Origin of the sequence: Coleofasciculus sp. D1-CHI-01, assembly GCF_040218875.1 — a bacterium.
Classification (GTDB): domain Bacteria; phylum Cyanobacteriota; class Cyanobacteriia; order Cyanobacteriales; family Coleofasciculaceae; genus Coleofasciculus.
This window is the reverse complement of sequence record NZ_JAVJQP010000002.1, coordinates 1-50,149: the sequence shown is the minus strand read 5'-3', so window position 1 is coordinate 50,149 and position 50,149 is coordinate 1. Positions and strand designations below refer to the sequence as shown.

At 46.1% G+C, this 50,149-nt stretch carries 39 protein-coding genes and 3 pseudogenes; 22 read left to right on the top strand and 20 right to left on the bottom strand.

What is annotated here, in order from left to right; all coding sequences use genetic code 11:
- The 3 genes and pseudogenes from RIB93_RS00450 to RIB93_RS00440 all read right to left on the bottom strand — a co-directional run.
- A partial coding sequence (locus RIB93_RS00450) for a metallopeptidase TldD-related protein (protein WP_446369240.1) occupies window positions 1-180 on the bottom strand: 180 nt, incomplete at its 3' end.
- A gap of 38 nt (window positions 181-218) precedes the next feature.
- Window positions 219-1,295 (bottom strand): annotated as a pseudogene (locus RIB93_RS00445) (RNA-guided endonuclease InsQ/TnpB family protein).
- A 267-nt stretch (window positions 1,296-1,562) separates the two neighbouring features.
- Window positions 1,563-2,183 (bottom strand): annotated as a pseudogene (locus RIB93_RS00440) (TldD/PmbA family protein); the annotation flags it as partial.
- Window positions 2,184-2,325: 142 nt separating this feature from the next.
- Here RIB93_RS00440 and RIB93_RS00435 point away from each other — a divergent pair.
- The 3 genes from RIB93_RS00435 to RIB93_RS00425 all read left to right on the top strand — a co-directional run bounded on the left by RIB93_RS00435 (window position 2,326) and on the right by RIB93_RS00425 (window position 5,409).
- The gene (locus RIB93_RS00435; protein ID WP_446369236.1) at window positions 2,326-2,976 is read left to right on the top strand and encodes a DUF1361 domain-containing protein; all 651 of its coding nucleotides are present in this window, start codon (window positions 2,326-2,328) and stop codon (window positions 2,974-2,976) included.
- A gap of 305 nt (window positions 2,977-3,281) precedes the next feature.
- Entirely contained in the window at window positions 3,282-4,022 is a 741-nt protein-coding gene (locus RIB93_RS00430) for a cytochrome c biogenesis protein CcdA (RefSeq protein ID WP_446369234.1), read from the top strand.
- Window positions 4,023-4,026: 4 nt separating this feature from the next.
- The gene (locus tag RIB93_RS00425) at window positions 4,027-5,409 is read left to right on the top strand and encodes a cytochrome c biogenesis protein (protein WP_446369232.1); all 1,383 of its coding nucleotides are present in this window, start codon (window positions 4,027-4,029) and stop codon (window positions 5,407-5,409) included.
- A 117-nt stretch (window positions 5,410-5,526) separates the two neighbouring features.
- Here RIB93_RS00425 and RIB93_RS00420 read toward each other — a convergent pair whose 3' ends face one another.
- Window positions 5,527-9,396 carry an nSTAND1 domain-containing NTPase gene (locus tag RIB93_RS00420; protein ID WP_446369230.1) on the bottom strand — a complete coding sequence of 1,290 codons (3,870 nt, stop codon included), beginning with the start codon at window positions 9,394-9,396 and terminating at the stop codon, window positions 5,527-5,529.
- A 205-nt stretch (window positions 9,397-9,601) separates the two neighbouring features.
- Between RIB93_RS00420 and RIB93_RS00415 the strand changes: the two genes are divergently transcribed.
- On the top strand, window positions 9,602-10,249 hold the full coding sequence (locus RIB93_RS00415) for a hypothetical protein (RefSeq protein ID WP_446369228.1): 648 nt from the start codon (window positions 9,602-9,604) through the stop codon (window positions 10,247-10,249).
- Between the two features lie 40 nt (window positions 10,250-10,289).
- Here the strand turns inward: RIB93_RS00415 and RIB93_RS00410 are convergent, their stop codons facing one another.
- The 3 genes from RIB93_RS00410 to RIB93_RS00400 are packed head-to-tail and all read right to left on the bottom strand — an operon-like array spanning window position 10,290 to window position 12,809.
- Window positions 10,290-11,066, bottom strand: a complete 777-nt coding sequence (locus RIB93_RS00410) for a hypothetical protein (RefSeq protein WP_446369226.1) — start codon at window positions 11,064-11,066, stop codon at window positions 10,290-10,292.
- A gap of 13 nt (window positions 11,067-11,079) precedes the next feature.
- On the bottom strand, window positions 11,080-12,168 hold the full coding sequence (locus RIB93_RS00405) for an RNA-guided endonuclease InsQ/TnpB family protein (protein WP_446369224.1): 1,089 nt from the start codon (window positions 12,166-12,168) through the stop codon (window positions 11,080-11,082).
- On the bottom strand, window positions 12,168-12,809 hold the full coding sequence (locus tag RIB93_RS00400) for an IS607 family transposase (protein ID WP_446369222.1): 642 nt from the start codon (window positions 12,807-12,809) through the stop codon (window positions 12,168-12,170). Before RIB93_RS00400 ends, RIB93_RS00405 begins: the two co-directional genes overlap by 1 nt.
- 90 nt (window positions 12,810-12,899) lie before the next feature.
- Here RIB93_RS00400 and rppB point away from each other — a divergent pair.
- Window positions 12,900-14,105: pseudogene (rppB, locus tag RIB93_RS00395) on the top strand (two-component system sensor histidine kinase RppB); the annotation flags it as partial.
- Window positions 14,106-14,219: 114 nt separating this feature from the next.
- Here the strand turns inward: rppB and RIB93_RS00390 are convergent.
- Window positions 14,220-14,402: a hypothetical protein gene (locus tag RIB93_RS00390; protein ID WP_446369220.1), complete on the bottom strand. Its 183-nt coding sequence runs from the start codon at window positions 14,400-14,402 to the stop codon at window positions 14,220-14,222.
- A gap of 289 nt (window positions 14,403-14,691) precedes the next feature.
- Here RIB93_RS00390 and RIB93_RS00385 point away from each other — a divergent pair, with 289 nt between their 5' ends.
- Window positions 14,692-16,452, top strand: a complete 1,761-nt coding sequence (locus RIB93_RS00385; RefSeq protein WP_446369218.1) for an efflux RND transporter periplasmic adaptor subunit — start codon at window positions 14,692-14,694, stop codon at window positions 16,450-16,452.
- Between the two features lie 49 nt (window positions 16,453-16,501).
- Entirely contained in the window at window positions 16,502-16,951 is a 450-nt protein-coding gene (locus RIB93_RS00380) for a FixH family protein (protein ID WP_446369216.1), read from the top strand.
- Window positions 16,952-17,020: 69 nt separating this feature from the next.
- Here the strand turns inward: RIB93_RS00380 and RIB93_RS00375 are convergent, their stop codons facing one another.
- Window positions 17,021-17,185, bottom strand: coding sequence for a hypothetical protein (locus RIB93_RS00375; RefSeq protein ID WP_446369214.1), 165 nt, complete (start codon window positions 17,183-17,185; stop codon window positions 17,021-17,023).
- Window positions 17,186-17,220: 35 nt separating this feature from the next.
- On the opposite strand from RIB93_RS00375, the gene RIB93_RS00370 reads away from it, so the two are divergent.
- The 4 genes from RIB93_RS00370 to RIB93_RS00355 all read left to right on the top strand — a co-directional run bounded on the left by RIB93_RS00370 (window position 17,221) and on the right by RIB93_RS00355 (window position 23,933).
- Window positions 17,221-20,397, top strand: coding sequence for an efflux RND transporter permease subunit (locus RIB93_RS00370; RefSeq protein WP_446369238.1), 3,177 nt, complete (start codon window positions 17,221-17,223; stop codon window positions 20,395-20,397).
- A 400-nt stretch (window positions 20,398-20,797) separates the two neighbouring features.
- On the top strand, window positions 20,798-22,381 hold the full coding sequence (gene serA / locus RIB93_RS00365) for a phosphoglycerate dehydrogenase (protein ID WP_446369212.1): 1,584 nt from the start codon (window positions 20,798-20,800) through the stop codon (window positions 22,379-22,381).
- Window positions 22,382-22,512: 131 nt separating this feature from the next.
- A complete protein-coding gene (gene prmA / locus RIB93_RS00360; protein ID WP_446369210.1) occupies window positions 22,513-23,403 on the top strand; it encodes a 50S ribosomal protein L11 methyltransferase in 891 nt (296 codons plus the stop codon).
- A gap of 77 nt (window positions 23,404-23,480) precedes the next feature.
- A complete protein-coding gene (locus RIB93_RS00355; RefSeq protein ID WP_446369208.1) occupies window positions 23,481-23,933 on the top strand; it encodes a PPC domain-containing protein in 453 nt (150 codons plus the stop codon).
- A gap of 69 nt (window positions 23,934-24,002) precedes the next feature.
- On the opposite strand, the gene RIB93_RS00350 is transcribed toward RIB93_RS00355, so the two are convergent.
- From RIB93_RS00350 to RIB93_RS00335, 4 genes are all read right to left on the bottom strand, one after another.
- Window positions 24,003-24,635, bottom strand: coding sequence for a YqiA/YcfP family alpha/beta fold hydrolase (locus tag RIB93_RS00350; protein ID WP_446369206.1), 633 nt, complete (start codon window positions 24,633-24,635; stop codon window positions 24,003-24,005).
- A 391-nt stretch (window positions 24,636-25,026) separates the two neighbouring features.
- Window positions 25,027-25,743 (bottom strand): PHP domain-containing protein, encoded by a 717-nt coding sequence (locus RIB93_RS00345; protein ID WP_446369204.1) that lies wholly within the window; start codon window positions 25,741-25,743, stop codon window positions 25,027-25,029.
- 535 nt (window positions 25,744-26,278) lie between these two features.
- Window positions 26,279-27,535 carry a HetZ-related protein gene (locus RIB93_RS00340; RefSeq protein ID WP_446369202.1) on the bottom strand — a complete coding sequence of 419 codons (1,257 nt, stop codon included), beginning with the start codon at window positions 27,533-27,535 and terminating at the stop codon, window positions 26,279-26,281.
- Between the two features lie 427 nt (window positions 27,536-27,962).
- A complete protein-coding gene (locus tag RIB93_RS00335; RefSeq protein ID WP_446369200.1) occupies window positions 27,963-28,628 on the bottom strand; it encodes an L-threonylcarbamoyladenylate synthase in 666 nt (221 codons plus the stop codon).
- Between the two features lie 113 nt (window positions 28,629-28,741).
- Between RIB93_RS00335 and RIB93_RS00330 the strand changes: the two genes are divergently transcribed.
- Window positions 28,742-29,479, top strand: a complete 738-nt coding sequence (locus RIB93_RS00330; protein WP_446369198.1) for a 2-phosphosulfolactate phosphatase family protein — start codon at window positions 28,742-28,744, stop codon at window positions 29,477-29,479.
- Window positions 29,480-29,826: 347 nt separating this feature from the next.
- Here RIB93_RS00330 and RIB93_RS00325 read toward each other — a convergent pair whose 3' ends face one another.
- The 3 genes from RIB93_RS00325 to RIB93_RS00315 form a co-directional block, all read right to left on the bottom strand.
- Entirely contained in the window at window positions 29,827-30,651 is an 825-nt protein-coding gene (locus RIB93_RS00325; protein WP_446369196.1) for an oxidoreductase, read from the bottom strand.
- A 56-nt stretch (window positions 30,652-30,707) separates the two neighbouring features.
- Entirely contained in the window at window positions 30,708-31,712 is a 1,005-nt protein-coding gene (gene pheS, locus RIB93_RS00320; RefSeq protein ID WP_446369194.1) for a phenylalanine--tRNA ligase subunit alpha, read from the bottom strand.
- A 69-nt stretch (window positions 31,713-31,781) separates the two neighbouring features.
- Window positions 31,782-31,988, bottom strand: coding sequence for a hypothetical protein (locus RIB93_RS00315; RefSeq protein ID WP_446369192.1), 207 nt, complete (start codon window positions 31,986-31,988; stop codon window positions 31,782-31,784).
- A gap of 368 nt (window positions 31,989-32,356) precedes the next feature.
- Between RIB93_RS00315 and RIB93_RS00310 the strand changes: the two genes are divergently transcribed.
- The 8 genes from RIB93_RS00310 to RIB93_RS00275 all read left to right on the top strand — a co-directional run bounded on the left by RIB93_RS00310 (window position 32,357) and on the right by RIB93_RS00275 (window position 41,508).
- Window positions 32,357-32,734: a type II toxin-antitoxin system HicB family antitoxin gene (locus RIB93_RS00310; protein ID WP_446369190.1), complete on the top strand. Its 378-nt coding sequence runs from the start codon at window positions 32,357-32,359 to the stop codon at window positions 32,732-32,734.
- Window positions 32,731-33,156 (top strand): type II toxin-antitoxin system VapC family toxin, encoded by a 426-nt coding sequence (locus RIB93_RS00305; protein WP_446369188.1) that lies wholly within the window; start codon window positions 32,731-32,733, stop codon window positions 33,154-33,156. Before RIB93_RS00310 ends, RIB93_RS00305 begins: the two co-directional genes overlap by 4 nt.
- A gap of 181 nt (window positions 33,157-33,337) precedes the next feature.
- Window positions 33,338-34,402, top strand: a complete 1,065-nt coding sequence (locus tag RIB93_RS00300; RefSeq protein WP_446369186.1) for an AAA family ATPase — start codon at window positions 33,338-33,340, stop codon at window positions 34,400-34,402.
- 318 nt (window positions 34,403-34,720) lie between these two features.
- Window positions 34,721-37,345 carry an ATP-binding protein gene (locus tag RIB93_RS00295; RefSeq protein ID WP_446369184.1) on the top strand — a complete coding sequence of 875 codons (2,625 nt, stop codon included), beginning with the start codon at window positions 34,721-34,723 and terminating at the stop codon, window positions 37,343-37,345.
- A gap of 625 nt (window positions 37,346-37,970) precedes the next feature.
- Window positions 37,971-38,612, top strand: a complete 642-nt coding sequence (locus RIB93_RS00290) for a flavin prenyltransferase UbiX (protein WP_006101274.1) — start codon at window positions 37,971-37,973, stop codon at window positions 38,610-38,612.
- 415 nt (window positions 38,613-39,027) lie between these two features.
- Window positions 39,028-39,990 (top strand): hypothetical protein, encoded by a 963-nt coding sequence (locus RIB93_RS00285; RefSeq protein WP_446369182.1) that lies wholly within the window; start codon window positions 39,028-39,030, stop codon window positions 39,988-39,990.
- A gap of 40 nt (window positions 39,991-40,030) precedes the next feature.
- On the top strand, window positions 40,031-40,228 hold the full coding sequence (locus RIB93_RS00280) for a hypothetical protein (protein ID WP_446369180.1): 198 nt from the start codon (window positions 40,031-40,033) through the stop codon (window positions 40,226-40,228).
- A gap of 611 nt (window positions 40,229-40,839) precedes the next feature.
- The gene (locus RIB93_RS00275; RefSeq protein ID WP_446369178.1) at window positions 40,840-41,508 is read left to right on the top strand and encodes a hypothetical protein; all 669 of its coding nucleotides are present in this window, start codon (window positions 40,840-40,842) and stop codon (window positions 41,506-41,508) included.
- A 153-nt stretch (window positions 41,509-41,661) separates the two neighbouring features.
- Here RIB93_RS00275 and RIB93_RS00270 read toward each other — a convergent pair whose 3' ends face one another.
- The 4 genes from RIB93_RS00270 to RIB93_RS00255 all read right to left on the bottom strand — a co-directional run bounded on the left by RIB93_RS00270 (window position 41,662) and on the right by RIB93_RS00255 (window position 47,300).
- The gene (locus RIB93_RS00270; RefSeq protein WP_446369176.1) at window positions 41,662-43,590 is read right to left on the bottom strand and encodes a CHASE2 domain-containing protein; all 1,929 of its coding nucleotides are present in this window, start codon (window positions 43,588-43,590) and stop codon (window positions 41,662-41,664) included.
- A gap of 262 nt (window positions 43,591-43,852) precedes the next feature.
- Window positions 43,853-44,008 (bottom strand): hypothetical protein, encoded by a 156-nt coding sequence (locus RIB93_RS00265; RefSeq protein WP_446369242.1) that lies wholly within the window; start codon window positions 44,006-44,008, stop codon window positions 43,853-43,855.
- A gap of 117 nt (window positions 44,009-44,125) precedes the next feature.
- Window positions 44,126-45,730 carry a hypothetical protein gene (locus RIB93_RS00260; protein ID WP_446369174.1) on the bottom strand — a complete coding sequence of 535 codons (1,605 nt, stop codon included), beginning with the start codon at window positions 45,728-45,730 and terminating at the stop codon, window positions 44,126-44,128.
- Window positions 45,731-45,992: 262 nt separating this feature from the next.
- Complete coding sequence (locus RIB93_RS00255; RefSeq protein ID WP_446369172.1) at window positions 45,993-47,300, bottom strand: tetratricopeptide repeat protein; 1,308 nt, start codon at window positions 47,298-47,300, stop codon at window positions 45,993-45,995.
- A gap of 155 nt (window positions 47,301-47,455) precedes the next feature.
- On the opposite strand from RIB93_RS00255, the gene RIB93_RS00250 reads away from it, so the two are divergent.
- Window positions 47,456-48,334, top strand: coding sequence for a right-handed parallel beta-helix repeat-containing protein (locus RIB93_RS00250; RefSeq protein WP_446369170.1), 879 nt, complete (start codon window positions 47,456-47,458; stop codon window positions 48,332-48,334).
- A 247-nt stretch (window positions 48,335-48,581) separates the two neighbouring features.
- Window positions 48,582-50,105, top strand: coding sequence for a folate/biopterin family MFS transporter (locus tag RIB93_RS00245; RefSeq protein WP_446369168.1), 1,524 nt, complete (start codon window positions 48,582-48,584; stop codon window positions 50,103-50,105).
- Window positions 50,106-50,149: the final 44 nt, after the last annotated feature.

The window sequence follows — 50,149 nt, the reverse complement described above, 5'->3', positions numbered from 1 at the left end:
CCCCAGCTCCCTCTGCTCCCCCAGCTCCCTCTGCTCCCCCAGCTCCCTCTGCTCCCCCATACCGATCGCGTCAATATCTTTCAGGGTTTGAAACACATTCCCGGTGAGAGTGACATCGCTGACAGGTTCTGCAATCTTACCATTGCGAATCATATAGTTGGTAAAAGTATAGTCAAATATAGACAGACTAAATTTCATTGCAGAAATTCCCTTCGCTTTTACTTTGAGAGATTAATTCTCATAATCGTGAACTACGCACCTCTCTATCCCATAGCGGTTAAACGCATTTGGGAATGCTTTTCGTAAAATATTGTAGGAACCTATAACATCAGATTGAACAAGAACCCCCTTGTCTGTACGATATAAACCTCGTTTAATTCTTTTTCCACTAAAAACGGGTTTTTCAGTAAGCTCTCCATAAACGGGGAGAGGATCTAAATTCAAAAAATTAGAAGCTGATGTATAGGATTCTTCTTGAAGAATCACAGATATTCCGGCTAATTGACATTTGTAAATAATCCTGTCAATTAATCGAGCATGAGGAACGGTCACAAATTTTTGATTGTTGACTTTTCCTAAGTTCACTTCTTGTTTCCAACCGTCATTTTTCCCAATGACTAAAGTGGTGATATCTTGATCAAATAAGAGATTGACTAAATAACGACTAGCTCGGTGAAGATAATTATCTATCTTCTGATTACGGCAACGGGTTAAACGACGAATTCTCTGGGAACTTTGACGATTGCTTTTTAAGAGAGATTGTAACTTAGCTCGACGCTGGTTATAAAATTGATTTAGGCTTTTTAAGGGTCTGCCATTAATCAACAAAGGAGTAAACTCCGGTTGATTTGAAGTTAGAGCCATCAAATTATCTATACCTAAATCTATCGCGGCTATCTTTTCATTTGGGGTTAAGAACTGTTCTTTTTCTTCATAAATTACCTCAATTACATAACAATCGCACTTGGGGACAATCCTCACTTCTGCTATACGGTTAGCCACTTGACTTGCTTTTTAAATTCAGAGTTCGCGGCAAAAAAAGATTTCCAGTTCCGATCTAATCCCCTTAAAACTTGCTGTGATACTTTAGCGGGTAAGGAGTCCTTATATTGTTCTGTATCTTTCATCAAGGAAGCCATCTGATTATAAGTCAAATACCCCTGACCATAAATCCAGTTTTGACGGATGAGATAATTGGCAGAGTTATAAAGATTTTTAGACTGCCAAGATAATCGATCTATCGACCTCCAAAAACGATGTCCTTTTTTGATTATATGTCTTTCCGATAGTAGCATTATTGTCCGTGAGATTTTAACTCGGCTATAATCTTTTCGGTTTTTCGTTTCGACCTTCTTAATCCGTACATCCGCGAGCAAAAGGAAGTGATAATGGCAATTAAGTCTTCCATTAATTCATCTGTTTTATCCTCACTTTGATTAACAATTTCAACTTTTTTGTCTAATTCTTTGAGGAGAATCTCTATATAATTTGTTCCAAATCTAGCGAGACGATCTTTATGTTCTAATGACTATATCTGACTATATTGTTATTGAAAGTTTACAATACCCTTCTCCGGCGGCAAAGGTGAACATTTCACCATTCGTTTGTCCGCCTAACATCCGCACCGCATACACCCCTTCCTCGATATCGCCAATCATCTCCTCAAAGGAACAGTCTCCGGGTTCAATCGCTGTATTCGTCATCCGTACAATGGGCGGATAGGTAGCATTAATCGCCCTGGCGTTCCCTGTTGGCGTTTCTTGCATCTTGCCTGCGGTTTCCCGTGAATGCAACCGTTGGCTGAGAATGCCATCTTTAATTAAATACTTGCGCTGGGCGGGTACTCCTTCATCATCGTAGTGTAGAGTACCTGGTAAACCCGGTAGAGTGGCATCATCAATTACATTCAGTTGGGGAATCGCCATCGGTTTCCCTAGGGTGAGTAACTCTTGCATCCGGGGATTTTCATAGACAAAATCGGCTTCTGATAAATGTCCAAAGGCTTCGTGAATGAAGACACCCGCCAAATAGGGATCTAAGACAACCGTGTGCTGTCCACCCTTTACTGACTTCGCTTCTAGCTGAGTCACCGCCCGTTTCGCCGCCCCTAACACCCGTTCTTCAATCCCCACTAATGCATCGTAATCGGAACGGGAGTGAACCGACTCAAAACCTTGACGCAACCCCTTGGCTACGATTTAGCTTACTGAAAATTGACAAGATTTCGCTGATAAGGGATCACTAATAACTGCTCACGGCGTCTTGAAGCCATTAGCTATACTGGTAAATAACCGATTGCCCTAGCAGACTTATACCCGTAAAAAAATGTCTTTCAGATTTCTATTAAGGGATGCCTGGAAAGCATGGCATCGCCATAGTGGTTGGATGGCTTGGAATTTATTTCTCGCCTTTATCCCCTTAGCTTTAAGCGTTTGGCTCTTTCGCCGCTCATCTGGAACCCGTAACCTTTTATGGTGGGCGGGTTTCATTGTTTTCATGGCATTCTTACCTAATGCACCTTATTTGCTGACGGATATCATCCACCTGATTGATGCGGTGCGCCGTGACTATTCCGTCTGGGTGATTACGTTAGTGCTAATTCCGCAACATTTCAGTGTTATTCTACTTGGCTTTGAAGCTTACGTTATCTCGTTAATTAATTTAGGATACTATTTACAAAAACAAGGCATGGGTAAGTTGACGATTCCGGCTGAACTGATTACTCATGCTCTGTGCGCGGTTGGTATCTATTTAGGGCGATTCCTCCGATTTAATAGTTGGGATTTAGTCACACAACCGGAGGATTTAGCCCAAACCATTGTGGATGACTTAACTGCCAAACGTCCCTTGTTCGTCATGTTTGTCACCTTTATCGTGTTGACAGTATTGTATTGGGTGATGAAACAAATCACGCTGGGGCTAATCCTGAAAATGCGTGATCGGAAAGTTCTTCACGAAGCCGGTGGGGAGAATTAAAGTTAACGGTGGTGATTGTCATTTGTCATACTCGCTTTCATCGAGAAGCAAGCTACGTCATTTGTTAATACCTGTGAAGCGAGTGAGTAGGGTGCCGTTAGCGACAGCGTAACGCACCCCAATCCTTTAAAAATCGGTGCGTTACTACTGGACTGACACAGCTAAAATTGTGGATTAGATTTGTTTTGTAGTAAGGGAACCTGAGCCAACTCCAGCTAGGCGTTGAAGCACGCTTTGTGCTTACTACAAACAATCCCATACGTTAAAATGCTGGCAGAACAGGTATTTGGTGAATTACTCGGCGCATGATTGACAATTTACAAACTCAACTGTACCAACTGGAACAATTTGCCGATAATCTGGTTGGCAATCAGCTTACGCATCTGAGTGCATTAAGCATTGGGATTATTTTTGCGGCTGGGTTGCTGACTAGCCTCACTCCTTGTATGCTATCTATGCTGCCGATCACAATAGGCTACATTGGCGGCTATGAAGCCAAAGGACGCCTGCAAGCCGCGACTCAATCCACTTGGTTTGCACTGGGGTTGGCAACCACTCTGGCTGGATTGGGGATTTTAGCCGCATCGGTGGGACGAGTTTATGGGCAAGTGGGTATCGGATTACCGATAATTGTTAGCCTGATTGCGATTATCATGGGGCTAAACCTACTCGAAGCCTTACCCCTGCAATTACCGTCTTTTGATGGAATGGAGTGGATTTCCCCCGATTTGCCCAAGGGGATACGTTCTTATCTGATTGGGTTAACCTTTGGTTTAGTCGCCTCTCCTTGCAGTACACCCGTTTTGGCAACATTACTGGCTTGGGTAGCGAGTACACAAGACTGGGTTTTAGGTGGGGTTCTGCTATTATCCTATACGGCGGGTTATGTTACCCCATTGATTGTGGCAGGTACATTTACTGCTTCAATAAAGAAGTTATTAGAAGTACGCCAATGGTCAAGTTGGATTACACCCGTGAGTGGGGCTTTATTAGTCGGATTCGGCGTCTTTTCGCTGCTGTCTCGGATTCCTGGGGGAATTTTTTAATTAAATGACGTTAGATAATCAATCTGTGCCTAATCCCGTCGGACGTTGGTTCCGACGTTATATCGTATCATTTCTGGCAGATTTACGACTGGCGATCGCACTCCTTCTCGCGATCGCGCTTTTCAGTATCAGTGGCACCATTATCGAACAGGGTCAATCTCTTGCCTTTTATCAAGCCAATTATCCCGAAAATCCCGCCTTATTTGGTTTCTTAACCTGGAAAGTTCTCCTATTCTTAGGATTAGACCATGTATACCGGACATGGTGGTTTTTGTCAATCCTGGTTCTGTTTGGCAGTAGTCTCACCGCTTGCACGTTTACTCGTCAATTTCCCGCCCTGAAAGCCGCCCGTCGCTGGAATTATTATCAAGAACCGCGTCAGTTTCAGAAACTAGCACTCAGCGCTGAACTAGAAACGGGTTCCCTGAATTCTTTATCCCAACTGCTACAAGCCAAGCGCTATCGGGTATTTCAAGAAGGAGATAGCCTCTACGCCCGCAAAGGAATCGTGGGGCGGATTGGTCCAATTGTCGTTCATGCCAGTATGCTGATTATTCTGGCTGGGTCAATTTGGGGGGCGATGACGGGATTTATGGCACAGGAAATGGTTCCTAGTGGCGAAACCTTTCACGTCCGAAATATTATTGATGCGGGTCCCTGGGCAAAGCCTCAAATTCCCCAGAATTGGGGCGTTCACGTTAATCGCTTCTGGATTGATTACACACCCGAAGGTGGAATTGATCAGTTTTATTCTGATTTATCGGTAGTGGATAATCAGGAACAAGAAATTGACAGAGAAACCATTTATGTAAACAAACCCCTCCGCCATCAGGGTGTCACCTTCTACCAAACCGACTGGGGAATCGCGGCGGTGCAGGTACAGTTAAATAATAGTCCGATATTCCAGTTACCCATGGCGAAACTGGATATCCAAGGGAATGGGCGCATCTGGGGGACTTGGGTACCGACGAAACCGGATTTAAGTGAAGGGGCTTCGCTGTTGGCAAAAGATTTACAGGGGACGGTTTTGGTGTACGATGCCAAGGGGAAATTAGTCTCCACGGTTCGTTCTGGGATGAGTACCCAAGTGAATGGGGTAACGTTGCGTCTTAAGGAATTGATTGGCAGTACAGGCTTACAAATAAAAGCTGATCCCGGTATTCCGATTGTGTATACAGGCTTTGGTTTGCTGATGGTGGGTGTAATTATGAGTTATGTGTCTCACTCGCAAATTTGGGCATTACAAAAAGGCGATCGTTTTTATGTGGGGGGGAGAACGAACCGCGCCCAAGTATCCTTTGAGCGAGAAGTGATTGAGATTTTAGATCAATTGCATGAGGATAAACCAACCCCTGACGTTCCGTTACAAGAAGCGATGCAAGTCTAGGGGTGTGGCTCCCCCCGCTTCCCCTGCTCCCCCTACTTCCCCTGCTCCCCCCGCTTCCCCTGCTTCCCCCGCTTCCCCAGCTCCCCCAGCTCCCCCAGCTTCCCTTCACCACAACTCTTATTCAGCCACCCCTAATTCCTCCGCACAAAACTTATTGAGATCGCTGACATCGGGATGAGTGCGGAGATAGTCTCGCAACCAGTTGCAACCGCGAACCAGCAAGTCGTCTAACGTCTCCACCCGCCACAACCGCACGGTTCCGTCATCGGAAGCGCTAGCAATTTGCGCTCCATCGGGGCTAAACGTGACACTCCTAACCCAATCTTCATGACCGCGCAGTTGATTTCGCTCGCGAATTTGATTCAGAATCTGTTGTAGTGCGGAGAGGGGACTATAGGCGGGATACTGATTAATCGGTCGGTCTTTTACCAAAGCTTTTAGCTCTTTCCCTGCTTCCATAGCGGTGAGTAATGCCGGAATTTGAGTATAGTTAAATTGCCGTAGAGCTAATGTACCACGCCGTTCAAGTTCCGTTCCTGTTAGGGCTTCTTCAGTTTGTTTCTTAGCCTCTGCTCGTTCAGCTTCGGCTTGTGTTAGAGAAGCTTGAGCGAATTCATACTGCTCTTGAGCATCCTTAACTTTAGCTTGGGCTAATTCTACCTGTTCATTCGCCTCCTGTTCTCGTCGTTTCGCCACTTCCACCTGTCGGTTGGCGGCTTCTGCTTGCTGTTGAGCCTGAGCCGCATTCTGTTGAGCGGTGGTTTCTCGCTGTTGAGCGGCTTCCGCTTGTTGTTGAGCCGCGACAACTCGCTGTTTAGCTATTTTGGCTCGCTCCAGCGCTTCTTTCTCCCGTTTTTCTGTCTCATTAAGTCGCTGACGCGCTACTTGCTCTCGTTTTTGAGCCACTACGAATTGCTCTCTAGCTGTCTTGACTCCCTGCAGCGCGTCTTCCTCTCCTTGTTTCGCTTCTTCCTCTCCCTGTTGAGCAGCTAATTCAGCTTGACGCGCTGCTTGCTCTCGTTGTTGAGCCTCTTGAATATCTCGATTCGCTGTTGCACCTGTCCAAGCTAACCCAAATCCGGCGCTGATTACTGTCAATACCAATACCACCGAACCCACCCGCACCCGTCGCGAGACTTTCCGATTCTCTGCGGCTAATTCCTGCTTCGTTTGCTCCGCTTGTTCCACCTCCACCATCACCCGTTCTCGTTCCTCCAGAACCAAGCTTAACTCTCCCCGCACCCGTTCAATACTCCGCTCTAACTGCTGACGCTGTTCCCGTTCCCGATTCAATTGAGCAATAATTTCTTGTATCTTTGGCTCTTGCTGCTGGCGAATAAAGGACACTAAATAATCATGCACCAACTGATAGCGGTCATCCGGCGTATCAGGAACAATAAAAACTAACCCCGATAACACTAAAATCTCTAAAATTAAATCCAACTGACTCGCCGCTACTGTGACAAAATCCTTTAACTCCTCCTCCAACTCCCCACGAGTTTTCAGCAATCGCCGCTCTTTCTCATCCGTCAACAAATACAACAGCACCTCCGCCACGGGCTGATTTTCTTCGCCGCAATCCTCCACCACTTCCGCCAGATAGCGCAGCACTAATTCTTCCTTCGTACCAAACTGTTGATACTCCGCCAAGGTTCTAATCCCCTCAGCTTGCAGTTGCGCCCCGACAACCTGTAACTCAATCGGGCGTACTTTCTGATAATCTCCCGCTAAATCCTGCACCAGTTGTTCAATTAACGCCGATTCCAGCTTAAAATTAGACCGTGTGGTCAGTTGTTCGAGTAACGTTTGTGCCTCCTCTGGTGTCAAGTTAGAAATTTTATAGAGACTATTCTTACTCAACAGGTCATAACTTCCCATTCCGGGTTGGTCTACTAAATAATAGAGGTAATCTCGGCGAATAGAAAAAATCACCGTCAGGGACAAAATATCTAGACACTGACCTAAAAACTCAAAAAAATCAGCCTCAAAGATTTTATTCTTGCCACCCTTGTCATCGGGAACAAAAAAGAATTCCTCAAACTGGTCAAAAATTAACACAATTCGCACCTGCTGGGTTTCACTCTGGCGCAAGGCTTCTAGAATCGCGGCTTGAGAGTCGAGGGGTTGAGTGATGGGAATATTGTGTGTTTTTAGCGCGGCGGTTAATTGCTGTCCTAATTCTCGTTCCCAATCAGTATAAACTTGGCTCAAAATTGGAATAATGCGTTGTCCACTAACGGTAGTATGGTGTAGAGTTGGTATGAGTCCAGCATTGACTAAAGAACTTTTGCCTACGCCAGAATAACCATAAATTACAATAACTTTATGATCAGAACGCTGCACCCGTTCCACTAATTCTCGCACATCTTTTTCCCAGCCTGAAGCGATAATTTCTGGGGCGATGAAACCTAACCCCCCAGCCCCCTTCCCTGCAAGGGAAGGGGGAGAATTCAGGACAGAATGTGGAGAATTCAAGACGAAATGTGGAGTATTGAGGACAGAATGTGAAGTATTCAAAGCCTCTCTCCTTGCAGGAGAAAGGTTTGGAGAGAGGTTTCTTGCAGGAGAGAGGTTTGCCCCAACAATCGATGGAATGCGACTGGCACCGATAAACGCCCTTAATCCTAATTGGGTTTCAACGGTTTGCTGTTCCTGTTTAATTTTAAAAGCCTTCAGATAATCTTTTGTCTGCCAGTAGAGATCATGTAAATCGCCTAAAATATCCAGATAAAGCCGAGGATTCGATAACAGTTGACTGATACCATGGGCAACTTCTAACTGTTCAATCGCCGCCAAACATTGACCTAAATTAACCTGCGATCGCGCTTTAATCCAATAGCATCTACTTTTTACCTCTATCTCTTCCCCAAGCGCAATTGTCTCACCATAATTTAACGCCGTTTCCGCCAACTCCTGCGCCGCTTGCCAACGTTCTTCAGCCAAAGCAACATCAGCCAAAAACGTATAATCCAACGCCAATTTATCCCGGCGATTTTCCCCTTGGTCAAACGCCAACGCCTGTTCCGCCAACTCCCGTAACTGTTGCCAATCCTGCAACTCCCGCAAAACCGCACCAAACACCCCAATCGAATCAGCAATTAAATCCGGACGTTGCGCCCGATGAAAGGCAGTTAAAGCTTGTTGAATAGAGTCTTTAAGTTTCTGTTGAATCTGATTATAGTCATCACTAGAAATTGTCGCAGGTTGAATCCGATTAATTTGGCAAAAATAACCATAAACCATCTCCCTTAAAACAATCCCTTCATACTCAAAACGCTGCAATTCCTGCCAACATCCCAAGGCTTGCTCAAAGTAATCAATTGCCGTTTGAATCTCTCCCTGCTGTTCTTGACAAATACCTAATAATGTGAATAACGCCGCCGCTAATTCCGGTTCTAACCCGTCATCCTCTAACTGCAACTCCCCCTCAGCCGCCTCTAATTCTCCCCTAAGTTCAATACACTCCGTCTCCGTTAAAATCAACCCATCCGCCAACCATTGATCCGCCTTCCCTGTAATAAACGCCGCCAACTCCCCACGGCTAATCGTAAACCGACTACTCACCCCCCAACTTTCCAGATTTCGGGCAAACTGCATCCATTGCGCCTTCACCGAATCCGTCACCCAAACCACAACCGGAAACGGACAATGCTGACGAAACTCTTCCCGCACCAAATCCGCCCCCGCCAGCATCCTCTCCAGAGATAGCACCGACTCCAACCCCAAAACCATCAGCGCCCCCGGCTTATCCCCCTGCAACTCCCTCTGAATCCGCTGATATAGCACCGTATCATCAGGGTTCAGCGTAATCGTGCGAATCTCCAGCGGAGACGACTCTTGGAGGACTTGAATCAGACGCGATCGCACTCTGTCATAATTACATCGGGCAAAAACCAGCAAAAACTGACCCTGAAAAGCGTCCAGCGTCAACGCCAATTCCTCAAGTTCCGTCTTATTCTCCGGTGTAATATCAGGTAGCTGCGACATCGTTTCGTTCGTAGTTGCGCTTGTAGTTGCGCTTTAGCGCCATCATCGCCTCAACACTTATCCTAAAATTCTAAGCAACATTATCCAAAATCGGGGATTAAGCAGAGGGCGACCCAAGTCAATTGAGTGGAATCGCCTTGTTCATTAATGCAGGCGGGTCGCCCCTACAGGACATTCAGAAGACTGGGGAGAAGGGGTATATTTCATGGCAAAATTTCTGAAAACAGCATTAATCGCCATCAACCAACTGCCCGTCACTGAAGATACACTATGGTTAAGGGTTCTGGGAAAACGCGGAACACAGAAACAAGCGATCGATGAATTGGTTGCTTTACCCCAACAGAACCCCTATCGGCAGACCATTTTACAGATTCTGGCAAACTGGCGTATCACTATCAACGAAAGCGACAATTTAAGTGAACAGGACAGGGAATTGCTCATGAACTTATCACCAGCTTACTTAAAATGGCAAGAAGAAACCTTAGAACAAGGTAGAGTTGAAGGGCAACGCCAAATGGCGGAAAACTTCCTGCGAGTACGATTTGGGGAACTTGACCCCGAATTAGCCAGTGCGATCGCGCCCATGTTACAATTATCCCCTCAAGAGTTAACTCGGCTGTTATTTAACCTTGAACGTGAGGAACTCTTACTGTGGTTGGGTAATCTGCCGATTCAAGACGATACCTCAAAGCAAGAAGCTGTAGAACGATTTCTGAGAGTACGATTTGGGGAACTTGACCCCGAATTAGCCAGTGCGATCGCGCCCATGTTACAATTACCTTCCCAAGAATTAACTTCCCTACTAACTACCCTTTCCCGTGAGCAATTGTTAGAACGGTTTGGTGTAAATTAAAATTACGAATAACCAATAGACATCTCCATAAATTAGGTTGTTACCTAGACAAGATAAGGGTTTCATCTTCTTTTTCGGAGATGTCTAATCCCGCAAAATAACTCAACGGTTGTACAGAGAGGTGACTGAGGCATAGGTATGGATGTAAATGATACTCTTGACCAATGACATTCACCCGATTTAACCGCCCTTGTTCGTCCAAATCCGGCAACGCCCGCGCCAGAACCATCTGTCGCAGCAATCTCATCCCCTCGGTGCAGTCACTCCCATCCACCTGCTGCACCTGTACCATGGGCAAAACCTTGGGTTCTTCCTTATATCGCTGGGTTAACCGAGCATATTCATCAGCAAACTTTAACGCCAAGGGCATAGTATAAACCAGATGGCAATTAAACTTTTGCAAATATTCAGCCTGATCAATAAAAATATATTCCTGTTGCGATCGCCCCCAACCTTTAGTTTGACCCTCAACCCGATCCAGGTTATCCACAATCACGACTAATCCCCGTTTTCCCTGCTGTTGCAACTGCGCGATCGCAGGTTCAATCAACTCCTGATTAATCGCCGCTAATAACTCAGCTTTCTTGGGTCCCAAAAACTGATTCAGCCGTTCTCGCAACCCCGAATCCGCTCGTGCCTTCGCCGTAATCTTACCAATCCCGAACGCCAAAGACAACGCCCCTTTGTCATTCGCCTTCACTTTCACATCGGGAACCGTTACATAATACCTATGCAAGTCTAGGCAGAAATATTCATATCTAGGCTTGCTGCTTACTTCCTGCTTCATTCTGGCAGTGACGGCACTTAACCAGTCCACAGGCTAACACCACCTAACTGGCGGCTTGCTCTAAATTGAGCGATGCGTTTAAGTCTCGATCAATCTCCAGACCGCAGTTGTCACACCGAAAAACCCGCTCAGATAAAGGCATTTCGTCTTTGACGGTGTGACATCTTGAACAGGTTTTAGTTGATGGATACCATCGGTCAACTTCAACCAAGGTTGATCCGTACAGTTGACACTTGTACTCTAACTGGCGCTTAAACTCATAAAAGCCCATGTCAGCGACGGCTTTGGCTAGCTTGTGGTTAGCCATCATCCCAGACACATTGAGACTCTCTATTCCTATCCGGCTGTGGTTTTGGGCTAAATAGGAGGTGAGCTTGTGCAGTGTGTCCTTGCGGATGTTGGCTATTTTCCGATGTAAACGGGCTATTTTAACTTGGGCTTTTTTCCAGTTAGAAGAACCAATCTGTTTATGGCGATTTAACCACTGCAAACGAGAGAGTTTTTTCTCATATTTCCGGTAACTTTTCGCCCCTTCTACCACGATGCCTGTAGACAAGACGGCTAATGCTTTGATTCCTAAATCTACTCCCACTACAAAGTGAGGTTTAGGGCGGTTGATTGGATCAAAGTCCATCTTAAAACTGATGAACCATCGGTCAGCCGTTCTGGATAGGGTCACGGACTTGGGCTGAAATCGAACAGGTAGCCGTTCATAAGTCCTCAACCAACCAATGACCGGAACTCTAATCTTGAAGTGATCAAGTTGAATTGACCCGTCTAAAGTAAAGCTGTCATGCTTTCCTTTACACTTAAACCGAGGCGGTTTTTTATTTTTCTTAAACGCATCTTTCCAAGCTTGAGCTAACTGTCTTAGCGCATACTGAGGAGCGCATTTGCTTACCTCATAGTACCAAGGACAGATGGGTTTAACCAGCACTATTAACCACTTGTGCAGGTCAATCCCGGTGGGAAATTTAATTTTATCCCCTGGATTGTCCCGATTGTGGTCAAGTATTTGCTTGGTTAAGCCTAGACCCCAATTCCACGCATGGCGGGAAACGCCTGAATGCTTGGCTAATGCAGTTCGCTGTTTGTTGTTTAGTCTTAATTCCGTCTTGAATCCTAATAGCATTACTGTACATCCTTTACAGCTTGAGTCATACCGTCAATAAGCTTTTTGTTTTTCTTGCTTCTGGAACCATACAGACGGGCTGAAAATACGGTAATAAGTTCAATCATGTCAGTTGCCAACTCTTGCTCAAAACTCAATTCTTCGGTTGACTTGTTGACTATTACTACCTCAGTTTCAAATTCTTCACACATTGCAAAAACCAGTTCAGCGCCAAAGCGTAACAGCCTATCTTTATGGGTCAGAACCAACCTACCAACATCACCTTGCATGATGCGTTTAAGAAGCTTTTTAAGTCCTTTTTTGTTGTAGTTTAGTCCGCTACCAAGGTCTTGAATCGTCTCAAACTGCCATCCGTTTACGGTACTGAATGATTCTAAAACCTGTACTTGTCTAACTAAATCCTGCTTTTGGTCATGACTGCTAACACGGGCATAGTTGATAGTAATGCGCTCATCCAATTGCTTTAGCTCTCTAGATGCCAGTCTTTTTAAATCTGCCAAATAAAAACGTCTGTGACCGCTTGGAGCGCGTACAGACTTTAGTTTGCCTGCATCTGTCCATCTTCTAACTGTGTCAACAGAAACGCCTAGCTCTTTAGCCGCTTCTCCTATACTCACTGTCACGCCCTGAATGCTCTCCATATAATCCTTACTTTTTAACTTACCCTAGATTATATGGGCAATCAGGACGATTTGCCAAGATGTGCCTAGAAATTATTTTTCAGATACTAACCCCTGCTCCCGCCATCGGCAGATCCCACAACGGTATTGCGTCAGCTTTTTCCCGAATTGTGTCTGAACCAACATCCCTGTAATCGGATGCCCACGGTGATTCAGCGTCATACGATGGGAATTAGCGATCGCGACACTTACTATATTCGCCTATTTAATCACCAGAGCAAACTTCTCGCCTTTTCACCCAATCAACCCGCGAATCTATCCCCAACCTTCAATCCAGAGCCATGGCAAACGATTTCCACAACTCAGGGTATCCGCTATCGCCAATTTACCATCATGCTGCACAGTGCGGATGCACACCCCAACCCGGAAACTCAGCGCTCATCGTGGGGGTATTTACAAATTGGACGCACGTTAGCCCCGCTAGACACAGAAAAGGTTCGCATTCAACGGATTTTAGTGAGTTGGCTACCCCTTGTCCTAGGATTAGTTATAGCCTCAAGTTGGTGGCTCTCTGGATTGGCGATGCAACCGATATACGATTCCTATCGACAGCAGCAACAATTCACGGCTGATGCTGCTCACGAATTACGGACACCCCTGGCTAGCCTGTTAGCGACAGTTGAAGCCATACTCCGAGTTCCCCTGTCAAATCCCCAAGACACTCACACAATGTTACGTCAGATCGAGCGACAGGGACGACGGTTAAGTCATTTAATTGCTGATTTACTTCAACTTACAAGCCTAGAACAACAGTCATTATCCGCACAGTTTCAACCCTGTTGTTTAAATGATTTGATTAGCGATTTGTCAGAAGAGTTTTTAGAATTAGCAACAGATTCTGATATTCAATTAACCCATGATAGTCCCAAGTCGTTAATTTACGTGCTGGGAAATGAACCCCAGTTGTATCGATTAGTCTCTAACTTGATTGATAATGCCATTCGCTACACCCCAGCAGGCAATAGCATTAACGTAAGTTTAGAGAAAAGCGATCACACGGCTGTGATTAAAGTAACCGATACCGGGATTGGCATTGCACCGACAGAACAAGCCCACATTTTTGATCGCTTCTATCGAGTGAATCGCGATCGCTCTCGTCACACCGGAGGCTCAGGATTAGGGCTGGCAATTGCTAAGGCGATCGCTACTGCACACCACGGTAGCTTGCACGTAGACAGCCAACTAGGGGTTGGCAGTACCTTCACCGTTCGATTACCTTTGGTGGGAAGTTCGGTGACATCTCCTAAACCAACTTGAGTATCCGTTAATTCGGTAAGAATCCAATCCCCTCACTTTCCCGCTGACTGCCAACCCTCTAGAGTTGCTATAGCTACATTTAGATAAGAATTGTCTATTATCAACACTTTGGACTTAACAAGCGTGCCATTGGGTTGTGAGTCCTTTCATTTCTCTATTGGGAAGACTGCTTTTGCTAGATTGGGTTTCCATCCGTTCATTAATCCGTCTGTAGGGGCGCACGGCGTGCGCCCATTCCCCAACGATTCCCCAACGATTCCCCGGCGATTCCCCGGCGATTCCCCGGCGTGCGCCCATTCCCCAACGATTCCCCAACGTGCGCTCTTTACAGGGGTTGGTAACCGGCTAAGTACAGGCGTGAGGGCGCAAGCCTTGCGCCCCTACAATCGACAAATCTATTCCACAATTTTAGCTGTGTCAGTCCACTACGCTGTATCAAGGGTTTAGGCGAGCCAAAAATGAATTCTTTTCAGTGTCATTCCGCTTAAGATATCAGCCTAGTCAGGATTTCATTCTGATTTCATAATTAACTGATACCTTTAAATAGATACGATTCTTCAGTAGTCTGATCCAGACTGAATGTCTTATGTCTCTGGAACCTCCTCTACCCCATTCGGATATTGACGAGTCTCGTCCCAACGCTCCAGACGCTTCATCTGAACATCCAGAACCTTTAGCTTCCAAACCAAACCAAGAACTGCGACAGCCGTCTAGCCGCAAGAAATACGGACGGGTTTTATTAGGTCTAGGAGTCTTCGCTGTACTCAGCAGCAGTATCCTCCTGATCACCAATCAAATTAAACCGACTAACTCGATGGCTGGGATGGAAGGTCATGATATGTCGGGAATGTCTCACGATGACATGATGCAGGTGAATGGTGCGTTTAATCCGATTCCGGTGACGGTAGAGGTGGTGCAGCCTGGAGAATTTGAGGCACGGGTGTCCTACACTGGATCGATAATGCCCTATCAGGAAGTGGTTGTTTATCCACGGGTTGCTGGACAATTAACCAATTATTCCGTTTATCCCGGCGATCGCGTTAAGGCGGGACAAGTGTTGGCTCAATTGGATGCAACTGAACGCTCGACGGAATTGGCAGAAGCCCAGGCGGAAGCTGATGCGATGGAAACCTCGTTACGGGCTAGCCAAGTCCAGATTGAAGAGCAAACCCAAGAAATTGCTCGCTTGCAAGCTGAACTGGATTATTTACAGCTACGACAGAATCGCTTTGCCACTTTAGTTGCAGAAGGAGCGATCGCCCAAGATGACTTGGATATTGTCGCCTCTGAAGTGAATGCTAAACAGGCGGCGATTAGGAAAGCTAAAGCAGCACGGGCAAGGCTAATCGCCGAAGTGGATCAAAATCGCGCCAAGGTTGGTAAAGCGCGAGCGGAGGTGAGTACAGCGACGGTAATGCAGAGTTACACCAAATTGCAATCCCCGATTAGTGGTATTGTCCAAACTCGTATGGTCGATCCGGGCGTTGTCGTACAACCCGGTATGGGCGTACTGAAAATTGGGGACTATTCGCGAGTACGACTCCAGGCGAATGTGGCACAGGAGGATGCTGGATATATCCGGGTGGGTACGCCGATTCAAGCTCAAGTACCAGGGGTAACGGATCAACCTTTAACTGGGAAGATTACCAGTATTTTCCCCCAAACTAATAATGACACCCGCACGGTGACAGTGGAAGCGGTGGTGGATAATCCTCAAAATCGTCTGTTATCTGGGCAGTTTTTGGAGATGACTATTCTCACGAATCGCAAGGCAAATACGATCGCGGTGCCTCGAAACGCCGTGGGGGAATTCAATGGCGCAGAGTCAGTATGGGTGATTGAGGACAATCAGGCGCAACGGCGTCAGGTTGAGACAGGGATGATCAGTGGTGATCGCATCGAAATTACCCAGGGACTCAAAGAGAGCGATCGCGTGATTACCTCTGGGGATAGCCGTCTGGTTCCTAATGTTCAAGTGACGGTGGTGGATGATACTGGCGATCCTGTACCAATGTTAGGGGATAGTAGTCAGGACAAGATTGAAGTTGCGATCGTTGACCCTGATCCTACCAAGGGATTTAAGTCAGGGGGGGCTGAACTCATCCTAGAAGTCCGTGACCCCGATACTCAGGAACCTTTGCCAGCTAAGGATGTGGCGGTAGATGTCACTATGCCTATGCCGAATATGGAGCCAATGACTACGATGGTGGAACTGGAACCAACCGATAAACCGGGACAATTTCAGGTCAAAACTCACTTTGGCATGGCGGGAGAGTGGCACATTAAGGTCGAGGTTAAAGACCCCGATTATGCGGGTCAAACTATGCTCACAGTGCCGGTTAAGTAACATTGTGAGACCACGGTTGTTCATTCTAATTAACGTAGTGAGGATTCTGATGAAAAAACTTTTGTTGCTCGTGCTGACAATCAGCGTTTTGACCACCGCTTGCAGTAGTGCTAATCAAGTGGAGAGTGAAGTAGAAACGGATGCAGCGACTGCTCCGACAACCGAAACGATGGCATCCTCTGCCGAAAATAACGTGATTATCACCATGGTGTCTCCGGAAGATGGCACTGTGCCGATGGGTGATGCGGAATTCATAGTCGAGGTGATTGATCCGGCTACTAATGAACCTGTAGCCGTCGAGGATTTACAAGTCGATCTGTCCATGGAAATGGAAGACACGGAGCCAATGACAGCCATGACTAAGGTAGAACCTGATACTCAGCCGGGACGATACAAGGTGATGACTAACATGGGTATGAAAGGAAAATGGATGATGGCGGTGAAATCGAATGATCCGGCTATGTCTGGACAAGAAATATTCGATATTGAGGTGAAGTAGTTATTCGTCATTGGTCAAAACACTGATTTCACAGATTTATTGGAGAGATAGGGGTAGGGAGGTGAGAGCTTATTGACACTGATTACTAAAGACTTGGAAAGTTCTCTCATTTTCCCCATCTCCCTCATCTCCCCCATCTTCCCTATCTCCCCCATCTTCCCTATCTCCCCCATCTCCCCTATCTCCCCCATCTCCCTCATCTCCCCCATCTTCCCCAGCTCCCAGACGTAGCATGCTACGTCTCTACATTTCCCCCTAGCTGTGCCATGATCAAAACCTTTCTCACCCGTTGGTCGATTAAGCATCCGGCAATTGTCGCCGCGCTGTACATCGCGGTGCTAGTGCTATCTGTACTGAGTCTAATACTCCTACCGGTGCGGATGATGCCTTACGTGGAAAGTCCCTTGGTGTCGATTGTCACCATGGCACCAGGTTCCTCTCCCACAGAAGTCGAAACCTATATCAGTAAACCCATCGAACAACGGCTGACGGTGCTGGACAATGTGCGGTTTATTCGCTCTAGTTCCCAGCAGGATATGTCCTTAGTGACAATTCAATTTGCCTGGGGAGACGATATCAATCAAGCCGTGCAATCTGTGCAGAGCATCATGACGGCTGCTGAGGGAGACATTGAGTTAGATGGCTTGAACTCCCGCTCCTACTGGGTATTACCGATTGACCCCCTAAACCGCCCAGTGCTAACGTTGGCGCTACAGGGAGATGGCTGGAACCCTGTACAGCTAAGGGAATTTGCCGATAACACTCTAGTTGATCGGCTAACCCAAGTGCCAAATGTTCAGGCTGTGTCTATCTTCGGCGGCTATCGGCGACAGCTTCAGGTGGTGGTGGATCGACCGAAGTTAGCCGCTTACGGGTTATCGATTTTGCAGGTGCGGGATGCGATTGATGCCAATAACGTCAGCCAGGGCGCTGGGGTGCTAACTCAGGGTGACTCGGAAATCTTGGTGCGGGCAGATAAACGGGCGCTGAGTGCAGCGGATGTGATGGATTACCCAGTCTTGGAGCAGGATGGGCAGGTGGTTTATGTCCGAGATGTGGCTACGGTAGAAGATACCTTTGAGGAACGGCGCAGTGGCTACCGCTACAATGGCGAGGCGGCTTTGGCGGTGAATGTGATTCAGAAGCCGGATTCGAGTTCCCCGAAGGTGATCAAGCAGGTACGGGCAGAATTGGAGCAGATTCAGGCAGAATATCCGGGTCTGAGTTTTGCACAAGCGTATGATAACTCCTATTTGGTCAATATTATTCTTGATAGCACCTTTCAGGAACTGCTGATTAGCGTGTTACTCGCTGGGGTGGTGATTCTGATCTTTTTGGAAGATTTCCGCGCCACGGCGTTGATCATGATCTCCATCCCTACTTCTCTGGCTCTCTCCACCTTGCCTTTTATTCCCATCGAGATGTCCCTCAATTCTTCCACGCTGATTGGGATGATGATGGCAATTGGCAAACTGGTGGATGATTCCATCATCGTGATCGACTCGATTGACCGGAAATTACGGGAAGGGCTACGCCCCAGACAAGCAGCCATTCAGGGAACGGGGGAGGTGTTTCTGGCAAGTGCGGCGGCAAGTTGTGTGATGATTGCAGCATTGTTACCGACGATTTTGGCGGGAGGGTTGACGGGATTAATGTTTGTGGGCATCGTGTGGCCCATGGTGTTTGCTTTTATCGCTTCGCTGATTGTGTCGGTGACGCTGATTCCCTTGATTGCAGCATTTGTACTCAAGCCACCCCAGAACAGACGCCAACGAAAGACGTGGTTACAGTGGCTGTTGACCCCGGTGCGGGTAGGCTTTCAGAAACTCGAACAGGGGTATGGTTGGCTACTGGATCGCTGTATGAACAATCGGGAGGTGACGTTAGCGATCGCAGGATCTGCTATTGTGTTTGCGATCGCGCTTTATCCGTTTGTGCCTCAGGAAATGATGCCCTTGGGGGATTCGGGTCAGTTTATGGCATCGCTGGAGATGGAACCGGGTACGTCTTTTGCTAAGACGGACGAGAGAACCTACCGCTTTGAGCAGATTTTACTCGACCAACCGGACATTGACAAAGTATCCTCCCAAACAGGGTTTGAACTGACCCGTAATAGTACCTATTTCAGTGGTTACAGTATGGGCAGCGTTAACTCCGCCTCCCTGATTGTCACCCTCAAGGATGATCGCAACCGTGACATCTGGGAAATTATGGATAGCGTCGAAGCTGAAGCCCGCCGCACGATTCCCGGTTTGCGCCGCATTGCTTTAAAGGAGATGGGTGTGGATGTGATGGCAACGTCTGCGGCTCCGGTTCAGCTTGCGGTGTATGGGGAGGATTTAGACATACTTCATCGTTTAGCCCAAGACGTTCTCCGCATCGCCGAAGATACGCCGGGTTTAGTCATGCCCCAAACCAGTTCAGCCCTAACCCAACCAGAATATCAGATCAAGGTGGATCGTCGCCGCGCTGAAGAACTGGGAATGAATGTGCGAATGGTGGCAGAACAAGCCCGCTACGCCCTCACGGGTGGTTTTACCCGCCGCTATTACAACCGCCCCAACCTGCGGCAAAATTCGATTCTGGTGCGCTATGAGCAGGAAGAACGCGGCACCCTGAGCAATCTAGCAAACACGTACATTACCACACCGATGGGACAACAGGTTCCCCTAAAAACTGTTGCGACATTGGAACGGCATAATGGTCCTACCGTGATTGAGCATATTAATGGTAAACGGGTGGTATACGTCAACGGCTACTACCGAAAAGGGGGACCTGCTTCCATGGATTTATCGATGGCGATCGCGATGCGGGCGGGGATGGAGTTACAATTCCCTCCGGGTTATGGTATCGATTCCATGGGTGATATGACCGACATGATGATCGAGTTTGACCGTTTGCTTAAAGGGTTAGTTGTATCGCTGATTTTAATTTATTTGATTCTTGTCATTCAGTTTGGCTCGTTTATTCAACCGTTGGTGATGATGCTGTCGGTTCCCCTGCAATTAGTCGGTGTCTTCGGCGGATTGATTTTGGCGGATCAAACCCTTTCAAGCGTTTCAATTTTGGGCATTGTTATCCTATCCGGTTTGTCTCTATCCGCAGCAATTCTGCTGCTAGAGTTGATCTTAGCTAAACGAGAAGAAGGGGTTCCCCGCGATGTGGCGATTCGCATGGCAGGTCCTGTCAGGTTAAAAGCGATTACCATGACAACCTGTACCACCGTTATTGTAATTGTGCGGCTGGCGTTCTTCCCAGAAATTGGTATGGATGCCTATTCCCCCATCGCTACTGTAATTCTAGGAGGGCTACTGCTCTCAACCCTGTTAACCTTAGTAGTGGTACCAGTGGTGTATTCCTTCATCGATGATGCCACTGAATGGCTGAAGCGGGGCGGGCGGCGACGGCGCATGACTCAACGCCCAGATGCCATTTTGGGAAAGTGACCTAGAGCATCGGTTGGTGTAACCACAGTCAAAAGAAATAAGTCGTAAGTTTTGTAGGGGCGGGTTTAGCCACTCAATCAGGTTGTTTACCGATATAGCACTACGCATTAGGGTTAGGACGTTAGGACAAATGAAGAAAAATTCAAATCACTCAATCCCTTGTCAGGTAAGCTTTTGTCTTCACTATTGCCTATTGCCTATTCCCTGGCGCGTAGCGCTATAACTGTTAAATCTTTTAGCCAATGTCGTAAGCACTGACCCCTTTGCCGTTACAATAGCCTACTGCGGTCAGTCATCACGATTGTCCGGCGATAGCCCTGTTGTGTAGTTGATAAGCTGTCCTGCATTAATTTACAGCAAGGCACAATCGGTGTAGCTCATTTCAACCCTTCTACTGGCAATGTCTAAAGTACTTGTATCCGATCCCATTGATCAAGCTGGAATTGATATCCTTTCCCAAGTGGCTCAGGTTGATGTGAAAACCAATCTATCGCCTGAGGAACTCGTTGGTATCATCGCTGAGTATGATGCCATGATGATTCGTTCTGGCACTCGTGTGACCCAAGAAATCATCGAAGCGGGCAAACAACTCAAGATTATTGGACGTGCGGGAGTTGGCGTTGATAACGTCGATGTCCCAGCCGCTACCCGTAAGGGTATTGTGGTGGTTAACTCCCCCGAAGGCAATACCATTGCGGCGGCTGAACACGCTTTAGCAATGATGCTGTCCTTATCACGCCATATCCCGGAAGCCAATCAGTCGGTGAAAAATAGTCAATGGGATCGCAAGCGCTTTATCGGTGCCGAAGTTTACAAAAAAACCATCGGTATTGTGGGCTTGGGTAAAATTGGTTCCCATGTGGCAACTGTCGCCCGTTCTATGGGGATGAAGTTACTCGCCTATGATCCCTTTATTTCCCTGGAACGCGCTGATCAGCTTGGCTGTCGTCTGGTGGATATGGATTTGTTGTTTCGGGAGGCGGATTACATCACCCTACATATTCCCAAAACCCCGGAAACCACTCATCTGATTAATGCTGAAGCCTTGGCGAAAATGAAACCAACGGCTCGAATTATCAATTGCTCTAGAGGTGGAGTCATTGACGAGACGGCACTTTCGGAAGCGTTAAAGGCAGGTAAAATAGCTGGGGCAGCACTGGATGTATTTGAGTCAGAACCCCTGGGAGAATCCCCCCTACGGGAACTGGGCAAGGAAGTGATCCTCACGCCTCACCTGGGTGCATCAACCGCAGAAGCCCAAGTTAATGTTGCCATTGATGTGGCTGAACAAATTCGCGATGTCCTCTTAGGATTACCTGCCCGTTCAGCCGTGAATATTCCCGGATTATCGTCTAATGTACTAGAACAGCTCAAACCCTACATGCGGTTGGCAGAAACCCTGGGTAATTTAGTCAGTCAATTAGCGGGTGGGCGAATTGAACAGCTAAATGTCCGGTTACAAGGGGAGTTAGCCACGAATAATAGTCAGCCATTAGTTGTCGCCTCTCTCAAAGGATTGCTATCTCAAGCCTTGCGTGAGCGAGTCAACTACGTCAATGCTTCAATTGAGGCAAAAGAGCGGGGGATTCGAGTAATTGAAACCCGTGATGCTTCGGTTCAGGATTATTCAGGCGGTTCGCTGCTGTTATCGGCAAAGGGTTCCTTGGGTGAACATTCGGTGACGGGAGCGCTACTCAGCGATGGTGAAATTCACATCACCAGTATTGACGAGTTTCCGATTAATGTACCACCGAGTCACCACATGCTCTTTACCCTGCACCGCGATATGCCGGGAATTATTGGTAAAATTGGGTCGCTACTGGGTAGTTTTAATGTCAATATTGCCAGTATGCAGGTCGGTCGCAAAATTGTGCGAGGGGATGCTGTAATGGTCTTGAGCATTGATGATCCCCTACCGGAAGGAATTTTGACCGAAATTACCAAAGTTCCTGGTATTCGGGACGCTTATACGGTAACACTGTAGTCACGTCAATTTTGGATTTTGGGTTTTGGATTTTGGATGACTCAGACGGTAGAACAGCGATCCTGCGGTCTCTGTTGGTTTCCAACGACTCTCCCTTAATCTAAAATCTGAAATCTAAAATCTGAAATCGTATGGCAAATAGCTGGTGGGAAATTAAAATTTTGGGCGATCCAGCCCTGGAGGATTTAATCTTCTGGCGACTGGATAGTTTCGGCTGTCGGGGAATGTCTTGTGAAAGCAAAGGACATTCTCAACTGATCCGAACTCACTTACCCCAAAATCAGGCACATTTGTTGGATTTGGCAGCACTTTCTTTATGGTTGCGCCAAGATGCGCTGACGGTAGGATTGCCACTCCCCTTAACCCAGTGGCACTTAATTGATGAAGAAGATTGGGCAAGCAGTTGGAAACAGCATTGGCAACCCACAGAAATTGGCGATTGCTTTTTGATTTACCCGGCTTGGTTATCTGTACCCCAACAAACCGATCGCCTGCTGTTGCGGCTCGATCCGGGTGCAGCATTTGGTACGGGAACCCATCCCACCACGCATCTGTGCCTAGAAGCCCTGGAAATGCGAATCGGTTATGATCATAGCCACCCCGTTATTGCGGATATTGGGTGTGGATCGGGTATTTTATCCATTGCCTCTGTGTTATTGGGGGCAAAAAAAGTCTTGGGGGTAGATATTGATCCCCTAGCTGTGCGCTCTGCCCGCAGCAACCGAGAATTGAATCAGATTAGTGCCGATCGCTTTGTGGTGAAGAAAGGTAGTGTTGAGCTATTAACTCATCTTTTGGGGGAGAAAAAGGTTGATGGTATTCTCTGCAATATCCTGGCAGAAGTGATTATTGACCTAATTCCCGGAATCAGTGCGATCGCGAGTCCCCACAGTTGGGGAATTATTAGCGGGATATTTTTGGATCAGGCTAAACCTATTGCTGATACCCTAGAACAACATAACTGGACAGTAGCGACTCTCTGGAAACGCCAAGAGTGGTGTTGTTTTAATATTCGACGATAGATGATTAGGAGTGCCGAATCATCAATACCTACAGTAGAACGCCTATAATTGACCCGTTCAGCGTAAATGAATTTTCTATGATGAATGCCTTTGCCGCTCGTTTTAGCTTTGCTCTGCTTGTTCCTACAACCTTTTTGACAGTGGGCTTAACGGCGGCGGCTGTGAGAGCGCAAAATCAACTGTATAATCCGATTCCGATTCCTGAGCGTAATCAAGTTTCTGATACCCTCACTGACCAAGATATTCCCACGGGAGAGGGGGGGTTTGCCCGGGACTACACTATAGAATTGAGTGGTGGCGATCAAGTGGCTATTGATTTAATTTCAGATAGCTTCGATACAATTGTTACGCTCTTAGCCTCTGATGGCTCGACGATTGCCGAAAATGATGATGGTCCCGATGGTACGACGAATTCGTTGCTATTTTCCCGGATTACTGAAACGGGAACCTATATTATTCGGGTGCGGGCTTTTGGAGAAACGGGAGGGGGTCCTTTTACCTTGAAGGTGACCCGTTTGCGACCGATTTGAATTACGAAATGCTAGAGGTTGAAATCCTCGACTGATTGTAGAGACGTTGCATGCAACGTCTCTACACGGTTATTGACAAAATGTCAAAATTGACTGCCAAATTTCGCCTTTTACGTCACTTAACGAATGATCACTATTGAGTGGGATAAGCTTCACCCAAGATCGTTCCTTGGCATAGATTAGGCTTTCATTGAAGGGAATCACCTCATCATGCTGCCCATGCAAAATTAGAGTAGGAATGGGTCGTTTCAATCGGTGAGTGGGTTCATACTGAGGGATATCTTCCACAAATTGATAAGACAGGGGCAGTTCTCGCTGTTCGCCATAATGATAAATGGGACGATATCCTTCAAGTTGCCATTGATGCAGGGTTTCTTTTCCCAGAGTAGATAACCAATGACAGAGAAATCCAAATGCTGGCGCTAGCAGAATCAACCTCTGGATTAAAGGGTGATATTCCCCTAACCAAGCCGCCGTAAGTCCGCCTAAACTCGAACCGATTAATGTGATTGGGGTGGGCGTTGACAAACACTCCGTCTGAATTTGCTGAATCTGACGGGTAAGCGTCAGATGAGAAAAGTCTCCCTGGTTCAGATCGGGAACCAACAGAGACACTCCCAACTCCGCAAAGCGATCGCGTAAATAAACCGCCTTTGCCGATCCCGGACTGGACGCAAAACCGTGTAAGTAAATATATTTCAAAACTATTTTCCTCTACGGCTTCTCATTTACATATACCGCTTTGAAACCTTTAAAATGTGTATTTATGTTAAATAAAGTTAAGCTATATTGCTTTTTCTCATAAAATTCACGAAAAGTTTGATATGTTCATAATCTATCCTCAAAATAAACACCGAAAACAATGAAAGTTTCACAAAATTCAAAACATTTAGGTCAATCGGTCGCTCTAGGCATCCTCCTAGTCCTCACGACTTTGAGCATTTTTATACTGATGATGATGCAGAGTGGAGTTTAGTGGTGATGTATAACTGAGAATTTAGTACAAATCCTATACAGCTTAGGGGCACGACATGTCGTGCCCCTACAAAGGTTGATTGAGATTTGCTCTTGTCACCCCTTCAGGTTGGGTAGTTTACAAACGCCGTAGCAAGTTTGAACCATGGGTATCTGTACCACAAGTATTGAACAAGTTATACGGGGCACTTAACTGTTTAACTTGCTGAGTTTGCCTCGGACTAGGATGCCAAGGATTGGGGTTAGCGTAAGCGTAGTAGGTTTCTACACCATCAATTCCTAAACTAGCAGCAGCGGGAATCAATTCTTTGGCTGAACGCCGCCGATAACGGCACGGATGAGCCAGCACTGCTAATCCACCCGCCTGATGCAAAACATCGATGACAGTAGCGGCTTCAGCTTGTTGATTTTTAGGGGCTTTACCCTGAAGATAAGGCTGTAACTGGGAATTGTGAGGATCAAACGCATAGCCCAAGATATGAACATCTGTATTCAATAAGCGAGCGTTGATTTCGACACCTATCCAGAGGTGAGGAATTGCCTGATGGGGTAAAGTGTTTTGGAGGGAATGGAGACAGGTTTTAGCGATTTGATAGCCATCGATTGTGTGATGATCCGTGATCGCAAACCCTTTAAGACCGATAGCAATGGCTTGTTCTATTAACGTTTTGGGATAAAGCTGACCATCGGAAGCTGTGGTGTGACAATGGAAATTGTAGGAACGCGGACAACTATCCGGTCCTAATGTTTGCCAGACTTGGCGGAGAGCTTTTTGATCGGATTCTGTATCTGTAACTGGGGATGATATTAAAACTGGAGCCATTTTTACCACCATGTTTGTCAATATTATTAATAGATGAGTCTAATGAATGAGAGGCTCTCCTCAATTGATCAAGACATTCAGCTTTTCTATCGCTACGTCCTAATCATTTCAAATTCTTAACACTATCTTAACACTATCTTAAGACTATCTTAGCAAAAGTTAGCAGTCAGTGCCTGTAAAACCTATGTGAAGCGGTCACATTGTCCATTGGTATTTTCTAGGGTCAGTATAAAATTAGCTAATCTTTCTCCTTCTGCTGGACATATAGCGCTACGCGCTAGGCAATAGGCTTTCTTTGAAGACAAAAGCTTACCTTACAAGGGATTGAGCGATTTTAATTTTTCTTCATTTGTCCTAACGTGTGTACGTAGTGCTATAGTTGGCTAAGAACTTCTACCCTTTCCCATCTGCCTTTTGTAGCAGCATCCCCCATCTAAACCGGAGAAGTTAGAGGGGGATGACGGTTAGACATTGAACCGTTCCAATAACACCCTAAGAGAATCAAGTTTTTGCCTTTGACCTCCTCTATATTCAACCATCGCACTCCTTACTTGCTCACAGAATTATCAGAATTGCGAGTTTTCCAGGCAGATTCTAGTAACTTAGTCCAGCGCTTTTGCATTTGTTTGGGTGTACATTTGAGCGCTTTGGCAATTTCAGCATCACTCTTGTGGGCTTGTTTGAGAGACAGGAGTTGCTGTTGTTGCTGATCAAGTGTAGCCAAAAAGGTGTCCCATTGGTCAGAGGTCATGCCTAATTTTTGGTCTAAATCGGCTCCCAGCCATTGGTGTACCAGTTTCCAGTGGGATGAGCGGGCGAATTTTTCGACATGGTATTTAAACCGCTGTTGCAGGTAGTCCCGTTGGCGGGGAGTTAGTCCTAAAATTTCATCGATTTCCGGTGCAGCCAAGTCTTGTAACTTTAAGACCAAGTAATCCGCGCAGTCAGAGTGACCTTGTTGCTCAAGATAATTAATCAATTCACCCACCACGCGATCGCGCAGCACCGATTCACTCGGATCAGTGGTTTGAGCAACCAGGTGCGCCCGCACTTGTTGCATCGCCGGGGAGCGGCTTAACTCTTGGGCTTCTTGGCCCTTGGCAAATTCCACCGCTTGCTCAATATCCAGAGCCGTTTCATTCGGTTGGCGTCTGGCAAAGCTTTGCGCTCTCAGGACGATAAGCTGTTGACTACAACGGTTCGGTAATGTGATGCGCCGCTTGGCATACTGTTCCGTAAATGCCATATACTCCGCCAGTTCAATTTGAGTGCGAGGCGTGTAGTCTACATCCACCTCATTTTCCCGACGAAATGCTTTCAAGGACTCAGCATAAAAGTCTTGTAAAAAGTCCTCAATCAGATTATAACGAGCCGAGAATTTTAACTGGGATTGAGGCTGAGCAACATGGCGATAAACCATGGCACTTAATGTGCTGTGCAATTCAACGCGCCCTTGCTTAGATCCCAATTTATAGTAGCCTAAACACTTATGTAAGCGGTGACGAATTAACGTAATTTGCCAGGAACGAACTTGACCCGAAGTTTGAATGCGATCGCTCTTGCGGCAAATTCGTTGTACCTCCTGCACCATGCGTTTTGCCACGACTTGAGCGCGACTGGGTAGGCGTTTGGGTTCAGAAGTCAAACCACCATTGGTTTCTAAAGCTTTGGAACCATAGAGTGCCGACCGCATTTCCTCTAGCAACAGATCAATTAAACTTTGAGTGTCTGTGCCGAAAACTTCCGGATTCTCTAGGTGGTTTGGGGAAGGTTGAGTGATAGATTTAACAGTTTTAACGTTCATGGTATTGCCCCTAAAGACTACAGTTACGAATTACCAAGACATCAGCAGAGGAACGAGTGGTTATTCGGAATAAATGCTCTGTTGCTGTCCACAATTTGAATGTAAAACGTTACGCCTAGTCTTTGGTGGAGTGATGTGTCACTAAACGAGAGATCACGAGTACACGGCAGACACCCTCGCCTCTGAAGGGACTATGCTTATGGCTGCTAACCCTTGCTACACCTGCATTTAGGCAATTGGCAAGGGGTCAGTCTTTCCACGGCTTTAATATTGAGTGAGAGTAGACAATTCACAAACTGGGTTTATTTGTGGACGTTCATCCGAAATCCCCGGTCTGTCTCCTGTAGCCCGAATGCTGATCAGCGACAGCCGAACTCGATTGGGTTTGACTCTAACGGATTACACCGATGGGTCAAACCTTATAACCCTATTCCCAACTCTGGTTAGCGGGTACAGCCCACGCCATGGCGGCTTGTGCTCCTAAACCTTTCCGCAGGATTGTTGGTTCATCCCCGGTCATATCCAGAATGGTGGATACCTGGAAACTGGGTTTTGAGCCATCATCGACAATAATGTCCACTAAACCCTCAAACTGATCAAAGAGTCTGGCGGTTTCTAGTCCCACGGTGGGGAAATTTCCCATCTCATCGGGTAAATGAGCCGACGTGGAAATAACAGGATTACCTAGCGCTTCGAGTATGGCTTGACAAACCGGATGATCCGGAACTCGGATACCACTGGTTTTACGCTTGGGACTCATCACTAGCCGAGGTACTAACTTAGTTGCGGGTAACAAAAAGGTATAGGGTCCAGGAATCAGACGTTTCATAATCCGGTAAGCCGGGTCACTGACCCAAGCATATTCAGAGATGTTGGATAACGAGGAACACAGAAACGTTAAAGGCTTCTCATTCGAGAGTTGCTTTAAACGCCTGACCCGTTCCACAGCCGATTTGACAGTCAAGTCGCAACCAATGGCATAAACGGTATCTGTGGGATATAACATCACCGCACCGTCTCGCAGGTTGTCCCTTATTTTCTCTATTCGGCGTATTTGAGGCGTGTCCGGATGGAGGGTGTAAATCGTTGCCATAAATCGTTCCAAATGATTGCAATGGTTAGATGATCTTATAAAAGCCTAAATTCCACGACCTTAAATCGGTAAAATATGGAGTCGGCATTTGAAAACGCAGGTGCAGTTAGCCAGTGAAGCTATTTATTTACCACACCCCCGAACTTACCCCAACTGATACGACGCCCGACTGTGCGATCGCGGTTGATGTACTAAGAGCTACAACCACGATTGCTACAGCCTTACACGCAGGTGCTGAAGCTGTGCAAGCCTTCAGCGATATTGATCAGTTAATGCAAGTGAGCGAACAATGGCTCCCAGAAAAACGCATTCGCGCCGGAGAACGAGGCGGCTCAAAAGTCGCTGGCTGTGATTTAGGCAATTCTCCCCTTGACTGCACGCCAGAGCGCGTTCAGGGACGCCGTTTGTTTATCACGACCACAAATGGTACTCGCGCCTTACAGCGCGTCCAGAACGCCCCTGTGGTGCTAGCCGCCGCCATGGTGAATCGTCAGACGGTTGTCAAGTATCTGCTAGAGCAAAAGCCGGAAACTGTTTGGCTAGTCGGTTCTGGCTGGGAAGGTTCCTACTCCCTCGAAGATACCGCCTGTGCAGGTGCGATCGCCGATAGCCTGATCTCTCAAACCAATCACTCGCTTAGTGATATCGCGGGTAATGATGAAGTGATTGGCGCTCTTGCCCTTTATACTCAGTGGAAAGACAAGATGTTAGAAATGTTTCACCATGCTAGTCATGGTCAACGTCTACTGCGGTTAAACGGTCATGAGGATTTAAAGTATTGCGCCCAAGCGGATAGTTTAGACGTTTTACCGATTCAGAAAGAACCCGGAGTTTTAGTCAGAAAATTCTGAGTGTAGAAAGAAGGCAAAGGGCAGAGGGTAAGCTGTTCGACATTTAAACCTTAATGTTAATCATGGTGAAATCCTTGTAGTGCGTTTAGCGAAGCCATGCCGCAGGCTTTGCATCTTGCTCGCTACTAATCGCCAATTTAAATGCATAACAGCTTAGATAGGGACGTTAATCAAAACGTCAACACTCGGTCAGGGCGGGTTTATTCGCATCAGGGTCAATTCAGCAACAATAATCATGAAACCCGCCCCTACACATTCAACACTTCCCCCGCTTCCCCTGCTCCCCCTGCTCCCCCTGCTCCCCCTGCTCCCCCTGCTTCCCCTGCTCCCCCTGCTCCCCCTGCTTCCTACTGAATCGCACTAGCAATCAACCGCTCCCATGCCCAATCTGGTAACAACCAATGCAAAAATATATAGAGTTTGGCATCCATTGGTGTAGCATACCGCCGCTTGGGATGGCGACTATTAACCGCCTTAGAAACGGCTTTAGCAACCAAATTAGGACTTGAGGCATTCTGATAATCTTCTAACACCTTTGCCATAGGTTCCACCGTTGACTGATACGCTGATCCCTGAGAGTTCTCTCGTAACGTCTGAGCCGCAATACTCGACCATTCACTTTCAATCGCCCCCGGTTGCACCACCACCACGCGAATGCCAAAGGGTTCGGTTTCCATCCGTAAGGCATCCGATAGTACCTCAACTGCGTGTTTTGTGGCATGATACCAACCGCCGATGGGCATCCAAATCCGCCCTCCCATGGAACTGATATTCACGATTGTGCCGGATTTTGCCATTCGCATTGAAGGCAAAACCAGTTGCGTCAGCCGCATTAAGCCAAACACATTCACGTCAAACTGTCGCTTTGCTTCTTGGAGTGGCACATCTTCCAGCGCCCCGTAGGAACCATACCCCGCATTATTCACTAATGCATCAATCTGCCCTTCAGCCGAAAGCAGGGTTTGTACTGCCGTTGTCATACTGGCATCATCGGTCACATCAAGAGACAGAACTTTGGCTCCCATTGCTTCAATATCTGCCATTTTTTCCACTCGCCGCGCCGCACCATAGATGATCCAACCTTCTTTTAGAAGTTTCTGCACGATCGCTTTACCGATTCCAGACGAAGCGCCTGTTACCATCGCAACTTTTTTCTTTGAATCGCTAGACATAGGAAACTCCTATTTTAGGAACGACAAAGGACTAATGACCAATGACCAATGACCCCTTAAAACTGTTGCAAAAAGCGCAAATCACTGGTATATAAACGACGGATATCATCAATTTGGTGCATGACCAGGGCGAAACGTTCCGCGCCAAATCCGGCGGCAAACCCAGTATAAATTTCTGGGTCATAACCAACGGTTTTCAGCACATTGGGATCAACCATTCCACAGCCGCCCATCTCTAACCATTTGCCTCTCCACTTGACATCGACTTCCGCCGAGGGTTCTGTGAATGGGAAATAACTGGCGCGTAAGCGAACATCAACATCTTCACCGAATAATTCTTGGAAAAAGACTTTTAACGTCCCTTTGAGATCCCCAAATGTGATGTCCTCATCAACGGCTAAAATCTCAATTTGATGGAAGACGGCGGAGTGTGTCGCATCAACGGTATCCCGGCGATAAACCCGCCCTGGGGCAATAATTCGGATCGGGGGTTCGTTATTTTCCATGTAGCGAATTTGCACCGAGGAGGTATGGGTTCGCAACAGGTTTCCATCGGGGAGGTAAAATGTATCCTGCATATCCCGCGCCGGATGGTCTTGGGGGGTATTTAATGCCTCAAAATTATAATAATCGGTCTCCATTTCCGGTCCCGTGGCGACGGTGTATCCTAGACCGACAAATATATCTAGCACTTGGTCGATAATGCTATTGAGGGGATGAATTCGACCTTGAGGGTTATATACCCCTGGCATGGTTACATCAAGGGTTTCGGCGGCTAGTTGTGCCTGAATTTGGGCGGCTTGTAACTCTTGGCGCTTGTTGTCAAGGGATTGTTGCAGGGCTTCTTTGACTTCATTAGCCAGCGCCCCAATTCGCGGTCTATCTTCGGCGGATAGCTTCCCCATCCCGCGCAAGATTTGGGATAACTGTCCTTTTTTCCCCAAGTAGTTGACGCGCAATTGTTCCAATTGATCCAGGGTATCCGTTTTTGCGATCGCAGGAGTGGCTTCTTGTTTGAGGGCAACTAATTGGGTTTCTAGCTCGTTGAGCGAAGTAGTCATGAATCAAGTCGTTATCAGGTTTGAGAGAGGCAATGCTTGCCAAGGCTTTTCTTAGTTTACCGTTATCGGCTAACGGCGAGGGGGAAAGAAGACTTTATTATATTCCGCTAACGCCAGAATCAGGAGTGCGATCGCTAAGATAACGGCTGCGGTGATCCCGCCGTACTGGACTAGGGTTGTGGGGTTAATTTGGGTTAAGGGTGTGGGTGTGACGGTTTCGATGGCGTTTGTTTGGGGTTCTAGATTTGGTTGGGTTTGCGGGTTGGTGTTGATCATGGTGTTTATCTCGGTTATCGATACAACTATGATGGCTTGGGTAATAGGTATTTTAGGTAGGCAGAAGTAGGGGACTTGGTAATGTCAGTGTTTGTAGGGAGATGTAGGATAATGTTGGTTTGTCATTTGTCCTTTGTCATTTGTCATTCGCCATTTAACCACCTGTAGGGGCGACCCGCTTGCATTAATTAACAATACTAATCCATTCAATTAACTTGGGTCGCCCTCTTATAAGTTTGTCCTCAATGTTGAAGCGTTGATGGCGCTAAAGCGCAACTACAAGCGCAACTACAAGCGCAACTACAAGCGCAGCTACGAACGAAACTGTCTTTGGGGAGTTATGATTGAAGTGAAATAGGGCAAGTTTTATGACAACTAACTTTATGTTTACTCCGATAGAGAATTTGTCTCAGTTAACCTACTCTGTACTTATTGAACAAGAACGGGGTAGCTATAAAGCCATGGTATGGGGTTTACCCGATTGTCAGACAACGGGGAAAACTCGCGAAGCGGCATTGGTGAGTTTACGTCAATTGTTAGAGGCACGCTTGGAGAATGCTGAACTTGTTTCTCTAGATATTGAACGTCCTCAATCTGACAATCCTTGGATGAAATTGGCGGGTAAATATAAGGATGATTCTCAATTTGATCAGATGTTGGATTATATCCAAGCTTATCGTCGTGAACTCGATCAGGAAATGGAGGATTATTATCGGCAACTCGATGCAGAGGATGAAGTCAAGTGAGTCTGTGGATACTTGATACGGATTGCCTTTCGCTGCTGCAACGGGGTCATCCAATTATCAGTCAGCGTGTTACCGCCGTTAATCCTAGAGAAATTGCGACAACTATTATTACTGTGGAAGAACAATTGCGGGGACGGCTGGATAGTATTAGACGGGTGAGTTCTAATGATGCTCGGATATTGGCTTACAGGAGACTTCGGGATACATTAGAAGATTTTAGGACTATCAATGTACTTGATTTCGATCAAGAGGCTAACAGTTGTTATACAGAATTGATTCGTCAAAGGATTCGGATTGGTACGCAAGATTTACGAATTGCTTCGATTGTGATGTCCAGAAATGCTATATTGGTTACACGTAATTGGCGCGATTTTACAAAGGTTCCAGGGTTGGTGTTTGAAGATTGGACGGTTCAACCCTGATTTCCTGTAGGGGCGACCCGCTTGCACTAATTAACAATACTAATCCATTCAATTGACTTGGGTCGCCCTTTTATCAGTTTGTTCTCAATATTGAAGCGTTGATGGCGCTAAAGCGCAACTACAAACTGGCAGAATGGGGATAGGTTCGATACAATTGGCAAATGAATCTTAATGCTTACTAATGGATTCAAAAGAGGCGCTACAATTCATCAACAGGCGGCTGTGGGAGAACTCTCAGCCTGTTTTGACTGAAGCGGAAGAAGCTATTGTGATTGGGATTTGGCAAGATTACCTTTATAAACAGATTGCCGCCCAAAACTCTTTTGTTTATCAATACACTAGAGAATTAGGCGCAAATTTATGCAAAAGACTTCAATTGCATTTTAATCTTAAAATCAATAAACTAAATTTTAAGAAGCAAATTGAATATCTTTATGGTGTAGAGGTTCAAGCTCAACCGATAGAATCAGAGGGTTCAGCACCCACTGAAATCTTACAACAAACGTCGATTAATTTAGATTCTGAGAACCCAACCATTAATCCCTTCACTCCCCAACAAGGCAGAATCGATAATCCGCAAGATTTTTTTAACCGAGAACGGGAAATCCGGCAGATATTTGAGGTGATTAATAGTGGTAGTAGTGTTGCCCTAATCGGAGCAGAGGGTGTCGGTAAATCTTCTTTACTTTCCCAGATTTGCCAACTGGCGGATACTCATCTCCATTCGCTGCGTCAGCCTGTTTTTATCGATTTAAATTTGGTTGAAGATGAAGATGATTTCTATGGTGCATTATGTGATGAGATTGGAATACCGGAAAGCAAGGGAGCAAGGCTGAATCGCCATTTAAAATCCCGTCAAGTTCTGCTGGCTTTAGATAATGTGGGAAAAATGACCTGGGATGGCTTTAATCGCGGTGTGCGGGATTATCTACGGGGTTTGGCTGAGGGGAGTCAAGCACCACTCAAGCTGGTTTTGGCGGCGAATGAATCTTTAGATGAACTGTTTAATGATAGTTGGGATAATGGCAAAACTTCGCCTCTGGCAGGAGTTTGTCAAGAAGAAATCATAAAACCCTGGGATGAATCAACCGCCCGTGATTTTATTGAGGCACGTTTGGCGATGACTTCGGTAAGGTTTACTGAAGCTGAAATTAATCGGTTAGTTGAGGAGAGTGGGGGTCATCCCCGGCGATTGATGCAGTTGTGTTATCGAATGTATTCTCGGTATTTGGAGGGTGAGTCATGAGTTTATATTTTGCCGGATTTTTCTCTATCGTTGACAACCAGATATTAAACACTATTATTGGTCAATTTAGGGGGGAGACTGACCTCTCCCTAGCCCTCTCCTACAAGGAAAGGGAACCGGAATATATTTGTTATTTAATGCAGCTTTTCGACTCCCCCTTCCGTGCCAAAAAAGCGAAGCATCCTCTGTCCTCCCCCCTAAGAGGGGGGAACGAGGGGGGTTGGGAAGGGGGCTGGGGGGTTAGGTTTTTCAACTTTATCAACAAAATTATTAATTTCTCTGCTGAATTGATTTTCTGATAATAGAACTAGAGTTAAAATGAGCCAAAATCGCCCTGTTCCTCGATTATATTTAGCACCAAAACTGAATCGCCCTCTATCTTTATGGAATCCCTTGGATTATCTGCGCTTGTTGTATTGGGTGTTTTACTTTCCTCAAGCATTTCAGTGGTACGAGCATACTTTCGGGATTCAAACACAACTAGTCTTGGTTTTACAAAGTTGGGTACTAATAGTTGTTGTTCCTTTCGTTTTATGTAAGCTATTAGAACAGATAGGTTTTGATATTACTTGGTTAGGTATAGCGTTTTGTGTGACGATAATTGTGGCGTTTGACGTGGTGTTTTTTGGCTATGCGTTTATTCTTACGAAGTCGAGGAAGAGGCTGGGATTTCGCGTAGCGTTTGGCGTAGCGTTTGGCGTAGCGTTTGGCGTAGCGTTTGGGATGGCATTAGATTTAGCGATCATGGTATTTGGGGTAGCGTTAGGTTGGACAGCTGGTGTGCCGTTCAGTTTGGCAAGTGGTGTGGGATTTGGCGTAGCATTGGGCGTGGGATTTGGCGTGGCCATCCTGCGTCCAGACAACTGGCTGATTAGTTCACCGTTAAACCTGCGATATCTTCAGAATGGGAGTTGGTTATTTCCCCGCATAACGCCAATTCCTCTACCCTATCTACAGTTGCGTTTACAGAATTGGTTGCAACAGGATTGGCAAACGGGTTTACACAATATCAATCAATTATTGGCATATACTTTACAGTTCATTCCTGTTGTACAAAGCATTAATCAGGTACTGGCAAAAACTCCATCAGAGCAATTAATTTGGCGTATCTCTCGGCTGGCTGAAACCCCTTTTGATTGGCAGCTACTACGGTTTTGTTCAGCTTCGCTGAATGCGGTGTTTAAGTCAAACGCCGTAGAAGGTTTTTTCTTATTTCCGCGTCATTGGCGGCAACAGCTTCAAGCTCATTTTATTACAGATACTCGCTTAGACACCCCCGCCCGCGCTGCGGCGGCTGGTTTCTGGCATCTTCATGAAAAAGAACCCGCTAAAGCAACTGAAGCCTTTGCCGTTGTCCGTTCTCTTCTCTATGGTGAAGAACTCTTCACCCTCGCCCAAATTCTCACAACTTTCAGCGAAGCCCAAGAACCCGCCACAATCGCCACGTTAGAACTACCCACTTTCCCCAACGAACCCTTACTACGTCCCATAACCTGGAACACCATAAAATCTCTCTATCGAGTCGTGGAAGATGTGCGAGTGGTTCAGCGTAGCGTCTCTCGTTCCACCCGTTCCTTTGCTCTCAACCGCGCCTTAGGAGAACTGGAAACTATCCTTAATCATATCGAAACCCTACCCGAAGCTGAACGAGAACTGATTAAAGATATTGCCCAAAATTGGCAAGATGCCTTATTACAAATCGCGACTGAAATTGGACAGACTTCTATTACTAAACCAGTTACTAATCCTTATGTTGTCGGAGACCCCGTAGAAGGGAATCGCTTTGTCGGACGAGACGATATCCTTAGACAATTAGAAGAACTCTGGGTTATGAGTCAACAACTCCAATCTGTAGTTCTCTATGGTCATCGCCGCATGGGGAAAACCTCGATTCTTTTAAATGTGGCAAACTGTTCCGGTTCAAGGGTAAAAGTGGTTTATATTAACCTACTGCGTTTAGGCAGTCCCCAAGGTGTCGGGGAAGTGTTAATGGCAATTAGTGATGCAATCTCTGATGCGATCGGCTGTCCCCCTCCCGATGATGAGGCTTTACTAAATCTTCCTTATCGAACGTTTGAACGCTATTTTAAACAGGTGGTGGAGATGGTGCAGGGGACAGATACAGAGACGCGCCATGGCACGTCTCTACAGGGGTTAATTATTGCCCTAGATGAATTCGAGAAAATCGAGGAACTCATCGAAGCGGGAAAAATCCCTAATGACTTTATTGGCTATCTGCGGGGATTGGTGCAAATGAACGCTCAAGTCGCGTTTGCTTTTGCTGGGTTGCACACCTTAGAAGAAATGACTGCTGATTATTTCCAACCCTTCTTTGCCAGCGTTATTCCGATTCACGTTGGTTTCTTAGAACCTGCTGCAACCCGCCAGATTTTAGCCAATCCCAGCCTGGAAAATCCAGATGCGACTGTTTCAGATATCCCGGATAATGAGGCGGTTGATTTTCCCCTAGATTACACTCCAGACGCCCTTGACTTAATCTATCGTCTCACCGCAGGTCAACCCTATTTAGTTCAATTGGTCGGATTCCAATTGGTGCGCCGTTACAATGATTTTGTGTTTGAACAGGGGCATTCGCGTGACCCCGTTTTTACGGTAGAGGATGTGGAAGCGGTGATTAATGACCCCGCATTTTATAAACGGGGACGGTATTATTTTGATGGTGTTTGGGGTCAAGCGGCGCGAGGGGTTGCGGGTCAACAGGCAATCCTTAAGGTGTTAGCACCTCACCCGGATGGGTTAACGAGTGAACAATTAAGGATAAAATTAGCAGAATTATTCAGAGAATCAGGACTTGCGCTTCTAGAGGAGAAACAATTAGAGGAAGCGTTGGAGACATTAAAACGCCATGATGTGATTCAGCAAAAGGGTGAGTCTTGGCAGATTATCGTTGAACTATTCCGGCGCTGGGTGTTAAATCAGTAGATTGTCATTAGTCATTTGTCATTTGTCATTTGTTGAATCAATTTTTTACCTAATTGTAGTGGCGTGACATACCGACTTTTATCAATTAACCTTACGCCCAGAAACCGTAGGGACGCACTGATGTGCATTGGTGACAACTTAAGATGAAACTCAATACAGAGGGAGCTTTTCACCCTCATCCCCTAACCCCTTCTCCCACCCCCCTCGTTCCCCCCTACAAGAGAGGGGAGGACAGAGGATGCTTCGCTTTTGTTTCATGGGAGAAGGGGAACCATCACATAAAACCGCTTCTAGTATCAGGGAAAAGAACACACTTTCTTTCTTGTATTTCTTGCTCCCCTCTCCCCTGGTGGGAGAGGGGCTGGGGGTGAGGGGTTCTAGCTTAAGTTGACATCTAAGTCGCCAAATTGGACGCCTGGAAATAAATTTCCGGCTGAAAGCTAAAGTAAGCTAAAGCTTACTGAGTATTTGAACCCGTTAAAACAGGTTTTAGCTTTAGTTCAGGGCTTAGACTAAAATTCCGAATCGGAACATTGGCGACAAAATGATTCTACTTTATGTAGAAACTTAGCCTGCTACGCCTCTACACTGGTAAAGACTGACAACTATCTTCCGTTAAAATCGCGTGTCTTCAACCAATCCCCAAACGTTCCCCTTAATCCTCGGTATTACTGGTGCCTCTGGTTTAATCTATGCAGTACGTGCCGTGAAGTTTCTCTTAGAAGCCGACTATACTATCGAACTCGTAGCATCAAAATCAGCCTACATGGTTTGGCAAGCGGAACAAAACACCCGTATGCCTCCAGAACCCGAACAGCAGGGACAATTCTGGCGACAGCAAGCAGGTGTACCCACAAAAGGCAAGCTGATTTGTCATCGCTGGGGAGATGTGGGTGCAACCATTGCCAGTGGTTCGTTCCGGACATTGGGAATGGTGATTATTCCCTGTAGTATGAGTACAGTGGCAAAAATTGCTAATGGTTTAAGTTCAGATTTATTGGAACGGTCAGCCGATGTGCAGTTAAAAGAAGGGCGTCAACTGATAATTGTACCCCGTGAAACACCATTTAGCTTGATTCACCTGCGTAACCTTACTACCCTAGCCGAAGCCGGAGTCAAGATTGTGCCAGCAATTCCCGCCTGGTATCACAATCCTCAAACCATTGAAGATTTAGTGGATTTTGTTGTAGCGCGAACCTTTGACCAACTCAATATTGATTGTGTTCCTTTAACGCGATGGCAAGGTGGTTTTCGGGAAAAGCTTTGACCCTTTGCTTGGTTCAGGAGATCGGGTTTTTCGGGGCGGGTTTCAAATTTATCGTTTCTTACTTCACCTAGATGTAACTAAACCTGCCGTGACTTGGTTAGGGCGATTGAAATCGCTGCTACACAAACAAAGTCCGCCTACGCGGACTGAATTGTAACGGCGGTAGTTAACCTGAATTTAGAATTATATAGCCCTACGCGCTGGTGTATTTACACATTAGAAATGGAGGCTTTATCAGGAGTAACTTAGAACATTTGTACTGTAACTACGCGAGAGCGTACTGCTATAGTTAGGTGTATAATTGATTGCGTTTAATCTAATTCAGATCTAATATTAAAGTATTTCCAGTGTCCGACATTCAAAAGTACCAGAGTTAGTTATGAGTACCAGGCGGCACATTTCAAAAAAAGCATCCTTGAAGTCTACTTTTACTCCTCCTGCCAATCCGTTGAAAACCCGTGGATTCGGTAATGGCATCCAAACCAGACGTGCAGATTTACCTCGAACCAATCTGTTGCAGAAAAGTTCGTTTAGTTCACCTGCTATGGCACAGCCAGAGTCACAGGATACCCGTTCTGCTGAAGCACAACTCGAAGGGAAATCTCGTTTTGGTTACAATGGACTAGACATTCCAGTCAATACGCCTATTGCACCACCCCCACCGCCACCAATTCAGAGGAAGGAAGCTTCGGAAAAGCTGGAAAACTGGCAGCAAAAGCCAGCAATACCCGCCACCAATCCTGTATTGAACCGATTGAAATTGAATCAACTTCAGGCAAAAAAATTCACTTCACAACAAAGCATCCAGCGAAAGGAAAATTCTGAAGCCGAAGAACGACAGAAGCTGCCGGAAGCAGGGACAGCAGGGGAACAGCCGCAACTACTCGAACAAGAACCAACACAAATCCAGGGGGCAACAGAATTCGGACAGATAGTCCAGCAGCCAGATGATTCCTCTAGCGCTCACGGAACCGAGAAAGCCAAAGAAAGTAAAAGGAGGATTTCTCAAGAGCAAGCCGAGAGAATAAACACAGTAATTGCTCAAGTAAGGAAACTGATTTCAGAAGAGTATTTAGAAAGTCAGTTCAATGCTCTAGATGGAAACTTGCCTGAACTAATCGGAGAATGTTTTAAAATACATGGACACTTAATGACTTTTTTGCTTTTTTCCGCTGCTCGTGTTTGTGGAGAAAATGGATTGTTAAGTTTGGATTGCTACCTTGCATTAGGATTACTAGCAGGAGAACTAATGGCTTACTATTATTGCATAAAAAATAAGCTCAATCCCAAGCAATTAAAACTGGAAACTGTAGAAACATATTTAGATAAAATTCTCCACTTCCATGATGAGATAATTAGGATTCAAGAAGACCTGTAGACTTATTAATAGGATGTGTTGGGTGATAGGGGGATTTGAAATGGAAGATTCAGTCAAGCTGATTATAATATTTGGATTGTATATTTTTACGATATTTGCTCTAACATCTAAAATAAGAAGTTTAAGAAAAACATTGATAAAAAAAGAAACTGATATCAAGCAAATAGAAACTAAATTGGAAGTTTTAGAAAAAATGCTTAAAGCTAAGTCGGATGATAATCATAATCAGCAACAATAGAAAGAATTTAAATTAAAATCAGTAAATAATTTTCTAGACAATAAGAATAAATAGTGAAAAATATAATCTGGTTAATATTAGTAATTATTTACATTTCTGCATCAATGAGCGACCAATTAGAGTAGCTCAATTTTATAATTTTAGTTTGTCTGCATATATATATGGTTTTAGGCTGGAGAAGTGATGATCCAGAATTTACTCAGAAAGTTGTAGCCATTGAAGAGAGGATAGGAAGAATACAGGTTAGACTTACATCACTTGAAAAAGAAATCGACAAGCTTCGCGAATATTGAGTTTATGACTAAGTTTATTAAAATTTTAGTTAAAAATCCAAATAAAGTTTAGAGTAAAAACAATGAAAAACTTGATTTTTATAATTTTGGTAATTTTGTACATTTTCTCGATCAATAACCAATTATCGGGGTTGAGTTTTTTGGTCTTAGCTTGTGTAGGTATATATGTTATTTTAGACTTGAGAGGTGATGATTCAGAATTGAATCAGAAAATTGCAGCTATGGAAGAGAGAATAATAATCATACAAGCTCGACTTAAATCAATCGAATCAGAAATCGAAAACGAGTGAGCATCGATTAAGCTGTCATGCATTTAAATTGGGTATTAGTCGCGAGCAAGATGCTCAATACAGTGAGCAAGATGCTCAATACAGTGAGCAAGATGCTCAATACAGTGAGCAAGATGCTCAATACAGTGAGCAAGATGCTCAATACAGTGAGCAAGATGCTCACACTACGACAAGGATTACGTCATTATTGACATTAAGGTTTAAATACCGAACAGTTTATCGTTTATTTCCTCACCCAGATGTAACTCAACCCGCACCGATGAAATTAGCCACATCTGTTGTCAGCTTGATATTAATGAGTCTGCTCATGTTTAGTTGTGGTCAGGCTCCACAACGTCAGGAGAAAAATTTGAATCGACAGCAAATTGAACAACTCGCTCGGATTCAGTTACCTCCAAGCAGTAAGGAGATGGAAGTGCATACTGAGTCTGGTATTGACTCGTTGATTGTCCTGCGGTTTACTCTTGATCAACGTGACTTGGATACCTTTCTGACCAGTGCTGGATATACTGACCCCTTAAAAGAAGGATTTCGCCCCTTTAGTTCACAAGAGCTTAGGGATGTTTCTTGGTGGAATCCAGACGAGGCAAAAGACGTTATTGGTGGATTTCTGAATACCTCAGACTGGGCTAGTGAAGTGATGGTAGATGTTTCAGCGTCTCAGCCAGTTGTCTACTTAAAATCTTATGATCTGTAGTTTTCTCTAAGGTTTTACCCATCTGAGAAAAGAGAGATACGTTAACTTGTATACTCTGCACTCTTACTCTCTGACTTAAGGCTGGTGGGCAATGCCCACCCTACGGTATATTAAGGGTTTCGGCGATGTCAAAATGCTTATTTCAGTGCCATTCTACTCTGATACCGTGGTTCGTGCCAAAACGCGATAAACATTCACCGTTTGCTGTTTTCCTTTCAAGGCTAGAGGTCCCCAGGATTCAACCTCAAATTCCCCTTGCAGTTGATCTAGCGTTTGTTGACCAATGAGAATCCGACAGGGAGTTGGTTGACGCTGTTTCTCACAACTCTCTAGTCGGGAGGCAATATTAACACTATCGCCAATTACGCCATATTCTAAGCGGTCTTTGCCGCCTAAACTGCCCACTACAACAGGACCCGTAAAAATACCAATCCGCATTTGAATCACAGGTAAACCTCGGCGTCGCCAATCTCGGTTCATCGACTCTAGGCGATCGCTAATTGCTAACGCACAGTCTACAGCGGCTTTCGCATCTTCAGCAACTTCGGTTCTGTGCAGACGAGACATAGGTACACCAAACGCCACCATCACCCCATCCCCGGTAAACTTATTCACAATCCCCTGACGCTGGAGGACTTCACGAGTCACCACTCCCAGAATTTCATTTAACCATTCCAACAACGCCTCTGGGGTCATCTTTTCCGATATGGTGCTGAAATCTTTGATATCGGCAAAGAACATCGTGGCGGTGAGGCTAATCCCCGGTAACTTCCCAGATTTTAGCAAGCGATCGCGACCTTGCCAAAGAGCCTGAGCCACTTCCGGAGAGGTATTCTGTCCCAACAGCTTCATCACAATCTGCTGCTGTTGATGGGCTTCATAGGAACGATGAGTGACAAAAATCGCCACCGTTAACCCAAATCCAAATGCTGGCGCTGCAAAAGGAACCCAGCCACCTTGGGTTAATAGGTAAAAACAAACACTGGATAACACCCCCAAACTACCTGTTACCCCAATAATTAACGCCAGGGGATGATACGTCACCCGCCCCAATATCCCCCCGATCGCAATCCAACCAATAATCCACAGGATTTCCGCCTGTTCTGACCAAAACCAGAATAAAGGACGCTTACCCGTCGCCGCATCCAGGAATTGGCTAGCCATTTGAGCCTGCATTAAAACCCCAGGTATTTTCGCATTTTTTTCCAGGGCGGGACTAAAGGGTGTGGCGAATAAGTCTTTGAGACTGGGTGCAGTTGACCCAATAATCACAATCTTGTCCTCCACCCAACTCGGATCAACCTTTCCCGCTAAGACATCAGTTAAGGAGACTTGTCGCGCAACTTGATAAGGGGAACGATAATTGAGTAAGATTTGGAACCCGCCAACATCTCCCTTTTGATATCCCCCCGCATTTTCCGTTATGGGTGACAACACAGCCGCGCCAAGCTGGGGAATGTCTGGATTATCGGGACTGGCTTCCAGTTCAATCCCACGCGGTTCTAGATAGCCAAGTGCCAGAAGCAGGGAAAATGAGAAAAGCACGCCGCTTTCATTCTCCGCCAAATACAAATTGCGACGAACCACATCGTCTGGGTCAAGGGGTATATCATTAAAACCGATGCGTTCCGGTGATACATCGGGTGGCGGTGGGGTTCCGGCGCGGATATCAATATTCTGAATTGCAATTAAATTCGGTTGTTGCAGTTGTTCCACTAACTGCTGATGACCCGGTTCCACGGGAAGATTGCGATACAAATCTAGACCAATAACAGCGGGTTCAGCGGCTTGCAGTCGGCGTAATACCTGTGCCAAAACCTGATCCGAGAGGGGCCACCGATTTTGAATTTCCAGGTCTTGTTCTGTAATCGCGACAACCAAGATCCGAGGATCAGGTTCCGTTTCCAGAGGTCGCAAGCGGACAAACTGATCATACGCCGCCAGTTCTAGCGTTTCTAGTCCACCCAAGTGTCGCACGCCCAGAAGGGTAATGATCACAGCAATGGTTGAAACGCCCACGACTCGCAGATTTGCCAAATCGGGTAACGCCAGACTAACCTTTTGAGGGATGCGAAAAACCATAGGGATAGATGTTTTAGCGTCTCAGAAGCCGCAGGACAGCTATGCAGATATTACTCAAACCCGAAGATGCCTCAATTTGTCCAACTGACTGTGGCAGCAAAGCCCTTACCGCATTATGCCACTTTTCTGGTTTGTAGTAGGCACTAAGCGTGCCTCAAGCGGGTCGAGCGCTGACTACTGACCCTTAAGCATAATATTTATGTTAACTTTAGTTTTTTCCGACTACTTATCAGTAGACATGATAATCTTTGAGATATTTAAATTAGCGATCGCGCTCTAAATCATCGATTACCTTTTGCAAGTACCAATTCTCTGGCATCCCCGGATATTTCTTCTTGGCTAACTCAATCAAGCGCACTGCAACATCCCAGTATCTACCCACCAAAAGTAGAGACGTTGCATGCAACGTCTGGAACATAAATGATGTGTCCTAACCGCTATAGCGGTTGCTATACTAACCCAAGATGAGACCTCTTGCAGAATTCCCCAAGAGGTCTAATGGTACTGGTCTAATAATAGCCGTCTGTACTCAGAGTTAATTGCCGCCTACGTAATCCTTGCTCAGTCGCCAATAGTGATGGAATGTTGGTTTTCCCCAGGTGCGGTGGGCGATCACATGTATGCCTGTGCCGTTTCGACAATGATTTTCCAAAAGACCTAGGGCATATTCGGGGTATGCCTTGGGTTGGATGGCGTAAGTGTCGGGATCTCCGCTGACTGGAACCAATACCCAGGACTGCAATTCCGTTTGGCTGCGCCGTTGCAACTCCACATGTGCCGCAACGGTGTGCCCAGGTTTGTCTGGGGCTTGGAGATACAAATTCTCCTTGTAGGTGATATCTTTCTCGAAGCTCTGGATCAGGTAAGTTCCATCAGTCTGCTTGACCAGAACCCACAGGTGTCCTTGGTTTGATGCTGTAGTATTAGGAGGATCCTGGTTCCAGGTATGGACATGATAGTTGACAAGGGGATTGTAACCATAGGCTTGTAAATAAGTACCTGTTACTTGGTGAATGAACATCCAGGTACCGGAAACATCATCTGGGCGTGTAACCATATCTTCATCCTCGGGTTCAATTGGGGGTAGTTCTGGAACAGAACTTGGTACTGTGATTTTGACGGGTTTGCCGCCAAGGATTTCGCCGTCAACGACGACATCTAGGGAGCCGTTAAAGACCTGAGTTTGGCTGGTGGCTTCGACATTGCCAATCCAGTCAACGTCAAAGCTAAGTTCATGGTCTTGATCTCGGCTCAGTGGACCATAACCATCGCTAGGTGCTACCGCAACGACGAATGGTGCGGTGGCACCGCTGGCTACTAGACTGACGTTGCCAATTGAGGTGATCTGTGCTGCCACTTCTGTGGTAATTATTTCCACAATCGTGTCGGCATTGACACCTTGGACGAGCTTACAACCTGTTGCCTTAGCGATTCGGCTTCCTTGTCCAGGAGTGCCACCCGGATCTCCGCATTTCGATCTAAACGCGCTGGAGGATCTTACAGGATCGTCATCAAGTCCGGCTGGAGCACGATAGTTAGTATCCATGGAAAGCGCCAGCACTTTGATCTTCTCTGCCACCAGCTTGGCGGTGACTGATGCCTCTGTGATGTCGTAGGAGAGGTTGGAAATTTCCTTGCAAACTGAGTCGTGACCCGCCGCGTCGCCAAACCAAACAATAATCCGCTTGGCATCTGCACGCCAACCGATCTGACCGCCGGGTGGTTCGGCAACTTGATCGAGTCCATAGAACTGAGCTTCTGGAGTGTCCTGACCGGGGGAGGTTGTCCAAGTATCGATCGCGGCTTTGACGGCAGCGATATCTGCGCTCAGGCTACATTGGTTAGCGAATCCGTAAGGATGTTCGTCGGCAACTGGAGCCGGAAAGTCCTTGTAGTCGCCAACCCCGAACCAGACATCAGCCCCTAAGTCCTGGATTCTGGTCATGGCATCGACAATGCCGCTCTTGACCGCCGCGATCGCATTATTCATGCTACCCGTTGTGTCTGCCAGAAAATAGACATCCACTTTCGGGACTACCCCAGATTTGGGGATAGTCACCTTCACCACTTCGGCGACGGTCTGATCCATAGATAGGGTCAGATCGTTCGTCGCGGGTGAAACTTGAATCGGAATACTCATTAAGTTGAATAACTCCTTTGAGCAAAATTTTTGCCTTCTGAAGGCATAATATGCCCTCGATTTAGGACATTATCATACTTTTTGTACTCCGACAAAAAAAGTTGAAACCCTTTAGAAACCTAAGTTATAGGCTTGCTATATCACAACAAGCATCCAATATATCTGTTATTGTATATATTAATGGATATATGTATATATATATTAGTTCAAGTTATACCCATAACTCCCAGAGATCCACAAGGATTTCCTGGAGACCTTGGAGTTAGCGATCGCGCTCTAAATCATCGATTACCTTTTGCAAGTACCAATTCTCTGGCATTCCCGGATATTTCTTCTTGGCTAACTCAATCAAACGCACCGCCACATCCCAGTATCCCCCCACCATCCGCAGGAGTCGTTGTTGTAACTCTCGATCCACCCGCGCATTCGACCGAATTTGTCGTTCTTGATTGATAAAGATATCTTTCCGATTCAATTGAGCCGAGCGTTTTTTAATCTCAGCTTCAGCCTTTGCTATTTGTTGCTTCTGCTGATTTAATGCCTGATTATACTTCTGCCAATCCTGTTTCTCAAAATACAGGTTCGCCGCTTGCTGATAATCATCCGCTGCGCCTTGGTAATCCTGAAAATCCGCACGCGCCGCCGCTCGATGATAATAGATTTGCGGATCATTGGGCTGAATCGTTAACCCTCGCGAATAGTCCTCAATTCCTTGGCGATAATCGCCTAGTTTCGAGTAAGCTTGACCCCGACAAATATAATATTGAGAATTGTCGGGTTGTATCTCAAGTAACTGGGTAAAATCCGCGATCGCACCCCGATAGTCTCCAAGTTCAATGCGAACCCGCCCCCGATAGTGACGCACTTGGATATCATTGGGATCAAGCTGCATGGCTCGACCTAAATCTTCCATTGCTCCTCTTAAATTCCCCAGTTTGCTGCGAATAATTCCCCGATAACAATAAGCTCTAGCATCATTGGGCGCAACGTGCAGCAGCCACTGACAATCCTCTAAGGCTTCCCGATGGTTTCCTCGTTGTAGCTTATTGATAACTTGAGTCAAATACTTCTGGGTTTCCGCCGCACTCGCTGCTTGGATTTGCGTTGCCTGAATTTGCTTGATACTCTCTAGGCAACTCTGGCAATTGTCTTTGTCTTTCTGATCCAGATACAGTTTAGCCGCTTGTTTAAAGGATGCGATCGCCTCTTTCGTCTTCCCTAATCGACGGTAGGCTGTACCTTGCAGTTTATACGCCGCCCCGTGATTCCCATCAATCTGGAGAACCTGTTGAGCATCCTCCAGGGAACCTTGAGCCTCTCCCTGCGCCAAGTGAGCCAAACTGCGCCCCAAATAACTATCCAGATGTTCAGGATTCACCTGTAGCGCTTGGGAATAATCCGCGATCGCACTTTGACAATCCCCTAAATCAAAACGAGCCAATCCCCGTCTGTAGTAAGCATCAGCAAATTCTGGATTAATCTGCAACGCTTGCTCAAACTCCTGAATCGCTCCCTCTAAATCGCCTTGTTGCGCCTTCTGTCGCCCGCGCTCGTAAAGTTCCTGCTCCATTGCCCACGTCCAACTCGTTTGTGCGATCGCCAGTTATCTTGTTAATCATGATAACCCCATTGCTTATCAATTGGTGATCAGTGAACTTTTTCAATTGTTTTTTTTTACGAGTGCTAGTAAGATTATTTTCATCCTAAATAGAAAAGGTTAAATTTATGGCAGCTATTCATCGACGCTGGTTTCTACAGGGTAGTATTGCTTTCGGAGCAACAAGTTTGGCGTTGATTCATCAAAAAGCGATAGCTCGCAATAGCATTTATGTCAGCAATGCTGAAGAGTTTTTCTACGCTATTGGCTCTAACCGAACGATTATTCTCAAACCTGGTATTTATTTTTTGTCTGAGATCTCTGGCGAATCTGAGCAAGATCATGCTAGATTTGAACCAGTACATGACGGAAAAGAATTGGTTATTTCTAAGGTTGAAAACTTGAAAATTATCGGAGAAATAGATGATCTAGTGAGCCTGATAGTTAATCCCCGTTATGCTAACGTTCTAAAATTCGACAATTGTAATAATGTCGAGATTGAGAATATTAAAGGTGGACATTTGCCGGAACTAGGCTATTGCCGAGGCGGTGTTTTGTTCTTCAGAAATACTAGCCATGTTCATATTCAGGACTGTGTTCTATTCGGTAGTGGAATCTGGGGAATTGAAGCGATCGCTACAGAAAATTTAACCTGTCGTCGGACAATCATTCGAGATTGTACTTATCGTATTCTTCGTTTGACCGATATTAACACGGCTACCTTTATCGATTGTCATTTTTTCGATAATAGGCGCTTTGAGATGGTTATGGTTAGGAGTTCGCAAAATGTGGAGTTTCGCAATTGTGATTTTAGAACCAATCGTGTTGATACTAACTGGAATGATTCGTTTTTCTTGATTTCAGAGAGTGAACCTGTGCGACTAATCGATTGTTTGTTTCGTGACAATGAAGCAGACATATTGATTCAAGATACCCGTTTACTAAACATGAGTAGAACTCGCTTTGAAAATAATAGTTTTCAGGTTCCAAACAATACGGCTATATAGCGTTTTTATGGGATTGTGAGTCCTGTCAACGCGGACGCAAGGCAAGTGTAGCAGCGATTGCAGTCGCCAACTAAGGCGACAACACGGAATCCTCGACTCGACAAGCCGTCAGTAGTGAGGACTTTAGTCCTCTCATAGCGCTAAAGCGCCTACTACAAACAAACTCGGAGCGATCGCCTATAGGCAGATGAGGCAACCCAGCTCCGGCGTGTAATATATAAAAAGAGATAAAACTTAAAAAAAGTTCATGATTGTGTCCGCCTCTGGCTTCGATCGCATTAAACACGCCCTTAAAGATAAAGTCTTTTTTGGCAATGAACCCACTCCGGAGTTGATTGCCATCCTGATCGTCTACTTTGTCCAGGGTATCCTGGGGCTAGCCCGTTTAGCGATTAGCTTCTTCCTCAAGGACGAACTCGGTTTAAGTCCCGCCCAAGTCGCAGCCCTAATCGGGATTGCGGCGTTACCTTGGGTGATTAAACCCCTATTTGGCTTTTTGTCTGACGGACTCCCCTTATTTGGCTATCGCCGCCGCCCTTATCTAGTCTTGTCAGGATTGATGGGAACAGCCGCCTGGTTAAGCTTAGCAACGGTAGTCCATACAGCTTGGGCAGCAACCCTTGCCATTCTCCTGAGTTCCCTTTCTGTAGCGATTAGTGATGTCATCGTAGACTCGCTGGTGGTGGAACGAGCAAGGCGGGAATCATTAAGCAACTCGGGTTCTCTGCAATCCCTGACGTGGGGAACCTCTGCTTTTGGGGGAGTGATTACGGCATATCTGAGTGGTTGGCTGCTGGAGGCGTTCAACACCCAAACCGTTTTTGGCATTACCGCCACCTTTCCCCTACTCGTCTCTGGCGTGGCGTGGTTAATTGCCGAGGAACCCGTTAGTTCCGGGTTAAATACCGCCACTGTCACCAACCAAATTAAGCAACTGCGCCATGCGGTGACTCAAAAAGCCATCTGGCTACCCACGGCGTTTATCTTTCTTTGGCAAGCTACACCCACAGCCGATTCAGCCTTTTTCTTCTTCTCCACCAATGAACTCGGATTTGAACCGGAATTTTTAGGGCGGGTGCGTTTAGTTACCAGTTTGGCGTCTCTAGTGGGGGTTTGGGTATTTCAACGCTTTTTAAAGGGTATCCCTTTCCGCACGATTATGGGATGGACAACTGTCCTGTCGGCTGTTTTGGGGATGACGACGCTTATCCTTGTTACCCATGCGAATCGGGCATTAGGCATTGATGATCATTGGTTTAGTTTAGGCGACAGTTTGATTTTGACGGTGATTGGACAGATTACATTTATGCCTGTGCTTGTCCTTTCAGCCAGACTCTGCCCGTCGGGGGTGGAAGCTACTTTATTTGCCCTGCTGATGTCGATATGGAATTTATCGGGACTGTTATCTCATGAATTGGGGGCGTTATTAACCCATTGGCTAGGGGTGACAGAACATAACTTTGATCGCCTGTGGTTATTACTGACAATTACCAACCTCTCTAGCTTATTACCCTTGCCCTTCTTAGGCTGGTTACCGATGGCTGATCCGCAAGCTGAAATTAAAGGCGAAACAGAATTTAAATCATTACCGCCAGCAGAAGTATTTGAACATCATACATCGGGTTCTTTCTCTGAACAGCCATTCCTACCTGATGTTGTGCCAGAGTTTATCCGGGTTAGTAGTGAGGACTTTAGTCCTCTTATCAATAGCGCTAAAGCGCTTACTACAAACCCAGTTGGTAGTGAGGACTTTAGTCCTCTTGATCAATAGCGCTAAAGCGCTTACTACAAACCCAGTTGGTAGTGAGGACTTTA

Coding starts and splice junctions, on each gene's coding strand:
- RIB93_RS00435 (WP_446369236.1), top strand. CDS start 2,326: ATGTCTTTCAGATTTCTATTAAGGGATGCCTGGAAAGCATGGCATCGC.
- RIB93_RS00430 (WP_446369234.1), top strand. CDS start 3,282: ATGATTGACAATTTACAAACTCAACTGTACCAACTGGAACAATTTGCC.
- RIB93_RS00425 (WP_446369232.1), top strand. CDS start 4,027: ATGACGTTAGATAATCAATCTGTGCCTAATCCCGTCGGACGTTGGTTC.
- RIB93_RS00420 (WP_446369230.1), bottom strand. CDS start 9,396: ATGTCGCAGCTACCTGATATTACACCGGAGAATAAGACGGAACTTGAG.
- RIB93_RS00415 (WP_446369228.1), top strand. CDS start 9,602: ATGGCAAAATTTCTGAAAACAGCATTAATCGCCATCAACCAACTGCCC.
- RIB93_RS00405 (WP_446369224.1), bottom strand. CDS start 12,168: ATGCTATTAGGATTCAAGACGGAATTAAGACTAAACAACAAACAGCGA.
- RIB93_RS00400 (WP_446369222.1), bottom strand. CDS start 12,809: ATGGAGAGCATTCAGGGCGTGACAGTGAGTATAGGAGAAGCGGCTAAA.
- RIB93_RS00390 (WP_446369220.1), bottom strand. CDS start 14,402: ATGGGCGCACGCCGGGGAATCGCCGGGGAATCGCCGGGGAATCGTTGG.
- RIB93_RS00385 (WP_446369218.1), top strand. CDS start 14,692: ATGTCTCTGGAACCTCCTCTACCCCATTCGGATATTGACGAGTCTCGT.
- RIB93_RS00380 (WP_446369216.1), top strand. CDS start 16,502: ATGAAAAAACTTTTGTTGCTCGTGCTGACAATCAGCGTTTTGACCACC.
- RIB93_RS00375 (WP_446369214.1), bottom strand. CDS start 17,185: ATGCTACGTCTGGGAGCTGGGGAAGATGGGGGAGATGAGGGAGATGGG.
- serA (WP_446369212.1), top strand. CDS start 20,798: ATGTCTAAAGTACTTGTATCCGATCCCATTGATCAAGCTGGAATTGAT.
- prmA (WP_446369210.1), top strand. CDS start 22,513: ATGGCAAATAGCTGGTGGGAAATTAAAATTTTGGGCGATCCAGCCCTG.
- RIB93_RS00355 (WP_446369208.1), top strand. CDS start 23,481: ATGATGAATGCCTTTGCCGCTCGTTTTAGCTTTGCTCTGCTTGTTCCT.
- RIB93_RS00345 (WP_446369204.1), bottom strand. CDS start 25,743: ATGGTGGTAAAAATGGCTCCAGTTTTAATATCATCCCCAGTTACAGAT.
- RIB93_RS00340 (WP_446369202.1), bottom strand. CDS start 27,535: ATGAACGTTAAAACTGTTAAATCTATCACTCAACCTTCCCCAAACCAC.
- RIB93_RS00335 (WP_446369200.1), bottom strand. CDS start 28,628: ATGGCAACGATTTACACCCTCCATCCGGACACGCCTCAAATACGCCGA.
- RIB93_RS00325 (WP_446369196.1), bottom strand. CDS start 30,651: ATGTCTAGCGATTCAAAGAAAAAAGTTGCGATGGTAACAGGCGCTTCG.
- pheS (WP_446369194.1), bottom strand. CDS start 31,712: ATGACTACTTCGCTCAACGAGCTAGAAACCCAATTAGTTGCCCTCAAA.
- RIB93_RS00315 (WP_446369192.1), bottom strand. CDS start 31,988: ATGATCAACACCAACCCGCAAACCCAACCAAATCTAGAACCCCAAACA.
- RIB93_RS00310 (WP_446369190.1), top strand. CDS start 32,357: ATGACAACTAACTTTATGTTTACTCCGATAGAGAATTTGTCTCAGTTA.
- RIB93_RS00300 (WP_446369186.1), top strand. CDS start 33,338: ATGGATTCAAAAGAGGCGCTACAATTCATCAACAGGCGGCTGTGGGAG.
- RIB93_RS00295 (WP_446369184.1), top strand. CDS start 34,721: ATGAGCCAAAATCGCCCTGTTCCTCGATTATATTTAGCACCAAAACTG.
- RIB93_RS00280 (WP_446369180.1), top strand. CDS start 40,031: ATGGAAGATTCAGTCAAGCTGATTATAATATTTGGATTGTATATTTTT.
- RIB93_RS00270 (WP_446369176.1), bottom strand. CDS start 43,590: ATGGTTTTTCGCATCCCTCAAAAGGTTAGTCTGGCGTTACCCGATTTG.
- RIB93_RS00265 (WP_446369242.1), bottom strand. CDS start 44,008: ATGTTCCAGACGTTGCATGCAACGTCTCTACTTTTGGTGGGTAGATAC.
- RIB93_RS00260 (WP_446369174.1), bottom strand. CDS start 45,730: ATGAGTATTCCGATTCAAGTTTCACCCGCGACGAACGATCTGACCCTA.
- RIB93_RS00255 (WP_446369172.1), bottom strand. CDS start 47,300: ATGGAGCAGGAACTTTACGAGCGCGGGCGACAGAAGGCGCAACAAGGC.
- RIB93_RS00250 (WP_446369170.1), top strand. CDS start 47,456: ATGGCAGCTATTCATCGACGCTGGTTTCTACAGGGTAGTATTGCTTTC.
- RIB93_RS00245 (WP_446369168.1), top strand. CDS start 48,582: ATGATTGTGTCCGCCTCTGGCTTCGATCGCATTAAACACGCCCTTAAA.